Consider the following 57,671-nt stretch of genomic DNA (forward strand, 5'->3'; position numbering starts at 1 on the left):
CGACAACTTGCAGCACCGGCTGAGGAACCTGTTTTACTTTAACCCAACAGCCTCCGCGATTTCCGGTTCGATTCACCTCCATAGTTAAGTGAGACCCGAGTGGACGAGGCCAACGGCCTCGTTAGGTCGCAGGTCAAGTGCCCACTTGCGAGCAGGTCGAATGCGCAAACACCATACGGCTTCAGCATCACGTTGACCTCGTGAATGCTAGGGTTCTGTAGGGCGGCGAGATGCGGCAGCAGGCTGTCTAGCCACGTATGCGTGGGTGCGTGTGGTAGCAGCTCCCTATAGGCGAGGCGCAAATTACAGAGGCGTGGTTCTTGACGAATTGATGCCTCAGTGAGGATGCTGAATGATTGGTACGTTCGTTGCATATGCGCGTTGATCTGGCTGTATTTCTCCTCTATTTCTGCACGAGCCAGAATGGTCGAATGCTTGATTTCGACAAGCACGGTTTCGCCGGTATCAAGCTGCAGTTCGAAATCCGGGAAATATTTAGCGATGCGGTTGTTAGCCACGTAGCTTATTTTTTGAGGCTGTTCGTTGTATGCCATGACCCGTGGCGACATCTCAAACAGGTAGCATGCTTCTAGTTCTAAGAGACCCTCGTGGTGGATCATGCGGCCATTTTTTTTGCTAGGAAATTTGCCTCGGACAATGCCCCCAGAAGGGGTGATCACCGTGCGTGATCGCGGTTTTTTGGATGTGTTGGGCATATTTCTGCTCCAGTTTTTAAGTAAAAGAGTCCCCTGCGCCCAGGCCGACCGTGCAGGAAGGAGGCGCAACGACACCCGCCCTGCGCTTAGGCGCAGAGAAACGAAGTGTTACGTTTCGGGGATTTCGGCTTGACTTAAGCCCTGGGAAGCAGCAATACTGTATTTACCAGATGCAGTAGTGCTTCTTCCGAGAAGCAAAAGCCGAGCGACGAAAGTGGCTCGGTTTTTTATTTCTCCGGTCGGTTCTCCTCCTTTGAGCTACGGCGAGCACCCTCAGGGCGCGGTTGTGGCAGCTCTTTATAGCGATCCGGCCAGAGCCGCTGTATGTCAGCTCCGACCACCTCGGCGATGTAAGAGGCCACGCGCTGCGAGCGGCTTCGGTCATGGATCACATCGTTGACAACAGCGCGACTGACCCCAAGCTTGCGGGCGAGGCTGACCTGCGTATGCCCGGCACGCCGTATGCGATAGATCAGTTCGATAGCGTCCATATGCATGTCGGGATCGAGCAGGTTGTGGAAGTTTTGAGTCTATGCAATATAGGAAAAACGTACAAGTCATAGACTATCAAATAGCAAAAATCGATAGCTAATATGAGTTAAATTAACTCATACACAAAATGTTCTTGCCGAATTTTTATATTAAAAATCAATAACATAGATTTTCACTGCATAGCCAGACTTCATAATGGCGTAAACAGTGTTTGCTCGTCTCCTACTCATATTTTGAAACGATATGTTTCTCAAAGGGTTGGAGTCATCCCCTCCTGAGTTTTTGACATCTGGGAAGACGGCTCGATTGGCTGCTTGTTTGGCAGGGCGAATACCTTGACGCACACCGCCAAAAAGAAACGGGCTCCGCTGTAAGTATCGGAGCCCGCTTGCAAATCTGCACTGCTACAGATTTTTCACTAATTATGGGAATCGATTTTCATTAATTGTGGGAATTTTTCATTAATTATGGGAATCGACACCATCAAACATCAATATTCCCCGCCTGCAGTGCATGTGCCTCGATAAACTCCCTCCGAGGCTCGACCTGGTCGCCCATCAGTGTGGTAAACACCTGATCAGCCGCGATGGCGTCCTCGATCTGCACGCGCAGCAAGCGGCGCACGGTCGGATCCATGGTGGTTTCCCAGAGCTGCTCGGGGTTCATTTCGCCCAGGCCTTTGTAGCGCTGCTTGCTGATGGCGCGTTCGGCCTCGCCGCGCAGCCATTGCATGACTTCGCGGAAGTCACCGACTGACTTCTCTTTGCGCTTGTCGCCTTCACCGCGGGCGATGACGGCGCCCTCGCCCATGAGACCGTGAAAGGTTTGGGCGGCGCGGGCCAGCGCGGCGTAGTCGGCGCCGCGGACGAACGTGCGGTCGAAGATGCTGACGCGCACGTTGCCGTGGTGGATGCGGCTGAGTACCAGGCGCCATGCATTGCCTTCTTCATTGGCCTGCGACGCCACCGAAACGGCGTTGGGCTGGGCTGGGTCGAACAAGGCTTCGTGCAGGCGCTTGGCGCAGGCTTCGGCCGTCTCGGCGCTTTCCAGATTTACTTCGACGCCTTCGGCCATGGCCGACAACGCGGCCAGGTCAAGGTGACGCGACAGGCGGTTGATGACGGAATCGGCCAGCACGTACTGGCGCGCCAAGGCGCCCAGGGCATCGCCGGTGATGGGCTCGGCGCCTTCGCGCGTGACGAGCGAGGCGTCTTTGAGCGCTAGCTCGAGCATGAATTGTGCTTCTTCCGCGTCGTCTTTCAGGTAGCGCTCTTCGCGGCCGACTTTGACCTTGTACAGCGGCGGCTGGGCGATATACACGTGGCCGCGCTGGACCAGTTCGGGCATCTGGCGGTATAGCAGCGTCAACAGCAGGGTGCGGATATGCGCACCGTCGACGTCGGCGTCCGTCATGATGATGATGCGGTGGTAGCGCAGCTTGTCGATATTGAAATCAGGCCCGATGCCGGTGCCCAGTGCGGTAATCAGCGTGGCGATCTGTTCACTGGCGATCAGGCGGTCGAAGCGGGCTTTTTCTACATTGAGCACCTTGCCGCGCAACGGCAGAATGGCCTGGAACTTGCGGTCGCGCCCCTGCTTGGCGGAGCCGCCGGCCGAGTCACCCTCTACGATGTAGATTTCGCACAGCGATGGGTCTTTTTCCTGGCAATCGGCCAGCTTGCCGGGCAGGCCGGCGCCTTCCAGCACACTCTTGCGGCGCGTCATTTCGCGCGCACGGCGGGCCGCATCGCGCGCACGGGCGGCTTCGATGATTTTGTTGCACAATGCCTTGGCATCGTTGGGGTGTTCCAGCAGCCAGGTTTCCAGCGTGCGGGCCACGGCTTCCTCAACCGCGGGGCGCACTTCGCTGGATACCAGCTTGTCTTTGGTCTGGCTGCTGAACTTGGGCTCGGGCACCTTCACCGACAGCACGCAGGCCAGCCCCTCGCGCATGTCGTCGCCTGTGGTGTCCACCTTGGCCTTCTTGGCCAGCTCGTTATCAGTGATGTATTTGTTGATGACGCGCGTCATGGCCGCGCGCAGGCCCGTAAGGTGAGTGCCGCCATCACGCTGCGGGATGTTGTTGGTGAAGCACAGCACAGTTTCGTTGTAGCCGTCGTTCCATTGCATGGCTACTTCAACACCGATCGTGGTATCGCCCACCATGGATTCGGTGGTCACCGAAAACACGTTGGGGTGCAGCACCGTTTTGCTGCGGTTGATGTATTCCACAAAACCTTTTACGCCACCCAGAAAGGCAAAGTTTTCTTCCTTGCCCGTGCGCTCGTCAACCAAACGCACCTTGACGCCGTTGTTCAGGAAGGACAGCTCGCGCAGGCGCTTGGCCAGGATATCGTAGTGGTATTCGATGTTCTCGAATATCTGTGAATCGGCCAGAAACTGTACACGCGTGCCGCTGGCCTCGGTGGTGCCGGTTACTTTCAGCGCCTCGACGCGCTCGCCACGGCGAAACTCCATCTCGTGTACCTGGCCGTTGCGCGAAATGGTGAGCCGCAGCCATTCGGACAGCGCATTCACGCACGAAACGCCCACGCCGTGCAGGCCGCCGGACACCTTGTACGAGTTGTGATCGAATTTGCCGCCGGCGTGCAGCTCGGTCATGACGATTTCAGCGGCGCTGCGGTGGTGCTCGTCATCTTTGTGGATGTCGGTGGGGATGCCCCGGCCGTTATCGCTGACCGAAATGCTGTTGTCAGCATGGATGGTAACCACGATATCGTCGCAGTAGCCCGCAAGCGCTTCGTCGATGGCGTTGTCGACCACCTCGAAAACCATGTGATGCAGGCCCGTGCCATCGGACGTGTCGCCAATGTACATGCCCGGGCGCTTGCGTACCGCTTCAAGGCCCTTGAGCATTTTGATGGAATCGGCGCCATAACCGGTAGCGGCGGCGTTCGTGTTTTGATCTGACATAGTTTTGAGAAAACCTTATATAAGCCTTGCGGGTGCCCGAACTTCGATCACACGGGCGGCGGCGCCGGCGGGCAGCGAGGCCAGCCGGCATGCGGGCTGACGCGCCCGCTAGATGCGCATTGGCATCACGACATACTTGAACTGGTCGTCGTCGGGCGCGGTAATGAGCGCCGATGCGTTGACGTCGGGTTGCACCGACCAGCGCACTTCTTCCGTCTTCACGTTGCCCAGCACATCAAGCAGGTAACTGACGTTGAAGCCGACATCCAGGCCTTCATAGGCGTAGTCGATGTCGATTTCTTCCTGAGCCTCTTCTTGCTCGGCGTTGGAGGAGGATATTTTGAGCTGATTGTCTGACAGCTGCAGGCGCACGCCCTTGAGCTTGTCGGTGGTGAGAATGGCGGCGCGATGCAGCGCACCCTGCAGCACATCGCGGCCAATGGTGAAGTGGCGCGTGTAGTTGCTGGGGATCACACGGGTGAAGTCGGGAAACTTGCCTTCAACCAGCTTGGACACAAGCTCGACATCGCCGAAACGGAAGCGGATCTGGCCAGTGGCCACGTCGATGGAGACAGGGTCTTCGGTGTCGGACAGCAGGCGCTGCATTTCCAGCACGGTCTTGCGGGGCACGATGACATCGTGCTTGGTGTCGATGCCTTCGACAGCGGTGCCGTTGTGCGCCAAGCGGTGACCATCAGTGGCGACGGCACGCACAAAGCCGGGCTCGAATACGAACAGCAGGCCATTCAGGTAGTAGCGGATATCCTGCTGCGCCATGGCAAAGTGCACGGAGTTGAACAGGTGCTTGAGCGTTTTTTGCGGCAGCGTGAACGAGACATCCCATTTTTCGGGCTGAGCCAAAATGGGGAACTCGGGCGCCGGCATGGTCTGCAGCGCGAAGCGGCTCTTGCCAGCCTGTACGGACATCTTCGCGCCCGATAGCGCCAGCTTCACATCGCCCGCATCGGGCAGCGCGCGCAGGATATCGAGCAGCTTGCGCGCCGCCACGGTTGTCGATTCATTGTCACCGCCCACCCCGAACTGCGCATGCGTCGTAATCTGGACTTCAAGATCGGTCGCGATGAATGCAACATGGTCGCCTTCCTTGCGCAACAGGATGTTGGCAAGAATGGGCAGCGTGTTGCGCCGTTCGACAATACCTGCCACCGTCGAGAGCGGCTTGAGCACTTCATCGCGTGTCGCTTGTACGAGTTGCATGATTATCCTTTGAGGGTTTGTTCCAGTACATGAAGAGCGTGATTCAGCTCGGCCTGCTTGGACCGGGCGTCGGCGATTTTACGCACGGCGTGCAGAACCGTGGTGTGATCGCGCCCGCCGAAGAGATCGCCGATTTCCGGCAGGCTTTTTTGGGTGAGTTCTTTGGCCAGGTACATGGCAACCTGCCGCGGCATGGCAATGTTTGCCGGCCGGCGCTTGGAATACATGTCGGCCACCTTGATCTTGTAGAAATCAGCGACTGTCTTCTGGATATTCTCTACCGTGATCTGGCCGTTGGACACCGACAGCAGATCCTTCAGCGCTTCTTTGCAGACGTCGACGGAAAGCACATCGCGGCCATGAAAGCGCGCAAAGGCGGACACCTTGCGCAGTGCGCCTTCGAGTTCGCGCACATTGCTGCGCAGATGCTTGGCAATGAAGAAGGCCACTTCTTCGGGCATGCTGATGCCTTCGGTTTGCGCCTTGTGCAGCAAGATGGCCACGCGCATCTCGAGCTCGGGTGGCTCGATCGCCACTGTAAGCCCCGAATCGAAACGCGAGATCAGACGGCTGTCGATGTTGGCGAGCTCCTTCGGATAGGTATCAGAAGTAATGATGATCTGCTTGCGCTGGGCCACCATGGCCTCGAAGGCGTAGAAGAATTCTTCCTGCGTGCGGTTCTTGCCGGCGAAGAACTGGATGTCGTCGATGAGCAGCAGGTCGAGCGAATGGTAGTACCGCTTGAATTCGTCGAACGCCTTGCGCTGGTATGCCTTGACCACGTCGGATACGTATTGGTCTGCGTGCACATAGCGCACACGCGTGCCGGTGCCATTGGCCACCAGCGCATTGCCGATGGCATGGATGAGGTGGGTTTTACCCAGGCCCACACCGCCGTACAGAAACAACGGGTTGTACGACACGCCCGGGTTTTCGGCCACCTGCAGGGCGGCCGCGCGGGCAAGCTGGTTGGCCTTGCCAGTAACGAAGTTTTTAAAGGTGAGGTCGGTATTCAGGCGCGAGCGGTCGTGCACGGCTTCGGCGGCCGCGGCAGCTGCGGCAACCGCCCCCGGGCTGGCGGCAACTTTGGCGGCTGCGGCTGCGGGTGTTGCCGCAGCCGCCTGAGCAGGCGCAGCCGGCGCCGGGGCGGCGGGCGCACGCACGGCACCCGCTCGCGGGGCCACCGGCGCACCGCCAGTGGCCAGCTCGAACTGCACCTGTACCGGACGCGAGTACCAGTCTGTGGCCAGGCGCTCGATTTCGTGGGAAAAATTCTTGCGCACCCAATCGAGCTTGAACCGATTGGGCGCAGACACACGCAGCACCGCCTCGGCTTCATCGAAAGCCAGCGGTACCAACGGGCGTATCCAGGCGCTTATTTGTTGTGGAGGTAGATCCTGCTCCAACTGGTGAACGCAGGACTGCCAGAATTCATTCATGTCGGTCACTTCAGTAAACCTCGATTCTACCCCGTCGAAGCCCAAGTTATCCACAAGCCGCACCCCACGCCTGACGCTTTTGACACGCCGTTTGGCCTCTAACCATTTGACAAAACTATAAAAAATTGATGAAATGGCGGGCTTGACACCGAATTTTCAACCCCACGGGGCCCGACAGGGGCTGCAGGGGCGCCACCGCATAGGCCGGCACATTGGCCAGGGCGCACTTTCAGGCCTTACCTTACCGTTGCGCTCCGGGCCGTTCTTTTTACCTGGATCAACCCATGAAACGCACATTCCAACCTTCTGTTACCCGCCGCAAGCGTACCCACGGTTTCCGCGTCCGCATGAAAACCCGTGGCGGGCGTGCCGTTATCAATGCGCGCCGTGCCAAGGGTCGCAAGCAGCTTACGGTCTAAGCCTGCCGCCGCCCCTCAGGCCAGCCGGCCGTATGCTGCCGGCTCTGCCGCGTTGATGCGCGCCACATTTCCTCCTGCGGCACGCCTGCATCGCCCCTCCGAGTATGCGTCAGCCCTCAAAGGCCGGCGTGTTGCCAGAGGGGCTTTGTTCGTTGTAACCACGCCACGCGGCACGCCGGCCCAATCCGCCACAGGGGCCGAGCCTCAGGCACGCCTGGGCATGATCATTGCCAAGCGCTTTGCCGTGCGGGCGGTTACTCGCAATGCCATCAAGCGTGTGCTGCGCGAGGCTTTTCGCCACAAGCAGCACCGGCTTGGGGGCATTGACCTGGTATTCAGGCTGCATACGCGCGTGGCGCCGGCGTCACTTGCCGAACTCAAAAAGCAAGTGCGCGCCGAGGCCGACGCACTGCTCGACAAGGCATGCCAATGACACCGCTGCAAACGCTGCTGGTCGCACCGATCCGGTTCTACCGATACTTTCTCAGCCCTTGGGTGGGGCATGGGTGCCGCTTCACGCCTACGTGTTCGGCGTATACGATCGAGGCCATCGAAACCCATGGCGCCGCCCGCGGCGTGTACCTGGGGGCGCGGCGCATCGCCCGCTGTCATCCGTGGTGCCAGGGCGGGCTCGATCCCGTCCCGCCGGCAAAAGGGTTGTTCACGCAAAGCCGGCATGGCCAAGACGCCCCCTGAACGCCGGTTCGCACAACGGCACGGGTCTTTATCCACACCCTGCCCCGCTCAAGCAGGATTCAGCCGGGCTACGTTAAACTGTTGAGCTTTTGCTCGGCTTCAATTCGAAACAGGCGCTATGGAAATCCGACGCACCATCCTCTGGATGATATTCTCCTTCTCGCTCTTGCTGTTATGGAATAACTGGCAAGTGCATAACGGCAAGCCATCGCTGTTCGGCGGCAACCCGCCTGCAACACAGCAGGCCGACAGCCAGCAGGCGGCCACCCCGGCAGATACCAGCGTGCCGGCGCCCGCAGCGGCCGTTGGGCCCACGGCTGCCAATGTGCCCGGCGGCAACGGTACGCAGACGGCGCAGCCCCAGGCAGAAAAAGTCAACATCAAAACCGATGTCTATGACCTGACCTTCGATACCCTGGGCGCGCAACTGGTCAAGGCCGAACTGCTGAACTATACGGCGCCTGGCAGCAAAGACCAGCCCATGGTGCTGTTCGACAACGTTCCGTCCAACACCTATCTGGCCCAGACAGGCGTCATCGGCGCGCCACAGGGTGCCAGCTACCCCACGCACCTGACGCCGTTCACCCTTGTTTCGCAGGGCCGCAGCCTTGAGGGCGACAAGCTCGACGTCGTATTCGAGGCACAGTCCGATGGCCTGCGCGTCGTCAAAACATACACGCTGCGCCGCGGCAGCTACGACATCGACGTGCGCCACGACATCTACAACGTCGGCAGCCAGCCTGTCTCGCCGTCGCTGTATCTGCAACTCACGCGCGACAGCAACGATCCTGGCGACAAATCCGCGTTCTACAGCACGTTCACCGGCCCCGCACTCTATTCGGCCGAAGAAAAATTCCAGAAGATCCCGTTCAAGGACATCGACAAGGGCAATGCCAGCTATGTCAAACAGGCCGACAACGGCTGGATCGGCATGGTGCAGCACTACTTCGCCTCCGCCTGGGTGCCGAAGGAAGGCGTAACCCGCCACAACGAAGCCCTGCGCCTGTCCAACAACCTGTATGCCATCCGCACCATCGAGGCGGTCGGCACGATCCAGCCGGGCCAGCACATCGCCGTGGACAGCAGCCTGTGGGTCGGCCCGCAAGACCAGAAAGCCATGAGCGCCATCGCGCCGGGGCTCGAACTGGTTGTCGACTACGGCTGGCTCACCATCATTGCCAAGCCACTGTTCAAGCTGATGACCTGGATCCACAGCCTTCTGGGCAACTGGGGCTGGACGATCGTCGTACTCACGCTGCTGATCAAGCTGGTGTTCTACCCGCTGTCGGCCGCCAGCTACCGCTCTATGGCCAAAATGAAGCAGGTGGCGCCGCGCATGCAGGCGCTGCGTGAAAAATTCGGCGACGACAAGGCCAAGCTGAACGCCGCCATGATGGAGATGTACCGCACCGAAAAGATTAATCCGCTGGGCGGCTGCCTACCCATGGTGATCCAGATCCCGGTGTTCATTGCACTGTACTGGGTGCTGCTGGGCAGCGTCGAAATGCGCGGCGCGCCGTGGGTGCTTTGGATCCACGACCTCTCGGCCCGCGATCCCTGGTTCATCCTGCCCGCCATCATGATGGCCACGATGTTCCTGCAGATCAAGCTCAACCCCACGCCACCCGATCCCACCCAGGCCAAGATCATGATGATCATGCCGCTGGTGTTCGGCGGGATGATGTTCTTCTTCCCGGCCGGCCTGGTACTGTACTGGTGCGTCAACAACGCCGTGTCCATCGCGCAGCAGCGCTACATCATGCATAAGCTAGACAAAGAAACGGCCGCCGCATCACGCTAAACCACCACTGTGCGCACCCTGGTTTAAAAGGGCGCGCACAGGTATCGTGCAGCACCAAAGCCCCGCGCAATGAACCGCACCCCTCCAGGGGATCAGTTCACAAATGCGCGGGGCTTTGCGCATTATGGGTTATTCCCGATACCGGGCGCTTTAGGCTTCCTGTAACGTCCCCAGACCAGTCTTGAAGCCGCCAGCGGGGGATTGCCCATGGGCATCGCGGCGGGTTTCAAGCGTGTGCCCAGACATCGCAACAACAAGCCGAGCACCGCCGCAGCGGCGCAAAAGGAGACACCATGGCCACATCTTGTGCCTGTAACCACAAGCCGCACACTTCCGCGAGCCTTCACACAAGCCCGGCGGCTACACCCCGCCATCGGCTGCTCGCACCGGGCGCCATGGCGGCGGCGCTGCTATGCGGCGCACTGGGGGTAGCAGCCCCCGCAGCGGCGCAAGACCCCATTAAAATCGGTTTCATTGCCACCATGTCCGGCCCCGGCGGCGCGCTGGGGCAAGATATGTACGACGCGTTCATGCTGGCCATTGAGCAAAAGGGCGGCAAACTAGGTGGCGTCCCGGTTCAGGTGATCCGCGAAGACGACCAGCTCAAACCCGATGTGGGCGTACAAGCCGCAACGCGCCTGCTCAAGAGCGAACACGTGCAGATTATCACCGGCGTTACGTTCTCCAACGTAATGATGGCCATCCACAAGCCCATCACCGATGCGGGCGTGTTCCTGATCGGCTCCAACGCCGGCCCGGCGCCCATCGCCGGCAAGCAGTGCTCACCCAATTTCTTCTCTACCTCGTGGGACAACGACATGCTGCATGAGGCCGGTGGCCAACTGGCCACCGACCTGGGCTACAAGAATATGTACGTCATGGCCGCCAACTACCAGGCTGGCCGCGACGCGGTGTCTGGCTTCAAGCGCGACTACACCGGCACCGTCATCAACGAGGTCTACACGCAAGTCAATCAACCCGACTACTCGGCCGAATTGGCGCAACTGCAGGCGGCCTCACCCGACGCCGTTTACGTGTTCTACCCAGGCGGCATGGGGGTTAACTTCGTCAAGCAATACCGTCAGGCGGGCCTGCTGGGCACGGTGCCCCTGCTATCGGCCGCCAGTATCGACGGCTCCACCCTGCCAGCGCTCAAGTCGATTGCCGTGGGCGCTATCACCAGCGCGCCTTATGCGCCCAATATCGACAACCCGCAGAACAAGCAGTTTGTGGAAGCCTTCGTAAAAGCCTACAAACGTCAGCCCTCAATGTATGCGGCGCAATCGTATGACGCGGCCAGCCTGATCGATTCCGCGCTTGCGAAGGTCAAGGGCGACCTGAGCAACAAGGATGCCTTCCGCGCAGCCCTCAAGCAGGCCGATTTCCAATCGGTGCGCGGCAGCTTCAAGTTCGACTCCAACCACTTTCCCGACGCCCCCTTCTACCGTGTAGACGTGGTAGACGGGCCGGACGGCGCAGTGCTGCAGGCATCCACACCTATCAAAATCGCAAAGCGCGCCAATTTTGCCGCGCAATGTGACATGAAATAACGCCAACCCCGTAGGCGGCCCGTGTGCATTGGGCCGTCCGCGCAACGCGGAGGCCAGGCTTGAGCCCTGCCCTATTCTTTATACAGACGCTCAATGGCCTGCAACTGGGCGTGCTGCTGTTTCTCATGGCGGCGGGGCTGACACTGGTGTTCGGCATCATGAGCTTCGTCAACCTGGCGCATGGCTCGCTATATATGATGGGCGCGTTTTTCGCGGCCTCGCTGTACAACTACACCGGCTCATTTCTGCTGGCGGCTGTTCTGCTGATACCGGCCATGGCGGTCTTGGGGCTTGTCATCAACCAGATTGCGCTGCGCAAGCTATACCAGCGCAGCCACCTGGACCAGGTGTTGGCCACCTTCGGCCTGATCCTATTTTTCAATGAAATCGCCCGCATGATCTGGGGGCCTTCGCCCTACTACATGGAAGTGCCCGAATACCTGATCGGCACGGTAAACGTGTTGGGCGTGCGCTACCCCGCATATCGCCTGGTGGTGATCGCTGCGGGGCTGCTGGTGGCGCTGGGCTGTTACCTGCTCATCCACCGTACGCGCATCGGCATGCTGATACGCGCTGGTGCGACGCACCGCGCCATGGTGGATGCCTTGGGCGTGAACATCAACCTGCTCAATGCGCTCCTGTTTGCCCTGGGCGCCATCCTTGCAGGCTTCGCGGGCTTGCTGGCGGGGCCGATTATGTCGGTGCAGGCCGGCATGGGCGAGCCCATCCTGATTCTGACCATGGTGGTGATTGTGATCGGCGGCATAGGCTCCATACGGGGCGCATTCTATGCGTCGCTCATCGTGGGGGTGGTCGACACCCTTGGGCGCACGGTGCTGCCCGCCGTACTTCGCACTATGCTCGAGCGCAGTGCGGCCGATGTCGCAGGCCCTGCGCTGGCTTCCATGATGATTTATCTACTGATGGCCATCGTGTTGGCATTACGGCCCGAAGGGCTGTTTCCGGTACAACGGCATTGATGCCTCGATTGATGTATTGCGTTATGCGCCAAATGATAGACCGGTTTTGCCAGTTGCCCCTCGCCACCCGAGCGGGGTTGTTTTTGCTGTTGCTGCTCGCCTTGGCCCCCGTGTTTGCACAAGATGAACCCTTCGCCATCACACTGCTCACGCGTATTCTCATCTTTGCCTTGGCGGCGCTGTCCCTCAACCTGATCCTGGGCTACGGCGGCATGGTGAGCTTTGGCCATGCGTTGTTCCTGGGCCTGGGTGTATACAGTGCGGCAATCCTGAGCCACCACGGTATAGCCAGCGGCTGGGCGCACTTGTTGGTAACGCTGGCCGTGTGCGGCGCTGTAGGGCTGATTACCGGTTGCATAGTGCTGCGCACGACAGGCATTTCCTTCATTATGATTACGCTGGCCTTTGCGCAAATGTTCTACTTTCTGTTCGTCAGCTTGAGCCAGTACGGCGGCGACGATGGCATGCGCCTGGCGGCAAGCAGCCGCTTCGGTGGCCTGCAGTTGGGTGATGGCCCGGTACTGTATCTCCTTACCCTGGCGCTCGTGTGCGCCGCCCTGTATGGCTGCCACCGCCTCATCCATTCCCGTTTGGGCATGGTGCTGCGCGCCAGCAACAGCAACGACAAACGCATGCGCGCGCTGGGCTACCCCACCTTTCGCTACCGCTTGGCGGTTTATGTACTGGCCGCAATGATATGCGGCGTGGCCGGCCTGCTGTATGCCAATCTCACGCAATTCGCCTCGCCGTCTTATATGTCGTGGACAACGTCAGGCGAACTGATCGTGATGGTGATGCTGGGTGGCCTGGGCACACTCTTCGGCCCCGTGTTCGGCGCCGTGGCGATGATTCTCGCCGAGGAAGGCCTGAAAGCCGTCACTGACCACTGGATGGTGATTTTCGGGCCACTGATCGTGATTGTGGCCCTCGCCAGCCGACAAGGCTTGGTGGGCCTGCTGGCAGGGTGGGAGCACCGCCGCCGCGCGCGAGCACCACTGGACGGGAGGCGCCGCGCATGAGTCTGCTTTCTGTACGCCAACTGCGCAAGCGCTACGGTGGGCTGCAAGCCACCGACTGTGTCGACCTGGACATTGCCACCGGCGAACTGCACGCCATCATTGGCCCCAACGGCGCCGGCAAAAGCACACTGATCGGGCAACTGGCCGGAGAACTGCGGCCCGACTCGGGCACCATCACACTACAAGGCAAAGACATTACACGAGAGCCGGTCGAACGCCGCGCATTGCTTGGCCTGGCGCGTTCATACCAAATCACCTCTGTCTTTCCGGAATTCACTGCTCAGCAGAATGTGATGTTGGCGGTGCAGGCGCACCAAGGCCATAGTTTTCGTGCCTGGCAGCCTGTGGCGGCTCAGCCGTCGCTCACGGGCCCCGCGCAGGCCATGCTGGAAAGGGTAGGCCTGGCGCACCGGCGCGACACGCCTGCCGCCGATCTCGCCCATGGCGAGCAGCGCCAGCTCGAATTGGCCATGGTACTTGCGGGCGAACCTCGCCTGCTGCTCCTGGACGAGCCCATGGCCGGCATGAGCCAGGCGGAGTCAGCCGACATGACACACCTGCTGCAATCGCTCAAGGGGCGCTACGGCATCGTGTTGGTGGAGCACGACATGGATGCCGTGTTCCGTCTTGCCGACCGCGTATCCGTATTGGTGTATGGCCGCATCATCGCCACTGGCGATGCCGCCTACGTTCGCAAGCACCCCGACGTGCGAGCCGCCTACCTGGGAGATGAGGCATGACGGCGCTGCTTGCGGTGCGCGGCATCGATGTTTTCTACGGCGCGAGCCAAGCCCTGTTCGGCATGGATTTCGAGATCCGCGAAGGCGAGTTCGTGACACTGCTGGGCCGCAATGGCATGGGCAAGTCCACTAGCGTCAAGGCCATCGTCGGTTTTATGGCGCCCGCCGTTGGTGGCATCGACTTTGCGGGCAAGCCCATCAACGGCCTGCCACCTCATAAAATTGCCCGTGCCGGCATTGGCCTGGTACCTGAAGGGCGGCAGATCTTCCCAACACTGACCGTGCATGAGAACCTGGTGGCTACCGCGCACAACAGGCAGCGCCTGGCTCGCCCCTGGACGACGGAACGAATCTATGCCCTCTTTCCCCGCCTGCGGGAGCGCGCGGGCCAATCGGGCAGCACGCTGTCCGGCGGCGAGCAGCAGATGCTGGCCATCGGCAGGGCGCTGATGACCAACCCGCGCCTGCTGATCCTGGACGAAGCCACCGAAGGGCTGGCGCCCCTCATCCGCCAGGAAATCTGGCGCTGTCTGGCCGAGCTCAAGCAACTGGGCATGACAATCCTGTGTATAGACAAAAACCTCGGGCCCTTGCTGCGGCTGGCGGATCGCCACTACATCGTTGAAAAGGGACGCGTGGTATGGCGGGGCGCATCCACAGAGCTTGAGGCGCAAAAGCCTGCACTACAGGCGTATCTGGGGGTGTAAAACCAAACATGCCATGGAGGGCAACAATGCGTATACGTCGTCAAGGCATGCTATGCACACGCACGCCATCGCTTATAAGCCTTACATATCGCAGGCGATGGTGTCGTCCCAGTGTGCTCCGGGGGCCATAAGGTTTGGCGCCGACGACGGGTCGCAGCGCCAGCGCCGCTTGAACCAGCGCCGCTCAAGCCATTACCGCTTTAACTACTGCCGGTTAATAGTCTAGATAAATCAGTTATTTATTTATAATCAATTTTACTTAACAACCGGCATTCTCTAGACTTTCATCCATGTCCATAAAATGGCCCCGCACAGGGGGGTCAGCATGCAACATACCTTAACCGGTCAGGCAGCCTCAGCCGCCATCATTCTCCAGAAGGGATATGCCATGAAGAAACTCACTACCGCCGCCGGCGCGCCCGTCGCCGACAACCAAAACATCATGACTGCCGGCCCGCGCGGCCCCGCCTTGTTACAGGATGTCTGGCTGATCGAGAAGCTGGCCCACTTCGACCGCGAAGTCATCCCCGAGCGCCGCATGCACGCCAAGGGCACGGGCGCCTATGGCACCTTTACCGTCACACACGACATTACCCAATACACCCGCGCCAAGATGTTCTCTGAAGTCGGCAAGAAAACGCCCATGTTTGCGCGCTTTTCCACCGTGGCAGGCGAGCGCGGCGCGGCGGACGCCGAACGCGACATTCGCGGTATTGCGATGAAGTTCTATACCGAACAGGGCAATTGGGACCTGGTTGGCAACAATACGCCGGTGTTCTTCTTCCGTGATCCACTTAAGTTCCCCGACCTGAACCACGCCGTCAAACGCGACCCGCGCACCGGCATGCGCAGCGCACAGAACAACTGGGAATTCTGGACCGGCCTGCCCGAGGCCCTGCACCAAGTCACTATTGTGATGAGCGACCGCGGCATCCCTGCGGGCTATCGCAATATGCATCTGTTCGGCAGCCACACATTCAGCTTCATCAATGCGCAGAACGAGCGCTTCTGGGTCAAATTTCACTTCAAAACCCAGCAAGGCATCAAGAACCTGTCCGATGCCGAAGCATGTGAGGTGGTGGGCCGCGACCGCGAAAGCTCGCACCGCGATCTTTTCGACGCGATCGAAAACGGCGACTTCCCGCGCTGGACGATGTATGTGCAGATCATGCCCGAGAAAGAAGCCGGTTCGTATCACCTGAACCCCTTCGACTTGACCAAAGTGTGGCCGCATGCAGACTACCCGATGATCGAGGTGGGCCAACTGGAACTGAACCGCAACCCCGAAAACGTGTTCGCCGAAGTGGAGCAAGCCGCCTTCAACCCCGCCCATGTCGTACCCGGTATCGGCTTCTCGCCCGACCGCATGCTGCAGGCCAGGCTGTTTTCATACGGCGACACCCAGCGCTACCGCCTGGGCATCAACCACCATCAAATCCCCGTCAATGCGCCCAAGTGCCCCTACCATGCCTTCCACCGGGACGGCGCCATGCGGGTAGACGGTAACTATGGCGGCACCACGGGCAATCAGCCCAACAATAGCGGCGAATGGGAAGAGCAACCCGACTTCCGCGAGCCGCCCCTGTCCATCGAGGGCGCGGCCGACCACTGGAACCACCGCGAAGACACGGACTACTTCTCGCAACCCGGCAACCTGTTCCGCCTGATGAGCGACGAACAAAAGCAGGCTCTGTTCGACAACACCGCCCGCGCCATCGCCGGCGTTACCAAAGACGTGCAACAGCGCCATATCGACCACTGCACCCAGGCGGACCCTGCCTACGGCGCGGGTGTGGCCGCAGCGATCGAAAAAGTGGAAAGCGCGATGAAACAAGGCTGATATCAGCCCCCGGCCCGGCGACGTCGCCCATCAAGCACATTTTGCACGTCGCCGCCGTTCGCGCTCCGTGATTCCGGCCAGCCAGATGGCCAGGCCGCAACAATACAACGCCCCCGCAATGGCTCTTGAGCAGGCCCATTGCGGGGGCTGGTTGTTACAACCCGGCCTGGCAGGGATGCTTATAAATAGCACTCGCCGTCGAGATACGCCTTGCGCCAGCGCGTGATCGTCATGCGCTCGAACAGCCCCGCGATCGCGAACGGATCACGATTCACGAAATCCTCAGCTTCGGCGCGGGTTTCCACATCCACGATATATACGCTGCCCGTGCCCCCTGTGCCGTCATCCTCCAGCTTGGCGCCGCACGCCAGCAACAACGCTTTGTTCTCTTCAAGAAAATCCAAATGCTTGTCGCGCACCGACTGACGCAAAGCCTGGCTGTGGGGTTTGTCGAAGGTTTCGATCAGGTATGGCATGATGGCTCCTTGTTGTGTGATTGTGAATTCCGGATTTTGCCATGTCTCTGCGCGCCCACGAACCCATCGCCGCCATCGCCACCGCCCCCGGCCGCGGCGGCATCGGCGTCGTACGCATTTCAGGACGCAACCTCGCCCCCTTGGTGCAGAAGCTTTTCGGTGCGCCGCTCAAACCGCGCCACGCCCACTACCTGCCCTTCAACGACGAGGCCGGCCAAGCCATCGACGCAGGTATTGCCCTGTATTTCAAGGCACCACACTCCTACACCGGCGAAGACGTTATCGAACTGCAAGGCCATGGCGGCCCTGCCGTATTGCGCCGTCTGCTCCAGCATTGCCTGCGAACGGGTAGCGAATTCGGCCTGCGCTTGGCCGAGCCCGGCGAGTTCACCCAGCGCGCCTTCCTGAACGACCGCATGGATCTCGCTCAGGCCGAAGCCGTGGCCGACCTCATCGACGCCTCGTCCGACGCCGCCGCACGCAGCGCCATGGCATCACTCAGCGGCGCCTTTTCCAACCAGGTCAACGCGCTGAGCGACCGCATCGTCCATTTGCGCATGTTGGTCGAGGCCACCCTCGACTTTCCTGAAGAAGAAATCGACTTCCTTGAAAAATACCAGGCCGCCTCCACGCTCGCCGCTATCCGGCAAGACCTGGCTGCCCTGACCACTCAGGCCCGCCAAGGCATGATCCTGCGCGAAGGGCTGCACGTCGTGCTGGCCGGCCAGCCCAACGTCGGCAAATCCAGCCTGCTCAACGCCCTGGCCGGCGATGACATCGCCATCGTTACCCCTATCGCCGGCACTACCCGCGATAAAGTCATCCAGCAGATCCACATCGACGGCGTGCCCATGCACATCATCGACACCGCCGGCCTGCGCGAAACCGACGACACCGTCGAAAGCATAGGCATCGCCCGCAGCTGGGCCGAAATCGAAAAAGCCAACGTCATCCTGCACCTGCAAGACGCCCGCGACCCAGACAGCCCCCTGGACACCGCCATCACCGCCCGCCTGCCCGCGCGCACGCCCGTGCTGAAGGTATATAACAAGTGGGATCTGCTGGCAGGCGTTGGCAAGGCCGGCCCATGCAGCGCGCCCGACGCCCTTTCAACGCCCCACATTTCAACCAAACCCGCCGCGCTTCCCGCGGCCATCGGCAAAAACACCCCCACCCAGCCCGGCGCAGCAGCCGCGCGCGCCGCCACTGCCACAAGCGCCGCCACAAAAGGCGGCTTGCCAGACGGCGCCGGCAGTGCAGCGGGCATCGCCAACACCCCTACATCGCCCACCGTCCTCTACATTTCCGCCAAAACCGGCGAAGGCCTGGACGCCCTGCGTCGGCAACTGCTCGATATCGCTGGCTGGAACCCCGGCAACGAATCCCCGTGGCTCGCCCGCGAACGCCACCTCACCGCCCTCGAAGCCGCCCGCAACCACCTCACCCTCGCCGCCGAACACGCCAGCCACAGCGACCAGGTACTCGACCTCTTTGCCGAAGAACTCCGCCTTGCCCACGAAGCGCTCTGCCAAATCACCGGCCAGTTCACAAGCGACGATTTGCTGGGGGAGATATTTTCTAGTTTCTGCATCGGGAAGTGAGGTGGGGTCCAGGCGACCGCCAGAGCGTGACAATGCCTCGCCGCTACCTGGAAAAGGACATCCTGCCGCACATCGGCAGCAAGCCGATCCGCGACATCACCGCTGAGGACGTGCGCAGCGTCATCTGGCGCAAGAAGGAACAAGGCTTCGATGCCGCCGCCGGCCAGGTGCGCGGCCTGCTCAAGCGCATGTTCGATTACGCACTGATCTGCGGCCTCATCCAGGCCAACCCGGTCATGGCCCTGCCGATTCGGCACGTCTACCGCGCCGCCGCCCGCGAACGGGCGCTGACGCCGGACGAGGCCCGGCAGTTCCTACGCGCCATGCAAACCTCCAACATCCGCCGCCAGTTCAAGATCGCCTTCCAGTTGATCCTGATGACCCTGGTGCGCAAGTCCGAGCTGATGCTGGCGCAGTGGAAAGACGTGCATCTGGACGAAGGTGAATGGCATATTCCGGTCGAGAACTCCAAGACCGGCAAGCCGCACATCGCCTACCGGCGAAGTCACCACGGGCTTTCATCCGTTCCACCTGGGAGCCTTGCCCAACTTCCAGCCAGGGCAGCGCGAGATCGTCGGCCAGACATTACGTACCAGCGAACAATTCATCTTGAGCCGTGAAAGTGGCCACCCGGAAAGCCGCAGGCTATAACGTTCAGGTCAGCAGAGGCTTCACCGAGCTGAAGCCATGCAACTACACCGCTACGGAGGGGCAGACTGCCCATAACCTGAGGGAAGCCGTTACGGAAACCAGCCGCATCAAACAGATGCTGTTCGGTAGTTTCACCCGCTGCCTGTACCCCCTGCAGAAGTTCGACTCCGACACCTCTGCGATATGAAGTCAAGGACGCTGCAGAGGGAGGCAGTCCAGCCTGATGCTCAAGTCTCGGACGTCATCACGCTAGGCAAATCGTGATGATCGACGTCCGTTTGCGCCAAGTACCCGGCTGCGGCCAGTAACCTACAACACCAAGCACTACAACCTGACTGCCATCATCGCCATAGGCTACAAAGCGAATGCTGAACGTGCGGTGCCATTCCGCAAGTGAGCCACCTGGATCGTCGAGGAATTCGCCATCAAGGAGCCAAGGCAGCACTCCCATCAATCCTGATGGAGATCCTGATGGAGATCTACGAACCTATCGACAAATGCGCCTCAAACCAATCCGCTGCGGCCGTACTCGTCTCTTGGAAATGCTCCCGATATACAGAGTAATGCCCACCCGGAACTTCCAGCAGTTTCTTGGTTGTGGTCAACGCATCGAATGCCTCGCGCTGAAGCTGGTAAGGTGTCGTGGTGTCCTGGTCGGCAATAATCATCAACACCGGCACACTTGTGATTCGGTAAAGGTAGCTTCCCGGCTCGTAATTGCGCGCCAAGGCTACGGACGCCAGCGTTGTGTAATCACGCCATTCAGGACAGCGCCGGCCTTCAGACGCCATATACTCAAACGACGCATTATCGGGATAGGTCACCCGTTCCGCTGGATCATCGCTCACGGTTTTCTGCGTCTTCATGTCAGCACCCGCAAATACCGCCTCACGATCCGCGATGAACGCGTCCCACTGCGCCGTCCAGGCTTCCGTGGTCATCCGTTCTTTAGCAGCCCGCCAACTGCTTATCGTTGGCACCTGGGAAACCACGCATTTAACACGCGGATCCGTCGCCGCCACGCTCAAGGCATGGCCACCGCCATAGCTTGAGCCCCAGACACCGATACGCGCTCCATCGATTTCCGGCTGGCTTCGAACAAAGCTGATGCCTGCGTAAAAATCCTCGATCTGACGATTGGGATCAAGATGCTGACGTGGCTGGCCGTCGCTCTTTCCCAGGTGTCGATAGTCAAACGTCAATGCGGCAATACCGCGTGCAACGATAGCGTGCGCATATTCTTCGAGATCACCCCCTGCGACCATGCCCCAGCCATGGCCAAGCACTACGCACGGCAACGGTTGACCATCCTTGGCGCCCGGCAGATAAAACGTCCCGCGAATAACCTCACCACCAAGTTGATAAGCCACCTTTCTGCTTGTCCACGACATCCTGACATTCCTTTTGTTCTTCAATAGATTCAATATATTCTGTTGCGCCAATGATTTCACTACCGCAGCCTATGCCACTATCGTGTCGTCATTCAGGCTCAAACTATGTATCAACTTACCCATAAACACCTCACATGCCTCCACCTGCGAGATATCAATGTACTCGTTAGGCTGGTGCGCCTGATCGATAGAGCCCGGCCCGCATACGACGACGGAGTATCCGCGCTGCTGGAACAGGCCGCCTTCGGTGACATAAGGGACGACACCACAGCATGCGCAGCCCGAGAGCCGCATGGCGATGCGTTGAGCCTCGTCGTCGCCGTCGCTGGTCAGTGGGGGTGCATACGCGATCAATTCAGTGGTGATCGAGGTATCGGGCGAAACGGCTTTCATTGCCGGGAGCAGGCTATCGCAATAGGCGTGAAAACGATCCAGATACGTGCGCTCGCTGTCGCCGGGCAGCATTCGCACATCCCACGTAAATGAGCATTCACGCGAGATGATATTGAGAGCAGTACCGCCATGCACAACACCGACGTGGATAGTGGTATACGGTGGTACGAAGGGGCTTTGCGGATTGGCCCGCGCCTTGTTCTCGGCCATCATATCTTCCAGAAACGTGATCAGCCGCGCCGACGTCATCACCGCGCTGACGCCGCGCTGTATCTGGCTTGAATGCGCCTCGTGGCCGATAACCGTCGTGCGCATAGCCACCATCCCTTTGTGCGCCATGATGGGCGCCATGCTACTGGGCTCGCCAATGATTACGGCGCTGGGCTGCGGTATATCGCTCACCATGCGTTCAATCATGGCCGGTGCGCCCAGGCAGCCCACTTCTTCGTCGTAGCTCAGCGCAAAATGCACGGGCCGCTTCAACCCCGCTTGGATCATGTCCGGCACCATGGCAAGCCCGATGGCAATAAAGGATTTCATATCGCAAGTGCCGCGTCCGAACAGCCTGCCGTCCTTCTGTGTGATGACGAAGGGGTCGCTATCCCATGGCTGCCCGTCCACCGGCACTACGTCTGTATGCCCCGACAGCACCACACCGCCTTCCACACTTGGTCCGACCGTCGCATACAGGTTTGCTTTGCGCCCATCCTCGCTTTTCACCAGATGGCTCTGCACACCAAAGCCTTCGAGATACTCGCGCACATAATCGATCAATGCGAGATTGGAATTGCGGGACACCGTATCGAACCCGACCAAGCGAGTGATCATGTCCAGGGATTGCTGTTTCATGCCGCATCTCCTATCAGGAAATCTGCCGGGCCGCGCACCGGGGTTTGCTGCCCCTGCCTGGCCTTGAATAGTGGGTGCAACGACAGAGCTTGTTGGCTACAACCGTTTGCCGCAGTGACAACGCATTTTATCCCGCCCCTTCAAGACTGCATCATACGTATAAGCGCACACCCACAACGGCCGCATTTCCATCAGCAGTTCGCTGACAAGACCCCTCAGCGGTGGATAGCAGGATTGTCCGGTTTAGAGGGGCGGGCATTCTTACTTGATGCCAGCAGTCCACTGATATGCGGCCTTGCTTCTGAAGCCTTCTTTGGAATACCCTCGTTTCTTTACGCCCTTCCCCACCCAGCATGACGCAACGCATCACCCATATCGCCGTTTTCTGCGGCTCGAAAGTCGGCAACCAGGCAGCATACCTGGACGCAGCCCGCGAAACCGGGCGCCTACTGGCCCGCCAAGGCATAGGCATCGTTTATGGCGGCGGCCGCGTTGGCTTGATGGGCGCAATGGCCGATGCCGCGCTGGCCGAAGGCGGCGAGGTATATGGCGTCATGCCCAAGTCGCTGGTCGACAGCGAAATCGCACACACGGGGCTCACTCATCTGCACGTCGTACACACAATGCACGAGCGCAAGGCAAAGATGGCTGAGCTGGCCAACGGTTTTGTTGCACTACCTGGCGGCAGCGGCACGCTGGAAGAAATATTCGAACAATGGACATGGGCGCAATTGGGCATACACCAGAAACCCTGCGGCTTCCTGAATATCAACGGCTATTACGATCCCGTACACGAAATGGCCCAAAGAATGGTCGCTGAAGGCTTCATGCTGCAATCGTATGCCGACATGCTGGTATTCACCAACTCGCTGGAGACCATACTATCGCGCTTTCGCCAATATACGCCGCCGCCGCGCAAATGGCAGGCGCCTGCGGCGCCGATTAAACCCTGAATCACCACAAGGCATAAACCGCATCAGGCGCTTGCATCGCCAAGCCTCGGAGAAACACCGCGCCCACGGCCCTACTACATTATCTGTGCAACGCCATTGCCTGCCGCACTATCGCAGCAACATCGGTGCTGGTCACCAGGGGAAGGCTGTCCATGTCATCCACCGGCACCCAGCGCGCATCACCTGCGTCGTCGCCCGCAACCGGCTCACCCCGCAGCCAGTCGCACAGCACCACGACAAGCACGTAATGCCATATCGCGGTGCCCCCCTCATCGCGATGCAATACCTCTACCGCCGTAACAACCTGCCGCGCCTGCGCATAAACACCAGTTTCTTCGCATAATTCGCGCTCCGCCGCCGCCAGCATCGATTCGCCCCATTCGATCTTGCCCCCCGGCAAGCCCCACCGGCCCGCGTTGGGTGGCCGGCCGCGCTGCACCATCAGTACACACCCGTTTCGCACCACTACAGCGACTGCGGCAGGCACGGGGCGTTGCAGTAGCGTATCAGGCAAGCCATTGTCCGATGCCATGTTCATACCTCCGTGACGCGGCGTTGAAATATGCCATTGGCTACAATGCCACTTCCACTGTGTCGCGACCATGTCCGACCCGCTTCATGATTTTTTCTTTACAGCAGCCATGCAGGGCATAAAACGCAAACTCGTCTACGTCACCCTGTACGAACTGATCGCCATTATCGTAACCAGCTTCGGCCTGTCGTCACTGACCAGCCACGGGTTGGGCCACGCCACGGTCGCGGCAGTTACATCGTCGATCATCGCCATCATCTGGAATGTGGTCTTCAACACGCTGTTCGAATACTGGGAAGCACGCCAAACCCGACGCGGCCGCAGCATCCTGCGCCGCGTCGCACACGCCATCGGTTTTGAAGGCGGCCTGGTCTTCATGCTGGTACCGTTGTTCGCCTGGTGGCTCAACATCACACTCTGGCAAGCCTTTGTGCTGGACATTGGCCTGCTCTTGTTCTTTCTGGCTTATACCTTTGCATTCAATCTGATGTTTGACCGCATTTTCGGGTTGCCAGCATCAGCCATGCCGCAGGAAGCCGCCTAGTCGCGATGGCGCCAACAACCGCTTTGCCGTGCGTTCATGCAACAGCTGAGCGATATTATCGTTTTATATCAAGCCCATAAAAGCGTATAATCGACCTGTGCAAAATACCAGCCTCTCAATGAACGCCGAGCCCGCAATCATTGCCGATACCTCCCTGTCGCTGCAATTGCGCATCATCCGCGCGGTAGCCAGTTCCACGGCTATCGAAACGGGCCAGCCCATCAAAGATCTCGAAAGTCTGCTCAAGGCTCAAACCAGCAAGTTCCAGCAGCTTGCGCTAGCTTCTGCCTGATCTTCCCGCTATTAACGCGCCAGCGCTTTATCTACCCACTTCTGCATGGGGGCATAGTCGCAGCCCAGGCCAGCCTGTATAGCGGCAATGTATCCGGCGCGATTGGCTTCCCAACTCGTGTAGTCCAAAGGGCCAAACCCGGCCTGTGCAGCCATAACGTCTGCCAACAAGCGTGAAATCCTGCCATTTCCTTCTCTAAATGGATGGAGGAGAATAAATTCCACGTGGACGACCGCGATCGCTTCGACGAGTTTATCGCGGGCAAAACCGACGCATGGCGTATAACGCGCCAAATACACCTTTTCAAATTCCGTCATTAATCGCGGCACTTGTGCGGCGGGCGCAAAGGGAAACCCGTCTTTGCTCATATTCACAGAGCGCGGCTGGCCAGCCCAGACATAAATATTGCCCAGCCAGCGTTGGTGCCAGGTGCGAATATGCGCCATCGTCAATCTACCCAGCGGCAGATTATCTTCCAGCACTGAGTGATACAGCTTCTGCAGCAGTATCAGTTCCGCCTCGTCCATATCGGCGGATGAAGAAATGCCAAGCTTATTGGCCAATACCTGATCGTCTGAGCCAGGTTCGAACATTGCCTGGGCACCGCTCACATCGTATCGCGTCGTCATCGCATTTCTCCGCTTCGATGTTTTTGCTTGCATTGTAGGCAGGCAGGGCGCGTGCCGCCCATCCCGGCTATGCAATGCTGCACCGCGTCAGCTCAAGCAGCCATCCGGAGGGCAAGGCTCAGGCGTCGCATGCCACATGGCACGCTCCAAGACGCCTTACATGACAATTTTCGGGCTGTACTGGCGGAATGAGGCTATTGCTGGGGACAATCCGCCCCTCTGGCCTTCTGTGCCCTCTATTCTTCGCCTTGTATTTACAAATAGTTTCAAAATAAATTTACGGGCGACGCCGCGTACAGCCTGTGGATAACTAGAGGGAAGCGGAAATGTGCATAGCTTGTTGATGAGTTCTGGATAACGATGCACAACACTTCAAAGCGAAAAATTGTCCGCAATCCATCCACCAAAAAAACAGACCTTATGCCCATCATCCAAAAGCCCGGAAAGCCAACGCCTATGCACTGTTCCCTTAGTTATCCCAGTTATCCACAGACACCCATCATCATTACCAATTTCATATAAAAGAAGTTATTAAAAACCCCTTAGATCCCACCCTGCCAGCCTCGCTTCACAGAACTTTAAGCAGCGCTATACTTCGCCAGGTCAGAAAAGGAGGAAGCAACAGGCAGATGTTGGAAAAGGCCCGCTTACACAGCTTGCAGGCGTTCGACGGCGGTGTTCAGCGTGTCATCGCGCTTGGCAAAACAAAAGCGCACAAGCCCATGGTTGGATTGAGCCGCACTGGGGTTGCGGTAAAACGCCGACAATGGGATCACACCCACACCGTGCTCTGTGGTCAGCCACCGCGCAAACTCCGCTTCGGGCATATCGGAGATTGCGCTGTAGTCGGCCACCAGAAAAAACGTGCCTTGGCTAGGCAAGGGGCGGAAGCGTGTAGTAGCCAGTCCGCGGGCAAGCCTGTCGCGCTTCTGCTGGTAAAACAAAGGCAGCGCGTGATATGGGTCAGGGTTTTTCATGTATTCGGCCAAGCCGGCTTGCATCGGAGAGGTCACAGTAAAAACGGTGAACTGGTGAACTTTGCGGATTTCGCTGGTCAGTGCGGCAAGGGCGCAGCAGTAGCCCACTTTCCAACCTGTCGCGCTGTAGGTTTTGCCAAACGAAAACACGGCGATCGTATTAGGGGCGAGTATCGGGCTGCGGGCCAGGCTTAGATGCTCGTGGCCGTCAAACACCAGGTGCTCGTACACCTCGTCCGATAAGATCAGGATCCCGGTCTCCTCCACAATCCGTTCCAGCGCAGCGATGTCATCGTTTTGTAGGCAAATGCCAGTGGGGTTGTGCGGAAAATTGACGATCAGCATGCGGGTACGCGCCGATATGGCATCACGCACCTGCTGCCAGTCGACACGATAGGTGGCATGGGCGGCGTCAGGCGCAAGCATAGGCACAACCACCGGTTTGCCGCCTGCCAGCTCAATAGCCGGTATGTACAGGTCGTAAAACGGCTCGATAATGACAACCTCGTCTCCCGCGCGCACAAACGCTTGGATACTGGTCATCAAGCCTTCGGTTGCACCTGCGGTAACGGTGATTTCGGTATCCCAGTCATAAGCCCGGCCATGCAGGGTTTCCATTTTGTCGGCGATTTCCTGGCGCAATGCCACAATGCCGGCCATCGGGGGATATTGATTGTGGCCGTTCTGCATGGCTTTGCAGACAAGATCGAGCAGATCAGTATCCGGGTTGAAATCCGGAAAACCTTGTCCAAGGTTGATTGCATTATGGTCTACCGCCAATTGGCTCATGACCGTAAAAATTGTCGTGCCGACATTCGGCAGTTTCGATTCGAAATTCATGGGGATAGTCAGACGAAAGAGTTATGCCTTCAGACAGAGGCTGTGATCAAACTTTATCGCGGCGGGATGGGGAAATATGACGAAAAAATACCACATACGGGTTAACTAGCATTTGATAACGCCAGTTCGCATGGTTATGCTCACGAGTGCCGTCTTAATCAAGCAGCGCGCGTGGCTCGCGGGTGGTAATCATTTATTCATTTCGGCCGGTTAATATTTTCCGGTGCTACCGGGGGATAAATGGCTGGTTCGCGCCGGCGTCCTTGGTTATACGCTTTTTTTTATTTTTTAGGACGCTACAAATCATGGCTCAAAAGGGCAAAGTTAAATGGTTCAATGCCGATAAAGGTTTCGGCTTTATTACTCCTGATGAAGGCGGCAGCGATGTTTTCGCTCACTTCTCCGCTATCGAAGGCCGCGGTTATCGCAGCCTGAACGAAGGCCAGGAAGTTGAGTATGAAGTCAAGGATGGGCCCAAGGGTCCCCAGGCAGCAGGTATCCGCCCGCTGTAAGTATCAAGCCTCACGCTGTGTACCAACACTGGTGCACGGTGCAGCTGAAACGCTCGCCTTTGGCGGGCGTTTTTGTTTTTATTAATTTTTTTATTAATTTAGTTTTGCACCGATGATTTTCAGCCGGCTGCCGATATATGGTTATTATGTTACTCGATGACGTAGCAATATGGCCGCGTGGTGATGGGGTTTATTGGTAGTTTTGTTTATATATAAGTATATCGAGTTGAGCTTTAAGGTCGACTTGAGCTTTAAGGATTGAGAAAAAAACACAAGAAAGTCGGGCAAAGGATTACACCAGGGGGATGTTTGGTTGGTGCTTGAGTATTTGTTTATCCAATTTCGATCGTAGAATCAAAGGTTTAGTGCGCTTGTCCACGCGATATACATACGATTCCCACAGAGTTATCCCCATTTTTTAGTTGTTCAGTTTTCTTCCACTGCTTATTCACAAGGTTGTCCACAGGGGACTGAAGGCTTTTCTCGTGGCATTACTTACTTGCAATCTTGTTTCATTAGTGCGGTTGCCTCCTTTACGCAAGAGCTTGCTGCGGGCAGTTGATACGCGTTCCCTGATTCAGCTTTTGAACCTGCCTTTGGCATCGCATCCAAGGCCGATACTTGCGTTAATTTTTATTTTAAATCTCTCATGGTGTGCGGGCCAGGGATCGCCGGACACTGTTGTACTCGTACGCTCGCGTTATCGGCTATTGCTCAGATAGGTTCATGGTGACCTCAACACCCGTCGCCCTAGCTGTTGGGATTGTTCCACGTGAAACCATACGCCTGCTCCCTATTGCAAGTTGTGGGGGTGCCTAAATAGTGCCGCAGTGCAATCGTATGTTCTCTTTGTGTACGGAATGGGTTTTGTACTCAAATGGGAGATTCGTTCCAGTGGCACTTCAGCTTTCGAGATGTTGTGCGGCCCTTCTTCTACGCAGACAGACAGTGTTTCACGTGAAACATGAGTGTTTGCTGGAGTAGGATTGTTCCACGTGAAACAGTGCACTCCCGGCGCGAACATCGCAGCTTACAACCCGAACGGCGGGAGAAAGCGAAGTGTGATTTTTTCCGTAAGGATACGCATACGTATTGCATACTGAAGCTAGGCCTTGCACAGCTCTATTCATCACTACTGGATTAAGAGATTGTGATCCCTAGTTAGGAGCAACTTATAGTGTTTCACGTGGAACAAATGCTGACCGTGCTCGAGCACAAAGATCTGTCTGAGGGTACGGTGAGAGAGACAAACAGCTACTTTCCGTATTGCTGCAACAATTGCAGAATCAGTTGGCCGGATTGAAACCCCACCGGCTATAATTGCCCATTAAATGCCCACACTCGCTCGAGCGAAAATGATTTATCCGGACGAATTTGACGTCATCGTCGTCGGTGGAGGTCATGCTGGCACGGAAGCCGCCCTGGCTTCAGCACGTGCCGGCGCACGAACCCTCCTTCTTACACACAACATGGAAACCCTAGGGCAGATGTCCTGCAATCCCTCTATCGGTGGAATCGGTAAAGGACATTTGGTCAAAGAGGTTGATGCTCTTGGCGGAGCGATGGCATTGGCCACCGACGAAGCCGGCATCCAGTTCAGGATTCTCAACCGATCCAAAGGTCCAGCTGTGCGCGCTACCCGTGCACAAGCAGATCGCTCACTCTATCGGAAAGCAATCAGGACACGCCTGCAGAACCAGCCTAACCTTACGATCTTTCAACAAGCCGTTGATGATCTGATGCTGGAAGGTGATCGCGTCGTGGGGGCGGTGACACAAATCGGTTTGCGGTTTCGCGCTCGCTCGGTTGTGTTGACTGCCGGCACGTTTCTGAATGGCCTGATTCACGTGGGCCTGGATCATTATTCAGGCGGCCGGGCCGGCGATCCTCCGTCGATATCGTTGGGTAATCGCTTGCGCGAGCTCAAGCTGCCACAAGGCCGCCTGAAGACAGGCACGCCTCCCCGCATCGATTCCCGCACGATTGATTTCAGCAAAACAGAGATGCAGCCGGGGGATACCGACCCTGTGCCGGTGTTTTCATTCATGGGCGCGGCATCGATGCATCCCCGGCAGTTACCCTGCTGGATTACTCATACCAATGCACGCACGCATGAAATCATTCGTTCTGGGCTAGACCGCTCACCCATGTACAGCGATGCGGGGACGATCGAAGGTATCGGCCCCCGCTATTGCCCTTCCATTGAAGACAAAATCCACCGGTTTGCCGACAAGGAAAGCCACCAGGTCTTCCTGGAACCCGAAGGCTTCAGTTCGACGGAAATCTACCCGAATGGTGTTTCGACGAGCTTGCCCTTCGACATCCAGATTGCATTGGTACGCTCGCTGCCCGGTTTGGAAAATGCAGTGATCATGCGGCCGGGCTATGCGATTGAGTACGATTATTTCGACCCTCGGGCTTTGCGTCCCACCTTGGAAACCCGTGCGATTGCTGGCTTGTTTTTCGCGGGGCAGATCAACGGCACCACGGGCTACGAAGAAGCCGCCGCGCAGGGCCTGTTGGCGGGCCTGAATGCAGCACGCATGGCCCTTGGCCGTGAGCAGTGGGCGCCCAAGCGTAACGACGCTTACCTGGGCGTACTGGTGGACGACCTGATCACTCGTGGGGTTAACGAGCCATATCGTATGTTCACTTCGCGTGCTGAGTATCGCTTGAGCTTGCGCGAAGATAACGCCGACATGCGCCTGACTGAAATAGGCCGCCAGCTTGGCTTGGTGGATGATGCCCGTTGGGATGCGTTCAATCGAAAACGCGATGCAGTTGCCGCCGAGATTGAACGGTTCAAGTCCACGTGGATCAACCCGCGCATGCTTGAAGACGAAACCGCGAAGCGGGTATTCGGCAAGCCTCTGGAGCGCGAGTATTCGCTGCACGACCTGCTCAAGCGTCCCGAAGTCGACTACGCGATACTTACCACACTGCAATCTGTTGATGGCAGTGTGCCGGGCGGTCCAGCGTTGGAGGATCCGGTGGCGGCTGAACAGGTTGAGATCCAGATCAAATATGCGGGATACGTTGCCAAGCAACAAGAGGAAATCAAACGGCAGGCGTCTCAAGAGTCTGAACCTATCCCTGCAGACATCGATTACGACGGCATCACTTCTCTTTCCATCGAAGTGCGTCAGCGGCTCAAAGCCAGCCGCCCTGAAACTATCGGCCAAGCCGCGCGCGTCTCGGGGGTTACACCGGCCGCTGTTTCTCTTCTGCTTATACATATCAAGCGTATGCAATTACGGAAACGAGCCGCCTGATGTCCGGCACTGATACTTTCAGCGCCCGTATCCAGACGGCCGGTGCAGCGATGGCGCTGCCTGTCTCTGATGAGCAGGCGGCCACATTGCAGGCTTACATTGGCCAACTGCAACGATGGAATCGCACTTATAATCTGACGGCACTGCGGCAACCTGAGCAGATGCTGGTACAGCATGTGTTCGACAGTCTCTCCATCGTCGGGCCCATAGATAAATTACTGTATAAAAATACAGTAAATAAGCCACTCATTATGGATGTTGGCTCCGGTGCAGGCTTGCCAGGCGTCATCTTGGCTATCATGCGTCCAGGCTGGCGCATACAGTGCGTAGATGCAGTTGAAAAGAAAATGGCATTTGTTCGCCAGATGGCGGGCACCCTGCACCTGCCTAACCTTCAGGCGGTGCATGGGCGCATCGAAAAACTGGCGCCCGCACAGGCCTATATTGTTGTATCCCGCGCTTTCGCGTCGCTGGCCGATTTTGCATCGCTGGCTGGTCGGCATGTGGCGCCAGGAGGGTGGCTGTTGGCCATGAAAGGCGTGCAGCCCGAAGAGGAAATTGCCGAATTGGCCAAGCAAACCGATTGGCGCGTTGTCAATGTTGTACCACTGCAGGTACCGGAGCTCGACGCGCAGCGCTGCCTGGTATGGATGAGCCGTCAAGGAGCCGTATGAACCCAAACAATACCGCCAATATTTTCTGCATCGCAAACCAGAAAGGCGGCGTCGGAAAGACCACCACGGCAATTAACCTGGCCGCCGCGCTGGCGGCCCTGCACAAGCGTGTGCTACTGATCGATCTCGATCCCCAGGGCAACGCAACCATGGGCAGCGGCGTGGACAAGAATGCGGCCACCACCAATCTATATCAGGTGCTCATTGGCAATGCGTCCATCGAACAGGCCACCGTAAAGTCCGAATCGGGTGGGTACGATGTCCTGCCCTCCAATCGCGAACTGTCTGGTGCCGAAATCGATCTCATCCAAATGGACGAGCGTGAACAGCAGCTCAAGAAGGCGATCGAAAAGGTCCAGGACGGCTACGATTTCATTCTCATCGACTGCCCTCCTACTCTGTCGCTGCTCACACTTAACGGCCTGGCGTGCGCGCATGGCGTTATCATCCCCATGCAGTGCGAATACTTTGCCCTTGAGGGCCTGTCCGACTTGGTCAACACCATCAAACGTGTATACCAGAACATTAACCCCAGTCTGCAATTGATCGGGTTGCTGCGCGTCATGTTCGACACGCGCGTTACCCTGCAGCAGCAGGTCGCCGCGCAGATCCAATCGCACTTTGGCGACCGGGTCTTCGAAACCATTATCCCGCGCAATGTGCGGTTGGCCGAAGCACCCAGCCACGGGCAGCCCGGCATCGTCTACGACCGCAGCTCGCGTGGCGCCAAAGCTTACCTCGACTTCGGCGACGAGCTACTGCGTCGAGTCAAGAAAGAAGCCTTGCGCCAACAAGCCCGCCCGCGCATCTGAACTAACGGAAATCATTATGGCAACGAGAAAACCGAAAGGCCTGGGCCGTGGCCTGGACGCCTTGCTGGGCGAAGACGCCAAAGTCATCAATACCCTTGGCAAACAAGAGTCCGCCGGCCTGCCCTCCTCCCTCAGCATCGATTTGCTTCAGGCGGGCAAATACCAGCCGCGTACCAGGATGGACGAAGGTGCGTTGGCTGAGCTCGCCGATTCCATCCGCGCACAGGGCATCATGCAGCCCATCCTGGTGCGGCCGCTTTCAGGCGGTGCCGCCGGCCGGTACGAAATCATTGCCGGCGAACGTCGTTTTCGGGCCGCGCGGCTGGCGGGGCTGAAAGATGTCCCCGTACTGGTGCGCGAAGTGGCAGACGAAAACGCTGCCGTCATGGCCCTGATCGAAAATATCCAGCGCGAAGACCTGAATCCGTTGGAAGAAGCGCACGGCGTGCGCCGCCTGCTCGATGAGTTTGCACTGACGCATGAACAGGCTGCCCAGGCGATTGGCCGTTCACGTTCGGCCACCAGTAACCTGCTGCGCCTGCTCAACCTGGCCGAACCGGTACAAACCATGCTGCTCGCGGGCGACATCGACATGGGTCATGCACGCGCCCTGCTTGCTGTCGATGCCGCCAATCAGATTTTGCTGGCCAACGAAATTATTGCCCGCCGGCTATCGGTGCGTGAAGCTGAAAAACTGGTCAGCCGTGTGCAACGCGACGCTGATGCCGCAGAAAAGCCTGCTCGCAAGCCCGCCGCTCTGTCCGGCGACGCCAAACGCCTGGAAGAAGCACTGTCCGATTATCTTGGTACGCGGGTAAGCCTGAAAATCGGCGCCAAAGACAAGGGCCAGTTGATGATCGACTTTCACGGCTGGGAACACCTGAACGCCTTGCTCGAACGTCAAGGCATGTCCGCCCTGCTCGACCGCTGATCCACCGTTTTTCAGCGCATTATTTGCTTTGTTGACACAAAAAAGGGGGTGCAAGCCCTCTTGCTCATTGTTGCTCTGCCCACGGCGCGTGACGTCATTCTTTAATGTTCAAACCTTGCGGTTTCAAGGGCCTGAGTTGTAACAGAAACACGGGTTTTCCCTTATTAAAGATCAGGCTATCGCATTCTGTGTCGTGATAGCATCCGCCTGCATTCACCGAATCCGGCCCAGGCGCTGCGGTTAGCACGGCGATCACCGCCATGCTCGGCACCTCGTCCCGTGTATTTCCCTCGTTAAGTTTCTGGTCGCGGTTCCGGCCTGCCAGGCTGCGACCCGGTACTACAGCTGGAGCAAGAAGATGTTCAAGGCCTTGACTCGCTCATCCGTCAAGCTGGTTGAGCGGTACCTGCCCGACCCTTATATTTTTGTTGTGCTGCTGACGCTGCTCGCCGGCTTGGCGGCGGTGCTGGTGGAGCAGAAAACCCCCATGGAGGTTGTCACCATGTGGGGCGACGGCTTCTGGGGCCTGCTGGCTTTCACCATGCAGATGGTGCTGGTGCTTGTGGCCGGTTATATGATGGCCAGCACACCGCTGGTCAAACGCATTCTGGCCGCGCTTGCAGGCTTGGCGCGCTCGCCCGGTTCAGCCATCATTCTCGTTACCGTCGTGGCCTTGGCTGCAAACTGGATCAATTGGGGTTTCGGCCTGGTTGTCAGTGCCCTTTTCGCCAAGCAACTGGCCCGCAGTGTGCGTGTGGACTATCGCTTGCTCGTTGCCAGTGCCTATTCCGGCTTTGTAGTCTGGCACGGCGGCTTGGCGGGCTCCATCCCCTTGACCATCGCCACCGAGGGCCACTTCCAAGCCGACAAGATCGGTGTCGTGTCCACAGCCGACACAATCTTCTCCAGCTACAACTTGATTATCGTGCTGGCCATGTTCATCGTGGTGCCGCTGGTCAACCGGTGGATGATGCCGGATGAAAAAGACAGCGTGTATGTCGATCCTGCCGCACTTGCAGACAAAGCGCGGCATGGCAGCACCGACACCCGCCCAGCCGCCCGTCTGGAGAACAGCAAGCTGCTGGCGATGCTGATTGGTTTTGCCGGGCTGGCGTATATGTTCAACTATTACGTCATCCGCAACGGTGGCCTTAACCTCAACATTATCAATTTCACCTTCTTGTTCCTGGCCATCGTCCTGCATGGCAATGCTCGCAACCTGCTCGATAGCCTTGATGACGCCATCAAGGGTGCTGCCGGCATCGTGATCCAGTTTCCGTTCTATGCCGGCATCATGGCCATCATCATGCATTCGGGCTTGGCCGCCAGCCTGTCCGACTGGATGACATCCTTCGCCACGGCCGAAAGCCTGCCCTTCTGGACATTCATGAGCGCCGGCATCGTCAATATTTTCATCCCTTCCGGCGGCGGCCAATGGGCGGTGCAAAGCCCTGTGGTGATCGCCAGTGCGCACGCCCTGGGTGCCGACATACCGCGCGTGGCCATGGCGGTGGCCTGGGGAGATGCCTGGACCAATCTCCTCCAGCCCTTTTGGGCGTTGCCTGTATTGGCGATCGCAGGCTTGAAAGCCAAAGACATCATGGGATATTGCCTGATCCAGCTTTTTGTCACCGGCCTCATCGTATCTATTGGCCTTACCTTCTTCTAGCTCTCTCAAGCCGCTTTAAGTCACGTCAAGCCACTTCAAGCCGCGACACCGGCCAATGCTCCGCTTGGGCGAAAGCGGCGAAAAGACAGCACCTGCCGCGCGTCGCGGCCGGTGCATCGTCCAATGTCGCCTTTTTGTAACGTGGGCGCAGCGTCCGGCCCTGGCCACTGCTTGACATCATTTTTAAAAGGGCTCATAATTCATAGTTCGCTTCTGGTGGGATGCCCGAGTGGTTAAAGGGGGCAGACTGTAAATCTGTTGGCCTTGCGCCTACGTTGGTTCGAATCCAACTCCCACCACCAAGAATTTACAAACTGGCATACGGCGCGCCTGCAAGGCGCGCTGCGTGTGACGGGCAGGAAGAATCCTTCGCGGGTGTAGCTCAATGGTAGAGCAACAGCCTTCCAAGCTGATGATGAGGGTTCGATTCCCTTCACCCGCTCCAGTTTGCGGTATTCCGGTTTCTGCATGTTATGCAGGGGCTGGCAAGATGCCCATGTGGCTCAGTGGTAGAGCACTCCCTTGGTAAGGGAGAGGTCACGCGTTCGATCCGCGTCATGGGCACCAGCAGTTTTTATCATTACATAGCACTAAACCAGCATCTTTCCATCGGAGTCAGCCATGGCAAAAGAGAAGTTTGAACGGACCAAACCTCACGTCAACGTCGGCACGATTGGTCACGTTGACCACGGCAAGACGACGCTGACGGCAGCGATCACGACGGTGCTGGCCAAGGAATTTGGCGGCGCGGCGCGCGGCTACGACCAGATCGACAACGCGCCCGAAGAAAAGGCGCGCGGCATCACGATCAACACCTCGCACGTAGAGTACGAGACCAAGAGCCGTCACTACGCGCACGTTGACTGCCCGGGCCACGCTGACTATGTGAAGAACATGATCACGGGTGCTGCGCAGATGGACGGCGCGATCCTGGTGGTGTCTGCTGCAGACGGCCCGATGCCGCAAACGCGCGAGCACATTTTGCTCTCTCGCCAGGTGGGCGTGCCTTACATCATCGTGTTCCTGAACAAGGCCGACATGGTTGATGACGAAGAGCTGCTCGAGCTGGTTGAGATGGAAGTTCGCGAGCTGCTGTCCAAGTATGATTTTCCGGGCGACGACACGCCCATCGTCAAGGGCTCGGCCAAGCTGGCGCTCGAAGGCGACGAAGGTCCGCTGGGCAAGCAGGCGATCCTGCAACTGGCCGAGGCGCTGGACTCATACATCCCCACGCCCGAGCGCGCGGTGGACGGCACGTTCCTGATGCCTGTGGAAGACGTGTTCTCGATCTCTGGCCGTGGCACGGTGGTCACGGGCCGTATCGAGCGCGGTGTGGTCAAGGTTGGCGAGGAAATCGAGATTGTCGGTATCCGCGATACGGTCAAGACGACCTGCACGGGCGTAGAGATGTTCCGCAAGCTGCTGGACCAGGGCCAGGCTGGGGACAACGTGGGTATATTGCTGCGCGGCACCAAGCGCGAGGAAGTCGAGCGCGGCCAGGTTCTGGCCAAGCCCGGCTCGATCAAGCCGCACACGGACTTCAACGCCGAGGTGTACATTCTGTCCAAAGACGAAGGTGGCCGTCACACGCCGTTCTTCCAGGGCTATCGTCCCCAGTTTTACTTCCGCACCACGGACGTGACGGGCACGATCGAGCTGCCGGCGGACAAGGAAATGGTACTGCCCGGTGACAACGTGTCGATGAAGGTGAGCCTGATCGCCCCGATCGCCATGGAAGAAGGCCTGCGCTTCGCTATCCGCGAAGGTGGTCGTACCGTTGGCGCCGGCGTCGTGGCCAGCATCACCAAGTAAGTAACGCAATACCGGCTGGCGCCTGGTGCGTCAGCCGCGATCGAAATCAGATTTTCGATCATGTTGTGCCGCAAAGCGGCAAAAAAGTAGTAATGATTGTAAAATCAGTAGTTTGAAAAGGGGGCGGTGGGCCGTACGGCTTCATCGCTTTCAGAGTCTAGGGGTATAGCTCAATTGGCAGAGCGTCGGTCTCCAAAACCGAAGGTTGTAGGTTCGATTCCTACTGCCCCTGCCAGACCTTCTGTCATCAAGCCGCCGTCGCGGCGCCACCTGCCGAATTATGTCGAATAGCAATGTAGATACCGTTACCAGTGCCGCAGATCGCGTCAAGCTGGGGTTGGCGGTGCTCGTCATCATCGCAGGCATAGTCGGCTATTCGATACTGGAAGGCCAACCCGCTGTTGTACGCGTGGGTGTATTCGTGGGCAGCCTTGTGGTTGCCGGCCTGATCGCCTGGTTCAGCGAGCCGGGGCGTCGCACACTCAGTTTCGGTCGCGATTCCTACAGCGAAGTAAAGCGCGTTGTCTGGCCGACCCGCAAAGAAACTACCCAGATGACTGGCATCGTGTTTGCCTTCGTGGTCGTCATGGGCTTGTTTTTGTGGGTTATCGACAAGCTTCTTGGTTGGGTGATCTACGGCTTGCTGCTGGGCTGGAATTAAAGGGCACAAATGAGCAAGCGTTGGTATGTCGTACACGTTTATTCCGGCATGGAAAAAAGCGTGCACAAGGCGCTCCTGGAACGCATCGAGCGTGCCGGGTTGCAAACATCCTTCGGCCGCATTCTCGTTCCTTCCGAAGAGGTGGTCGAGGTAAAAGGCGGTCGCAAGTCGATCACTGAGCGCCGTATCTATCCAGGTTATGTGCTGGTCGAGATGGATCTCACAGACGAAACCTGGCACTTGGTGAAAAACACCAATCGGGTAACCGGTTTTCTGGGTGGGTCTGGTAATCGGCCCGCACCGATCTCCGAACGCGAGGTCGAAAAAATCCTCTCGCAAATGGAAGAGGGCGTCGAGAAGCCCAAGCCCAAGATTCTCTTCGAGGTTGGTGAGATGGTCCGCGTCAAGGAAGGTCCTTTCGCAGACTTCAACGGCAACGTCGAAGACGTCAACTACGAGAAAAGCAAGGTGCGCGTCACGGTTACCATTTTTGGCCGTGCCACCCCTGTCGAACTCGATTTTGGTCAGGTCGAGAAAACCTGAATTTTCAACCCCGGGGAGCCGCCTGTCTCGTATAGGCGGCGTTAATACCCGCAAGGAGTAAAGCATGGCGAAGAAAATCGTTGGCTTTATCAAGCTGCAAGTGCCGGCTGGTAAGGCTAATCCATCACCCCCCATCGGTCCGGCGCTCGGTCAGCGCGGCCTGAACATCATGGAATTCTGCAAGGCGTTCAACGCCAAGACGCAGGGCCTGGAGCCCGGTCTGCCGATCCCCGTGGTGATCACCGCTTATGCCGACAAGAGCTTCACCTTCATCATGAAGACGCCGCCGGCCACCATTCTGATCAAGAAGGCCAGTGGCGTGCAGAAGGGTTCGGCGCGTCCTCACCTCGACAAGGTCGGTACGCTTACCCGCGCCCAGGCTGAAGAAATCGCCAAGACCAAGCAGCCCGATCTGACGGCTGCCGATCTCGACGCTGCCGTTCGTACGGTTGCCGGTACCGCCCGCAGCATGGGCATCACTGTCGAAGGGGTGTAAGCATGGCCAAGTTGAGCAAGCGCGCGGCCGCTATCGCCGCCAAGATTGATCGCACCAAGCTGTATCCGGTCGCCGAAGCTTTGGCACTGGTAAAGGAAACCGCAACCGCCAAGTTCGATGAGTCCATCGATGTTGCGGTTCAGTTGGGTGTCGACCCTAAAAAATCCGACCAGATCGTTCGCGGTTCGGTCGTGTTGCCCGCGGGCACCGGCAAGTCGGTGCGTGTGGCGGTGTTCGCCCAAGGCGAGAAGGCTGAGGCCGCCAAGGCCGCAGGTGCGGAAATCGTCGGTATGGATGATCTCGCCGCGACCATCAAGGGTGGCCAGATCGACTTTGACGTCGTCATCGCTTCGCCCGATGCCATGCGTGTCGTGGGCGCCCTGGGCCAGATCCTCGGCCCCCGCGGCCTGATGCCCAACCCCAAGGTTGGCACCGTCACGCCCGATGTCGCCACCGCCGTCAAGAACGCCAAGGCAGGTCAGGTCCAATACCGTACCGACAAGGCCGGCATCATTCACGCAACTATCGGCCGCGCTTCGTTTGGCGTGGAACAGTTGCAAACCAACCTCAATGCCCTGGTCGACGCGCTGAACAAAGCACGTCCTACCGCTGCCAAGGGTATTTATCTGCGCAAGCTGGCCGTTTCGTCCACGATGGGCGGCGGTGCTCGCGTTGAAGTAGCTTCGCTCGCAGCCTGATCGCTGCGCAGCACAGAACTTTGGGCCATGCCGGAAAGCCTCCGGCATAGCTGTCAAAGACCGCTGGAGCCACGCCGGACGGCAGTATTGATGTACGGCGGCGCTTAATTTCAGGCCATACAGGCTTGGGTCCAGCGCAGACGGCGTCCCATGGAAGATTTCTTGTTGTACTAAGAACTCGACCAGGTGCGCCGCATTCGGTTGACGCAAGAGGCTTTCTCAAGCGTCGTTAGAAGGAGTGTTCAAACCGTGAGTCTCAATCGTGAAGAGAAAGCGGTAGTCATCGAAGAAGTCGGCGCACAGGTTGCGCAGGCCCAATCGATCATTATCGCCGAGTACCGTGGTCTGGACGTCGCCTCCGTAACCGTATTGCGCAAAACCGCGCGTGAGTCGGGCGTGTACCTGCGTGTTCTCAAGAACACTCTGGTGCGTCGCGCTGTGGCTGGTACCTCCTTCGAGGAGATCTCCGCCCAGCTGGCCGGTCCGCTGATGTATGGCATCAGCACCGATCCCGTCGCTGCCGCAAAAGTACTTGCTGATTTCGCAAAGACCAACGACAAGCTGGTGATCAAGGGCGGCGCGCTGCCCAATAATCTCTTGTCCGCGGATGGTGTGAAGGCTCTGGCCACCATGCCCTCCCGTGAAGAGTTGCTCTCGAAACTCATGGGTACGATGCAAGCACCCATCACGCAATTTGTGCGTACGCTCAACGAAGTTCCGACCAAGTTCGTTCGCGGCCTCGCGGCTGTGCGCGACCAGAAGGAAGCCGCCTAAGCGGCCTTGCGCTTCGTTTTACCGGGCGATACCCAACCCTGGCATTTATATCTATCTGGAGTTCTTAAAATGGCATCTAAAGCTGAAATCCTTGACGCTATCGCCGGCATGACCGTGCTCGAGCTGTCCGAGCTCATCAAGGAAATGGAAGAGAAGTTTGGCGTGTCGGCTGCTGCCGCCGCTGTTGCTGTGGCCGCTCCCGCCGCCGCTGGTGGCGCTGCTGCCGCTGCTGAAGAGCAGACCGAGTTCACCGTTGTGCTGGCAGAAGTCGGCGCCAACAAGGTCAGCGTCATCAAGGCTGTGCGTGAAATCACTGGCCTGGGCCTGAAGGAAGCCAAAGACCTGGTCGACGGCGCTCCGAAGCCTGTGAAGGAAGGTCTGGCCAAGGCTGACGCCGATGCCGCCAAGAAGAAGCTTGAAGAAGCTGGCGCGAAAGTCGAACTCAAGTAAGACTTTTTTCGCCTTGCCCGGGAAGCGCTCAAGCCTTCCCGGGCTTTTGCGTTTCCAGAAAACCCGTGATTTGGTGCGGAAAGTTATGATGAAGAAGGCGCTGCTGCGCATTCTTACTGGCTGCTGTCGTACCGAATGGGGTTTTCTGGAGTCGTAAACCAGGGCCGTGGTTTACGGCCCATGTAACCCTCGAGTCGGAGTGCTCATGCCTTATTCGTACACCGAAAAAAAGCGCATACGCAAGAGCTTCGCCAAACGGGAAGACGTTCAGGACGTCCCCTACCTTTTGGCGACTCAACTGCAATCATACGTCACATTTTTGCAGGCGGATACTACACCTTCCAAGCGAAAAGATGAAGGCCTTCAGGCTGCCTTCAGCTCAATATTCCCTATCGTCAGCCACAACCAAATGGCACGCCTCGAGTTCGTCAGTTACGTTCTCGGCGAGCCGGTTTTCGACGTCAAAGAATGCCAGATGCGTGGCCTTACTTACGCATCGCCCCTGCGCGCCAAGGTGCGTCTGGTCCTGATGGACCGCGAAGTAAGCAAGCCGACCATCAAGGAGGTCAAGGAACAGGAAGTATACATGGGCGAGATTCCGCTCATGACGGATACGGGTTCTTTTGTCATCAACGGCACTGAACGTGTGATTGTTTCGCAATTGCATCGTTCTCCCGGGGTATTCTTCGAGCACGATCGCGGCAAGACGCACAGTTCGGGCAAGCTGCTGTTCTCGGCGCGCGTCATTCCCTACCGTGGCTCATGGCTCGACTTCGAATTCGATCCGAAGGACGTCCTGTTCTTCCGTGTCGACCGTCGTCGCAAGATGCCGGTCACCATTCTGCTCAAAGCCATCGGCATGTCGCCGGAGGCCATCCTGGCGTTCTTCTCAGATTTCGACCACATCGAAATCATGCGCGAAGGCGGGATGCTCGAGTTCGTGGCCGAGCGCTGGAAGGGCGAGATCGCGCGCTTCGATATCAAAGACAAATCCGGCAATGTGATCGTCGAGAAAGACAAGCGCATCAATGCCAAGCACCTGCGTGACCTCACCAACGCGGGTATCGACTACATCTCCGTTCCCGAAGACTTCCTGATTGGCCGTGTGCTGGCCAAGAACCTGGTCAACGCGGACACGGGCGAAGTCGTTGCCAATGCCAATGACGAGATCACCGAAACCTTGCTGGCGGATATTCGCGCCGCGGGCATTCGTGAAATCGAAACGTTGTACATCAACGAGCTGGATCGCGGCGCCTATATCTCGCAAACGCTGCGTACCGACGAAACGGCCGACCAGACGGCTGCGCGCGTCGCTATCTACCGTATGATGCGCCCCGGCGAGCCGCCTACCGAAGAGGCGGTCGAGGCATTGTTCCAGCGCCTGTTCTACAGCGAAGAAACCTACGATCTGTCGCGCGTGGGTCGCATGAAGGTGAACAGCCGTCTTGGCCGCGACGAGAACGCGGGTGGCGCGATGACGCTCACCAACGAAGACATCCTTGAGACCATCAAGGTGCTGGTGGAGCTGCGCAACGGCCGTGGCCAGATCGACGATATCGATCACCTGGGCAACCGCCGCGTGCGCTGCGTTGGCGAGCTGGCCGAGAACCAGTTCCGCGCCGGTTTGGTGCGCGTCGAGCGCGCCGTCAAGGAGCGCCTGGGCCAGGCCGAAACCGAAAACCTGATGCCGCATGACCTGATCAACTCCAAGCCGATTTCCGCGGCGATCAAAGAGTTCTTCGGTTCGAGCCAACTGTCGCAGTTTATGGACCAGACCAACCCGCTGTCGGAAATCACGCACAAGCGTCGTGTGTCCGCACTGGGCCCTGGCGGCCTTACGCGCGAACGCGCAGGTTTCGAAGTGCGCGACGTGCATCCCACGCACTATGGCCGCGTATGCCCCATCGAAACGCCGGAAGGTCCGAACATTGGCCTGATCAACTCCATGGCGCTGTACGCGCGCCTGAATGAGTATGGCTTCCTCGAAACACCTTACCGCAAGATCATCGACGGCAAGGTGAGCGACCAGATCGATTATCTGTCCGCGATCGAAGAAAGCAAGTACGTTATTGCACAGGCGAACGCGCATCTGGACGAAGAAGGGCGCTTCATCGACGACCTGGTCGCCTGCCGTGAGGCTGGCGAAACCATGCTGACGGCACCGGGCAACGTGCACTATATGGACGTTGCGCCGTCGCAGATTGTGTCAGTGGCCGCGTCGCTGATTCCGTTCCTCGAGCACGATGACGCCAACCGCGCACTGATGGGCGCCAACATGCAGCGCCAGGCGGTGCCTTGCCTGCGTCCTGAGAAGCCGCTGGTCGGCACGGGTGTCGAGCGCACGGTGGCGGTCGACTCGGGCACCACGGTGCAGGCGCGTCGCGGCGGCGTGGTGGATCACGTCGATGCCGAGCGTGTGGTGATTCGCGTCAACGATGAAGAAAACGTTGCCGGCGAAGTGGGCGTGGATATCTACAACCTCATCAAGTACACGCGCTCTAACCAGAACACGAACATCAACCAGCGTCCGATCGTCAAGCGTGGCGACACCGTCGCCCGCGGCGATGTGCTGGCCGATGGCGCCTCGACCGACCTCGGCGAGCTTGCCCTGGGCCAGAACATGCTGATCGCGTTCATGCCCTGGAACGGTTATAACTTCGAAGACTCGATCCTGATCTCCGAAAAGATTGTGGCCGACGACCGCTATACCTCGATTCACATCGAGGAACTGACGGTTGTGGCGCGCGACACCAAGCTGGGCGCCGAAGAAATCACGCGCGACATCAGCAACCTGCCCGAAGTGCAGCTGAATCGCCTTGATGATTCCGGCATCGTACACATCGGCGCTGAAGTCCGCGCTGACGACGTGCTGGTCGGCAAGGTTACGCCCAAGGGCGAAACCCAACTCACGCCGGAAGAGAAACTGCTGCGCGCCATCTTTGGCGAAAAGGCCTCCGACGTCAAAGATACCTCGCTGCGCGTGCCGTCGGGCATGGTCGGTACGGTGATCGACGTGCAGGTGTTCACGCGTGAAGGTATCGAACGCGACAAGCGCGCACAGTCCATCATCGACGACGAGCTGCGCCGCTACCGCCAAGACCTTAACGATCAGCTTCGCATCGTCGAAGGCGATACCTTCGACCGTATCGGTAAGTTCCTGGTCGGCAAGACGGTAAATGGCGGCCCGCGCAAGCTGGCCAAGGGCGCCACGATCACCAAAGAATACCTGGCTGATCTGGATCGCTGGCAGTGGTTCGACATCCGCGTGGCTGATGAAGATCACGCTGTGGTGCTGGAGCAGGCCAAGGAGTCGCTCGAGCAGAAGCGCCATCAGTTCGACCTGGCCTTCGAGGAAAAGCGCAAGAAGCTTACGCAAGGCGATGAGCTGCCTCCGGGCGTGCTCAAGATGATCAAGGTCTACCTGGCCGTCAAGCGTCGCTTGCAGCCTGGCGACAAGATGGCCGGCCGTCACGGTAACAAGGGCGTGGTCTCCCGCATCACCCCCGTCGAAGACATGCCGCACATGGCCGATGGTACGCCTGCCGACATCGTACTCAACCCGCTGGGCGTGCCGTCCCGGATGAACGTGGGCCAGGTGCTCGAAGTTCACTTGGGCTGGGCCGCCAAGGGTCTGGGCCATCGCGTTGCCGAGATGCTCGACGAAGAGCGTGAGGTTCAAGTCAAAGAACTGCGTGCCTATCTCGAGAAGGTGTACAACAACACCGGCGCGGGTGCACAGATCAGCGCGCTAAGCGACGAGGAAGTCGTTGCGATGGCGAAGAACCTGCAGGCCGGTGTGCCGCTGGCTACACCTGTGTTCGACGGTGCCACTGAAGAAGAAATCGGCGAGATGCTGAAGTTGGCCTATCCTGATGATATCGCCAAGAAGCTGATGCTGACGCCTGCCCGCAATCAGGCGTGGCTGTTCGATGGCCGCACCGGCGAGCAGTTCGAGCGCCCGGTCACGATCGGCTACATGCACTACCTGAAACTGCACCACCTTGTTGACGACAAGATGCACGCGCGATCCACTGGCCCATACTCGCTGGTGACGCAGCAGCCGCTGGGCGGTAAGGCCCAGTTCGGCGGCCAGCGCTTCGGTGAAATGGAAGTCTGGGCGCTGGAAGCCTATGGCGCCTCGTACACGCTGCAAGAAATGCTCACGGTCAAATCCGATGACATTTCCGGCCGCACCAAGGTGTACGAGAACATCGTCAAGGGCGACCACGTCATCGATGCCGGTATGCCCGAGTCGTTCAACGTTCTGGTCAAGGAAATTCGGTCCCTGTCTCTGGACATGGACCTGGAGCGTCAATAATGAAAGCGCTACTCGATCTATTCAAGCAAGTCTCGCAAGACGAGCAATTCGATGCCATCAAGATCGGCATCGCGTCGCCGGAAAAAGTGCGTTCGTGGTCGTTCGGCGAGGTGCGCAAGCCCGAAACCATCAACTACCGCACCTTCAAGCCCGAGCGCGATGGCCTGTTCTGCGCCAAGATTTTTGGCCCGATCAAAGACTACGAGTGCCTGTGTGGCAAGTACAAGCGCCTTAAGCACCGCGGCGTCATCTGCGAAAAGTGCGGCGTTGAAGTCACCGTTGCCAAGGTGCGCCGCGAGCGCATGGGCCACATCGAGCTGGCCAGCCCCGTTGCGCATATCTGGTTCCTGAAGAGCCTGCCATCCCGCCTGGGCATGGTGCTCGACATGACGCTGCGCGATATCGAGCGCGTGCTGTATTTCGAAGCATGGTGCGTCATCGAGCCGGGCATGACGCCGCTCAAGCGCGGCCAGATCATGTCTGACGACGACTACCTGTCCAAGACGGAAGAGTACGGCGACGACTTCCATGCCCTGATGGGCGCCGAAGCCGTGCGCGAGCTGCTGCGTACCATCGACATCGACCGCGATGTCGAAACGCTGCGTGCCGAGCTCAAGGCCACGTCTTCCGACGCCAAGATCAAGAAGATCTCCAAGCGCCTGAAGGTCCTGGAAGGCTTCCAGAAGTCCGGCATCAAGCCCGAGTGGATGGTCATGGAAGTGCTGCCCGTGCTTCCGCCCGATCTGCGTCCGCTCGTGCCGCTCGATGGTGGACGCTTCGCCACGTCCGACCTGAACGATCTCTATCGCCGCGTCATCAACCGCAATAACCGTCTGAAGCGCCTGCTCGAATTGAAGGCGCCCGACATCATCTTGCGCAACGAAAAGCGCATGTTGCAGGAAGCCGTTGATTCGCTGCTGGACAACGGCCGCCGCGGCAAGGCCATGACGGGCGCCAACAAGCGCCAGCTCAAGTCGCTGGCCGACATGATCAAGGGCAAGAGCGGCCGCTTCCGCCAGAACCTGCTGGGCAAGCGCGTCGACTACTCGGGCCGTTCGGTCATTACCGTGGGCCCGCAGCTCAAGCTGCACCAGTGCGGCTTGCCCAAGCTGATGGCGCTGGAGCTGTTCAAACCCTTCATTTTCAACCGTCTCGAGATGATGGGCTTGGCCACCACGATCAAGGCTGCCAAGAAGCTGGTAGAAAGCCAGGAACCGGTCGTTTGGGATATCCTCGAAGAGGTCATCCGCGAACATCCGGTGATGCTCAACCGCGCCCCCACGCTGCACCGTCTGGGCATCCAGGCCTTTGAGCCGATGCTGATCGAGGGCAAGGCCATCCAACTGCACCCGTTGGTTTGCGCGGCGTTCAACGCCGACTTCGACGGCGACCAGATGGCTGTCCACGTACCGCTGTCGCTCGAGGCCCAACTCGAAGCCCGCACGCTGATGCTGGCCTCGAACAACGTGCTGTTTCCTGCCAACGGCGAGCCATCCATTGTGCCGTCGCAGGATATCGTGCTTGGCCTTTATTACGCCACGCGCGAGCGCATCAACGGCAAGGGCGAGGGCATGTTCCTGGCCGACGTCGGTGAGGTGCAGCGCGCTTACGACAACGGCGAAGTCGAGCTGCAGACCCGCATCACTGTTCGTCTGAACGAGTTCGAGAAGGACGAGCAGGGCGAATGGCAGCCGGTGCTCAAGCGCTTCGAAACCACCGTGGGCCGCGCGCTGCTGTCCGAGATCCTGCCCAAGGGGCTGCCGTTCTCGGTGCTGAACCGCTCGCTCAAGAAAAAAGAAATCTCGCGCCTGATCAACCAGTCGTTCCGTCGCTGCGGCCTGCGTGCCACGGTGATCTTCGCCGACAAGCTGATGCAGTCGGGCTTCCGCCTGGCAACGCGCGGCGGCATCTCGATCGCTATGAACGACATGCTGATCCCCACGGTCAAGGATGAAATCCTTACCCAGGCCAGCAAAGAGGTCAAGGAAATCGACAAGCAGTACTCCTCTGGTCTGGTAACCGCCCAGGAACGCTACAACAACGTTGTCGATATCTGGGGCAAGGCGGGCGACAAGGTCGGCAAGGCGATGATGGAGCAACTCTCCACTGAGCCTGTCACCAACCGCCATGGTGAAGAGGTACGCCAGGAGTCATTCAACTCCATCTACATGATGGCCGACTCGGGCGCCCGCGGTTCCGCAGCCCAGATTCGCCAGCTCGCAGGTATGCGCGGCCTGATGGCCAAGCCGGACGGTTCGATTATCGAAACGCCCATTACCGCGAACTTCCGCGAAGGCTTGAACGTGCTGCAGTACTTCATCTCGACCCACGGCGCGCGTAAAGGCTTGGCCGATACGGCACTGAAGACGGCAAACTCGGGCTACTTGACTCGCCGTCTGGTTGACGTGACGCAGGACTTGGTAATCACCGAAGACGATTGCGGCACGTCGCGTGGCTATGCCATGAAGGCCTTGGTCGAAGGTGGCGAGGTTATCGAGCCGCTGCGCGACCGTATCCTGGGCCGTGTAGCCGCGGTGGATATCGTCAATCCTGATACGCAGGAAACCGCTGTTGCGGCCGGCACGCTGCTCGACGAAGACCTGGTCGACTACATCGACAGCCTGGGCGTGGACGAAGTCAAGATCCGCACCCCGCTCACTTGCGAAACCCGCTACGGTCTGTGCGCTCATTGCTACGGCCGCGACCTTGGCCGCGGCATGCTAGTGAGCCGCGGCGAAGCGGTGGGTGTGATCGCAGCCCAGTCCATCGGTGAGCCAGGCACGCAGTTGACGATGCGTACCTTCCACATCGGTGGCGCGGCTTCGCGTTCGGCGATGGCCAGCTCGGTCGAAACCAAATCCGCCGGTACCGTGGCGTTCGCCCTGGGCCTGCGTTATGTCACTAACGCCAAGGGTGAGCGTGTGGCAATCTCCCGTTCAGGTGAAATCGTCATCTTCGACGACAACCGCCGCGAACGCGAACGCCACAAGATCCCGTACGGCGCCACGATCACTGTGGGCGACAGCGAGGTCATCAAGGCCGGTACGCGCCTGGCGACGTGGGATCCGCTCACGCGCCCGATCGTGTCCGAGTATGCGGGTACGGTACGCTTCGAGAACATCGAAGAGGGTGTAACGGTAGCCAAGCAGGTCGATGAGGTCACCGGCCTGTCGACGCTGGTGGTTATTACGCCCAAGACCCGTGGCGGCAAGACCATGATGCGTCCGCAGATTCGCCTGCTGAACGATGCTGGCGAAGAGGTTCGGATCGCAGGCACTGAGCATGCGGTCAGCATTTCCTTCCCGGTCGGCGCACTGATCACGGTTCGCGATGGCCAGCAGGTCAACGTGGGTGAGGTGCTGGCGCGTATTCCGCAAGAATCTCAGAAAACGCGCGACATTACCGGTGGTCTGCCGCGTGTGGCCGAACTCTTCGAAGCCCGTTCACCCAAGGATGCCGGCATGCTTGCCGACGTCACAGGTACGGTTTCCTTCGGCAAGGACACCAAGGGCAAGCAGCGACTGGTCATCACCGATATGGACGGCGTGAGCCACGAGTTCCTGATTCCGAAAGAGAAGCAGGTGCTGGTGCACGACGGCCAGGTGGTGAACAAGGGCGAAATGATTGTCGACGGTCCAGCTGATCCGCACGATATCCTGCGCCTGCAGGGCATCGAGAAGCTTGCTTCGTACATCGTCAATGAAGTGCAGGATGTGTACCGTCTGCAAGGTGTGAAGATCAACGACAAGCACATCGAAGTGATCGTTCGCCAGATGCTGCGTCGCGTGAACATCAGTGATGCGGGCGATACCAACTTCATTACCGGTGAACAGGTCGAGCGCTCCGAGCTGTTGAACGAAAACGACCGCATGGAAGCTGAAGGCAAGATCCCCGCTTCGTACGATAACGTGCTGCTGGGTATTACCAAGGCTTCCTTGTCGACCGATTCGTTCATCTCCGCGGCGTCGTTCCAGGAAACCACCCGTGTGCTGACCGAAGCGGCCATCATGGGCAAGCGCGACGATCTGCGTGGCCTTAAAGAAAACGTCATTGTGGGTCGCCTGATCCCCGCTGGTACCGGCATGTCGTATCACATGGCTCGCAAAGACAAGGAGGCCCACGAGGCCGCCGAACGTCAGGCCGCGCGCGCCATGGCCAACCCGTTCGAGGAAACGCCGACCGAGACTGTGGCATCACATGCCCATGGCGACGAAGGTGCCACCTCGCCGGACGTCGAAGGCGACGCGACGCAACAGTAAGCAGACCGCAGCCGGCCGCACCGCAAGGGCGGCTGGCATGCACAAGCAAAAAAGCCAGGCTTTCGAGCCTGGCTTTTTTGCTTGTGCCGGTGCCCGAATTACTCGGAAGCGGGCAGCAGAATTGTGAACTCGGCGCCACCGCCTTCGGTGTTGGCAGCGCTTATCTGGCCGGCATGCCGTTGAATTACGGTATGTACGAACGCCAGGCCAAGGCCGGTGCCGGCAGGGCTTTCTGGCGCATGCGATGTTGCGCGGGCAAAGGGCTGGAATAGTGAAGGTTGCAGTGAGGGCGGGATGCCTGTGCCTTGGTCGGTAAAGCGTATGCGCCAGTAAATACCTTGGCGGTCGATCCGGCAGCGGATAACGGTATTGGGAGGGCTGAATTTGATGGCATTGCTAAACAGATTACCCCATACGCGCCGCAGCAGTGCGGCATCGCCCTGGAGCCAGGCGGCGGCTGGCATAGCCTGCGTATCGATCGAGATATTGCGTTGCCGCGCAGAGGCCCAGAATTCGTCCGCGGTTTCTTCAGTAAGGGTGGCAAGGTCAACGGGGTTGAGAATAAGCGCTACGGCCTCGGCTCTGGCTAGATGAACAAAGCCGTCGACCAGCCGCAGCGTTTCGTTGGCGTAAGTGGCCACGCGCTGGAGGAACTCTTTCTGTTCGAGCGCTGTATCGGCGTGTTGTTGCAATTGTGTGAGTGCCAGTATGGAGTTCTGCGGTGAACGCATATCGTGCGAGAGGAATCGCACTGTATTTTCGCGGTGACGGTAGGCCCGTCGCAGCTGCTCGATGGCATCGTGTAGCTGCGATATATGCGAAGGTAGTGATAAGTGCTGATAGTTGGATGTATGGCCTTCGGGGCCACTGCCGTCCAGCGAGAACCGTTCACGTTCAAGCGCATTGAGCTCACGCCCGATCTGCTGGAGCGATACCTCTTGACTGCGCCAGCTCCATAACGGCAGTGCCACCGCAATGCCCACAAATGTGGCCATGACGGGCACCCAGACATCGAACAGCCACAGCAAGGCGACGCACCCTGTGAACACCAGGATGACGATGGAAAGCGCGGCGACAAAGCCCCTGCGGGGCGATAGAGAGCGGAAGGACAGGCAGGCCAGCAATACGGGCAAGCAAGCCAACAGCATATACAGCCAAGGATCGGGTGTGTGCACCCAATGGTTTTCGAGGATGCTCTGGAGGCCATTGGCGAGGATCTCGACACCGGGCATGAGATCGCCGGCGGGTTGCGCGGGTGTGGGGAAAAGGTCGCCCAGCCCGGTAGCCCAGGCGCCGACAATAACGTACTTGTCGGCGAACACGCTGGCGGGTACCTCACCGTTCAATACGGAATCGTAGGGATAAACAGTGTAGTGCCCTTGAGAAGACCGATAGGGAATGAGCAACTGTTTGCGATGGCCGAAGACCTGTGGGTCGGGCGGTTTCTGGCGGGCGGCCTTGAGCGCGGCAAGCAGGAAGTGGCGATGGGTTTGGCCGTTGGTGGATACCTGATTCAGTGTGATGGCGCGAACAATGCCGTCGCGGTCGGGATAGATGTTGACATAGCCGAGCGCGGCGGCGGCATCGGCAAGGCTGCCATAGGGCCGGGTGAGAGTGTCTCCATCCGACGACAGCATGGTTGGCAGCACGACGCGCCCATGCGCTTTCATTGCTGCAGCGAGCAGTTCGTCGTCGTTGGGGTAGGCGGTATTGCGGTCGGACATCAGAATATCGAGCGCAACCACGCGCGCCTGGTCCAGCTTTCTGAGCAGGTGGGCATGTGTGGCTCTGCGCCAGGGCCAGTAGCCGAGGGCCTCGATGCTGCTGTCGTCGATGGCCACAATAACGATCTCTTTGTTGGGCGGTTCGTTGTGGGTGTAACCAACCAGCCGGTCATAGAAGGTATTGTCGATGCGCGCGATGCCCAAGGGCTGCGCAAACCAGCACAGCGCCAGGGTGAGCGTCAGGATGAAGGGGGTGACAATCAGCCATTCTGCGCGGGCGCGCAACTCCAGGCTGCTCCAGAATTGCGCTTGCGCCTCTTGCCCAGAGACCATGGTTCAGAAAGCCCGTAGGAATATCGCAGTACCGAAAGTGGAGCGGATGATTTCGCCGAAAGCGGTGCGCAGTGCGGCCACGTTGACGAAAGCTTGTGTGCTGTCGTGCCCCATGACGCCGTCCTGGTCGATGGCGCGCACCCTGACATACAGTTTGCCGGGTTGCGTGGTTGTGAAGCGCACCGTCGTCGTGTCTGATGTGGCGCGGTAGATTTCTTGTGTGCCTGCTTCGTCCAGTGTTACCCGGACCAAATAACGGGTAGCACCGGGCACAGGAGTGACTTCCGTTACCCATTCGCCATGGCTGCGCTCAGGGATGGAGAGTTCGGGAGCAGGCAACAGTGCCCGCACGCCCAGGAAGTGGCCAGTGCCGCTGGTTGCCGCGCCTTGGCCTTCATTGAGGCTTGCGCGCTGGTTGTCACGCGTATCCAGTATGGCTTTGCCGTGGATGATCTCGCTTTGCGAGCCGTTGTCGTGCAGGCGCACACGGAGCTGCGTGCCACGCACGCCAGTAATGCTGACCGGCGTACGCACCTCAAACCTGCCCACCCCCGCGCCACCGGGGGACACAGAAGATTCAAGCCCACCGTCACGCACGGTGAAAATGGAATCCAGCAGCCGGGTTTTCTTGAAGACACGCAAGCGTTCGATATGAACGGTGGACGATGGCGGCAGGCTGACGCTGCTGCCATCGCTCATGATCAGGGTGACGAAGGCACGTGCGCCCGTGTGAATGATGTCGCCTTCCTGAACCGTCGCGCCTGTTTGGAGAGGATCCCCGTTGGCGGTGGCTGTGCCCGCCACGTGGCCCACGCGTGCTTGGGACGGTTCTTCGGGAATCATCGAGAACGGAATGCGCAGCGCTTGGGTAACGGGTAGCTTGGAAGGCTCGCCGACATTGTTGATTTGCTGAATTTTGCGCCAATTGTCGCCGTCATGCGTATAGCGGTCGGATAGGCGGATCAGCGTGTCGCCGTGTTCGGCTGCATACAGGAAGTAGTCGCCGTCGGCGCCGGCGGGCTGCCCCGCAGCGATGTGTGGCAGGCCTAGCGATGCCATGAGCGTGAGTATGCCGAACAGGCTGATGATGCGAAATGGATGCCAGCGTGAAATCATGAGAGCAGCGGTTCGGTTGGTTCGGCAAGCAGCTCCAGGCGATAGCCGAGGGCATAGGATGACACCAGACGTACACCGTTCTCGGGCCGTAGCTCGAGTTTGCGTCGGATATTTGAAAGATGTGTGTCGAGCGTGCGCGAGGTTGCGGGAATCTCGCGATTCCAGACGGTGCTGCTGAGCACATCGCGTGAAAACAGCCGCCCCGGGTTGCGAAAGAACAACAGCGCAAGTTCGTACTCTTTGGGTGCGAGCTCGATCGGCCGGCTCGCCAGCGAGATGATGGCCTGGACTGGGTCGATCTGATAAACCGCAAAGGTGAAGGATGCCCCGTCGGGCCGGCCGGTGGAGACCCGCCGCAGCAGAGCGCTGACGCGTGCGATGAATTCACCGGGCCGGATAGGCTTGGCGAGGTAGTCGTCCGCCCCCGCGTGCAGACCGATGATGAGGTCGCCTTCGTCAATGCGGCTGGTGACGAACATCACTGGTAGCGCGTGCCCGAGATTGGCGCGCACCCACCGCAATACATCCAGGCCTGAAATATCAGGAAGCTCCCAGTCCAGGATGAGCATGTCGAATACGGGCTCGCGCGTTAACGCGGCCATCATCGACCTGCCGGTCGAAAACGCGGTGGACTGATGGCCGGCCTCCAGTAGGATGGACTGGATGAGTTGCGCCTGGCTGGCGTCGTCTTCCAGAAAAGCAATATGCATTAAACCGGGAATTAAAAGGAATTAAGGCCGCTTATCGAGCAAACGAACCAGGGAAATACCATGTTACATGGCTGCACACAGAGTGTCGAGATACCTATGGTTACAAAACGACGGGTCTGTGGCATATATGCCGCAGTGCAACAAGGGCCTTGTGTGCGGGGTTTGGGTGTCTTGACCAGGCTTCGTCCCGCATGCTACTATGGCTAGCTTACAGTAAGGTTTCCTTGCCAAAGTTCCTTGCGTGTAAGTATTTTCAGCTTTGCTGCAAGACCGCTCTTTTACGTATTTCGTGGCAGGCGGTTTTGTGCAAACCGTTCGAAGCTGCCATGTTTTTCCTGTACGTGTTATAGGGTACGTGCCAGCCCGGGCGTTAATGTCAACGTCTGCCTGGTGCGCAAGCTCCGGGTACGCAACGTCACAGGATGCGTAAAGGTTATGCCAACCATTAGCCAACTCGTGCGCAAGCCGCGCGAAGTCAGCGCTGTCAGCAGCAAGAGCCCCGCGCTCGAAAACTGCCCCCAGCGCCGCGGGGTCTGCACCCGCGTATACACCACCACCCCCAAGAAGCCTAACTCGGCCCTGCGTAAGGTTGCCAAGGTTCGCCTCACCAACGGTTTCGAAGTCATTTCGTATATCGGCGGCGAAGGTCACAACCTGCAAGAGCACTCCGTGGTCCTGGTCCGTGGCGGCCGTGTAAAGGATCTGCCCGGTGTGCGTTACCACATCGTCCGCGGCTCCCTTGACCTCCAGGGCGTCAAGGATCGCAAGCAGTCCCGTTCCAAATACGGTGCCAAGCGCCCCAAGAAGGCCTAAGCAAGTAATTTCTGTCCGGCTCGTCCGGTCGTATCAGTGCAGCCATGGGCAATGGCCTATGGCATGTAAGTGATCCCCCAACTGGGTGATCGTGGCCGCCGCAGCATGCAGGCGGTACAACTGAACTGTCACAAGGAAGCAAAAATGCCTCGTCGTCGCGAAGTTCCCAAACGTGAGATTCTCCCCGACCCCAAGTTTGGCAGCGTAGAGCTCGCCAAATTCATGAACGTTGTTATGTTGTCTGGCAAAAAAGCCGTTGCTGAACGCATCGTCTACGGCGCGTTTGACCAGATCCAGGCTAAAACTGGCAAGGAGCCTATCGAGGTGTTCAACACCGCGATCAACAACATCAAGCCTATCGTCGAAGTGAAAAGCCGCCGTGTCGGTGGCGCAAACTATCAAGTGCCGGTTGAAGTGCGCCCTGTGCGCCGCCTGGCCCTCGCCATGCGCTGGCTGCGTGAAGCAGCCAAGAAGCGTGGCGAGAAGTCGATGGATCTGCGCCTGGCCGGTGAGCTGATTGACGCCTCCGAAGGCCGTGGTGGGGCAATCAAGAAGCGTGAAGACACGCACAAGATGGCAGAGGCCAACAAGGCATTCAGCCATTTCCGTTGGTAATCTAAGGACACAATCATGGCCCGCAAAACCCCAATCGAGCGCTATCGCAATATTGGTATCTCTGCGCACATCGATGCAGGGAAAACCACGACCACCGAGCGCATCCTGTTCTACACCGGCGTCAACCACAAAATTGGCGAAACCCATGAAGGCTCGGCCACCATGGACTGGATGGAGCAGGAACAAGAACGCGGCATCACCATTACCTCCGCAGCCACCACGGCGTTCTGGCGTGGCATGGCGGGCAATCGTCCCGAGCACCGCATCAACATCATCGACACCCCGGGGCACGTCGACTTCACGATTGAAGTCGAGCGCTCCATGCGCGTCCTCGATGGCGCCTGCATGGTGTATTGCGCCGTGGGCGGCGTGCAGCCTCAGTCCGAAACGGTGTGGCGCCAGGCCAACAAATACGGGGTGCCTCGTCTGGCCTTCGTTAACAAGATGGACCGTACGGGCGCGAACTTCTTCAAGGTCTACGACCAACTGAAGACGCGCCTGAAGGCCAACCCCGTGCCCGTCGTCATCCCCATCGGGGCCGAAGACACCTTCACGGGTGTGGTCGACCTGATCAAGATGAAGGGCATCATCTGGGACGAAGCCTCCCAGGGCACGAAGTTCGATTACGTCGACATTCCCGCCGAACTGGCCGATCAGGCCAGCGAATGGCGTGAAAAGATGGTCGAGTCGGCTGCGGAAGCCAACGAAGAGCTCATGAACAAGTACCTTGAATCGGGCGAGCTCTCCGAGGAAGACATCAACAAGGGCCTGCGCCTGCGTACCATCGCCGGTGAGATCCAGCCCATGCTGTGCGGCACCGCCTTTAAGAACAAGGGCGTGCAGCGTATGCTCGACGCGGTCATCGATTACCTGCCTTCGCCGGTGGATATCCCCCCGGTCCAAGGTCTGGACGACGACGGCAACGAGATCAGCCTGCCTGCTTCCGACGAGGCCAAGTTCTCCGCACTGGCATTCAAGCTGATGAGCGACCCATTCGTCGGTCAGCTTACGTTTGTGCGTGTGTACTCCGGCGTCTTGAATTCGGGCGAAACGGTCTACAACCCCGTCAAGGGCAAGAAAGAACGTATCGGCCGCATCCTGCAAATGCACGCCAACAACCGTGCTGAAATCAAGGAAGTTCTGGCGGGTGACATCGCCGCTGTGGTGGGCCTGAAAGACGTGACCACGGGTGAAACCCTGTGCGACGTCGGCCAGCACATCCTGCTTGAGCGCATGGAGTTCCCCGAGCCCGTGATCTCGCAGGCCGTCGAGCCCAAGACCAAGGCCGACCAGGAAAAGATGGGCGTCGCGCTGTCGCGTCTGGCTCAGGAAGATCCGTCGTTCCGCGTGCGCAGCGACGAAGAATCCGGTCAGACCATCATTTCCGGCATGGGCGAACTGCACCTCGAGGTGCTGGTCGATCGCATGCGCCGTGAGTTCGGTGTCGAAGCCAACGTCGGCAAGCCTCAGGTGGCCTATCGCGAAACCATCCGCAAGACCTGCGAGGAAATCGAAGGCAAGTTCGTCAAGCAGTCGGGCGGCCGCGGCCAGTACGGTCACGTCGTGCTCAAGCTTGAGCCCCTGCCTCCTGGCGGCGGCTACGAGTTCGTCGATGCGATCAAGGGTGGCGTGGTGCCGCGCGAATACATCCCGGCGGTCGACAAGGGCATCCAGGAAACCCTGCCTGCTGGCGTGGTGGCTGGTTACCCGGTGGTCGATGTCAAGGCAACGCTGTTCTTCGGTTCGTACCACGATGTGGACTCGAACGAAAACGCGTTCCGCATGGCTGCTTCCATGGCCTTCAAGGACGGCATGCGCAAGGCGTCGCCTGTGCTGCTCGAGCCCATGATGGCGGTCGAAGTCGAAACGCCGGAAGACTACGCGGGTACGGTCATGGGCGACCTGTCCTCCCGTCGTGGCATGGTGCAGGGCATGGACGACATCCCTGGCGGTGGCAAGATCATCAAGGCCGAGGTTCCGCTGGCTGAAATGTTCGGCTACTCGACCAGCCTGCGTTCGCAAACGCAAGGCCGCGCCACGTACACCATGGAGTTCAAGCACTACGCTGAGGCTCCGAAGAACGTGGCCGACGAGGTCATCGCCGCGCGCGGCAAGTAATCAACCAATTTCCTGTCCCGCCGGTTCAATTCGATACCGGTGAGGGCAGGCAACTTTTTTTGTTTCATTGCAAACATTAATGGGATAAATCATGGCAAAAGAGAAGTTTGAACGGACCAAACCTCACGTCAACGTCGGCACGATTGGTCACGTTGACCACGGCAAGACGACGCTGACGGCAGCGATCACGACGGTGCTGGCCAAGGAATTTGGCGGCGCGGCGCGCGGCTACGACCAGATCGACAACGCGCCCGAAGAAAAGGCGCGCGGCATCACGATCAACACCTCGCACGTAGAGTACGAGACCAAGAGCCGTCACTACGCGCACGTTGACTGCCCGGGCCACGCTGACTATGTGAAGAACATGATCACGGGTGCTGCGCAGATGGACGGCGCGATCCTGGTGGTGTCTGCTGCAGACGGCCCGATGCCGCAAACGCGCGAGCACATTTTGCTCTCTCGCCAGGTGGGCGTGCCTTACATCATCGTGTTCCTGAACAAGGCCGACATGGTTGATGACGAAGAGCTGCTCGAGCTGGTTGAGATGGAAGTTCGCGAGCTGCTGTCCAAGTATGATTTTCCGGGCGACGACACGCCCATCGTCAAGGGCTCGGCCAAGCTGGCGCTCGAAGGCGACGAAGGTCCGCTGGGCAAGCAGGCGATCCTGCAACTGGCCGAGGCGCTGGACTCATACATCCCCACGCCCGAGCGCGCGGTGGACGGCACGTTCCTGATGCCTGTGGAAGACGTGTTCTCGATCTCTGGCCGTGGCACGGTGGTCACGGGCCGTATCGAGCGCGGTGTGGTCAAGGTTGGCGAGGAAATCGAGATTGTCGGTATCCGCGATACGGTCAAGACGACCTGCACGGGCGTAGAGATGTTCCGCAAGCTGCTGGACCAGGGCCAGGCTGGGGACAACGTGGGTATATTGCTGCGCGGCACCAAGCGCGAGGAAGTCGAGCGCGGCCAGGTTCTGGCCAAGCCCGGCTCGATCAAGCCGCACACGGACTTCAACGCCGAGGTGTACATTCTGTCCAAAGACGAAGGTGGCCGTCACACGCCGTTCTTCCAGGGCTATCGTCCCCAGTTTTACTTCCGCACCACGGACGTGACGGGCACGATCGAGCTGCCGGCGGACAAGGAAATGGTACTGCCCGGTGACAACGTGTCGATGAAGGTGAGCCTGATCGCCCCGATCGCCATGGAAGAAGGCCTGCGCTTCGCTATCCGCGAAGGTGGTCGTACCGTTGGCGCCGGCGTCGTGGCCAGCATCACCAAGTAAGGCTCAGCCGCAATCGGTGGGGGCAATCTTGCCCCCGTCAACTTCGTTCTTTAGGAATTCCCATGAAAAACCAGAAAATCCGCATCCGTCTGAAAGCCTTCGATTACAAGCTGATCGATCAATCCGCAGCCGAAATCGTTGAAACGGCCAAGCGTACGGGTGCAGTGGTGCGCGGCCCCGTTCCGCTGCCTACCCGCATCCGTCGCTACGACGTGCTGCGTTCACCGCACGTCAATAAAACGTCGCGCGACCAGTTCGAAATGCGTACGCACCAGCGGCTCATGGACATCGTGGATCCCACCGACAAGACTGTCGACGCGCTGATGCGCCTTGACCTGCCTGCAGGTGTAGACGTCGAAATCGCCCTGCAGTAATTCGCTGTGGTAAAGGGTTCGGGCGC

Annotated in this window: 50 protein-coding genes and 4 tRNA genes; 40 read left to right on the forward strand and 14 right to left on the reverse strand. The window is 58.8% G+C overall.

The genetic code is table 11. The features are described 5' to 3' along the window. Positions 1-38: 38 nt before the first annotated feature. The 5 genes from LOL23_RS03925 to dnaA all read right to left on the reverse strand — a co-directional run bounded on the left by LOL23_RS03925 (position 39) and on the right by dnaA (position 6,799). A complete protein-coding gene (locus tag LOL23_RS03925) occupies positions 39-716 on the reverse strand; it encodes a TnsA endonuclease N-terminal domain-containing protein (protein WP_237173202.1) in 678 nt (225 codons plus the stop codon). 227 nt (positions 717-943) lie between these two features. After that, positions 944-1,207: a helix-turn-helix domain-containing protein gene (locus LOL23_RS03930; protein WP_237173203.1), complete on the reverse strand. Its 264-nt coding sequence runs from the start codon at positions 1,205-1,207 to the stop codon at positions 944-946. Positions 1,208-1,691: 484 nt separating this feature from the next. Continuing rightward, positions 1,692-4,142, reverse strand: coding sequence for a DNA topoisomerase (ATP-hydrolyzing) subunit B (gene gyrB / locus LOL23_RS03935; RefSeq protein WP_160977484.1), 2,451 nt, complete (start codon positions 4,140-4,142; stop codon positions 1,692-1,694). A gap of 108 nt (positions 4,143-4,250) precedes the next feature. Then, the gene (gene dnaN, locus LOL23_RS03940) at positions 4,251-5,360 is read right to left on the reverse strand and encodes a DNA polymerase III subunit beta (protein ID WP_160977486.1); all 1,110 of its coding nucleotides are present in this window, start codon (positions 5,358-5,360) and stop codon (positions 4,251-4,253) included. Positions 5,361-5,362: 2 nt separating this feature from the next. Then, positions 5,363-6,799, reverse strand: a complete 1,437-nt coding sequence (gene dnaA / locus LOL23_RS03945; RefSeq protein ID WP_160977488.1) for a chromosomal replication initiator protein DnaA — start codon at positions 6,797-6,799, stop codon at positions 5,363-5,365. 284 nt (positions 6,800-7,083) lie between these two features. On the opposite strand from dnaA, the gene rpmH reads away from it, so the two are divergent. From rpmH to LOL23_RS03995, 10 genes are all read left to right on the forward strand, one after another. Continuing rightward, complete coding sequence (rpmH, locus tag LOL23_RS03950) at positions 7,084-7,218, forward strand: 50S ribosomal protein L34 (RefSeq protein WP_160977490.1); 135 nt, start codon at positions 7,084-7,086, stop codon at positions 7,216-7,218. A 52-nt stretch (positions 7,219-7,270) separates the two neighbouring features. Continuing rightward, complete coding sequence (gene rnpA, locus LOL23_RS03955) at positions 7,271-7,651, forward strand: ribonuclease P protein component (RefSeq protein WP_160977492.1); 381 nt, start codon at positions 7,271-7,273, stop codon at positions 7,649-7,651. After that, on the forward strand, positions 7,648-7,914 hold the full coding sequence (gene yidD / locus LOL23_RS03960) for a membrane protein insertion efficiency factor YidD (RefSeq protein WP_237173204.1): 267 nt from the start codon (positions 7,648-7,650) through the stop codon (positions 7,912-7,914). The genes rnpA and yidD overlap by 4 nt, the downstream gene beginning before the upstream one ends. Positions 7,915-8,032: 118 nt before the next feature. Further along, positions 8,033-9,715, forward strand: a complete 1,683-nt coding sequence (yidC, locus tag LOL23_RS03965; RefSeq protein WP_160977496.1) for a membrane protein insertase YidC — start codon at positions 8,033-8,035, stop codon at positions 9,713-9,715. A gap of 395 nt (positions 9,716-10,110) precedes the next feature. Then, positions 10,111-11,265: an ABC transporter substrate-binding protein gene (locus tag LOL23_RS03970; protein WP_160977825.1), complete on the forward strand. Its 1,155-nt coding sequence runs from the start codon at positions 10,111-10,113 to the stop codon at positions 11,263-11,265. 59 nt (positions 11,266-11,324) lie between these two features. After that, complete coding sequence (locus tag LOL23_RS03975) at positions 11,325-12,245, forward strand: branched-chain amino acid ABC transporter permease (protein WP_160977498.1); 921 nt, start codon at positions 11,325-11,327, stop codon at positions 12,243-12,245. Positions 12,246-12,277: 32 nt separating this feature from the next. Beyond that, a complete protein-coding gene (locus tag LOL23_RS03980) occupies positions 12,278-13,264 on the forward strand; it encodes a branched-chain amino acid ABC transporter permease (RefSeq protein ID WP_160977500.1) in 987 nt (328 codons plus the stop codon). Then, positions 13,261-14,004, forward strand: coding sequence for an ABC transporter ATP-binding protein (locus tag LOL23_RS03985; RefSeq protein ID WP_160977502.1), 744 nt, complete (start codon positions 13,261-13,263; stop codon positions 14,002-14,004). The genes LOL23_RS03980 and LOL23_RS03985 overlap by 4 nt, the downstream gene beginning before the upstream one ends. Continuing rightward, on the forward strand, positions 14,001-14,711 hold the full coding sequence (locus LOL23_RS03990; protein WP_160977504.1) for an ABC transporter ATP-binding protein: 711 nt from the start codon (positions 14,001-14,003) through the stop codon (positions 14,709-14,711). The genes LOL23_RS03985 and LOL23_RS03990 overlap by 4 nt, the downstream gene beginning before the upstream one ends. Before the next feature lie 388 nt (positions 14,712-15,099). Then, the gene (locus LOL23_RS03995) at positions 15,100-16,551 is read left to right on the forward strand and encodes a catalase (RefSeq protein ID WP_160977827.1); all 1,452 of its coding nucleotides are present in this window, start codon (positions 15,100-15,102) and stop codon (positions 16,549-16,551) included. A 179-nt stretch (positions 16,552-16,730) separates the two neighbouring features. On the opposite strand, the gene LOL23_RS04000 is transcribed toward LOL23_RS03995, so the two are convergent. Further along, positions 16,731-17,027: a YciI family protein gene (locus LOL23_RS04000; RefSeq protein ID WP_160977506.1), complete on the reverse strand. Its 297-nt coding sequence runs from the start codon at positions 17,025-17,027 to the stop codon at positions 16,731-16,733. A 41-nt stretch (positions 17,028-17,068) separates the two neighbouring features. On the opposite strand from LOL23_RS04000, the gene mnmE reads away from it, so the two are divergent. The 3 genes from mnmE to LOL23_RS19120 are packed head-to-tail and all read left to right on the forward strand — an operon-like array spanning position 17,069 to position 19,466. Continuing rightward, a complete protein-coding gene (mnmE, locus tag LOL23_RS04005; protein WP_160977508.1) occupies positions 17,069-18,628 on the forward strand; it encodes a tRNA uridine-5-carboxymethylaminomethyl(34) synthesis GTPase MnmE in 1,560 nt (519 codons plus the stop codon). Positions 18,629-18,660: 32 nt separating this feature from the next. Then, a complete protein-coding gene (locus tag LOL23_RS04010; protein ID WP_439652069.1) occupies positions 18,661-19,248 on the forward strand; it encodes a tyrosine-type recombinase/integrase in 588 nt (195 codons plus the stop codon). 2 nt (positions 19,249-19,250) lie between these two features. Next, a complete protein-coding gene (locus LOL23_RS19120; RefSeq protein WP_439652070.1) occupies positions 19,251-19,466 on the forward strand; it encodes a hypothetical protein in 216 nt (71 codons plus the stop codon). Positions 19,467-19,758: 292 nt separating this feature from the next. Here LOL23_RS19120 and LOL23_RS04015 read toward each other — a convergent pair whose 3' ends face one another. Both LOL23_RS04015 and argE read right to left on the reverse strand, forming a co-directional pair. Beyond that, a complete protein-coding gene (locus LOL23_RS04015; RefSeq protein WP_160977831.1) occupies positions 19,759-20,670 on the reverse strand; it encodes an alpha/beta hydrolase in 912 nt (303 codons plus the stop codon). A 69-nt stretch (positions 20,671-20,739) separates the two neighbouring features. After that, positions 20,740-21,912: an acetylornithine deacetylase gene (gene argE, locus LOL23_RS04020; protein WP_237173205.1), complete on the reverse strand. Its 1,173-nt coding sequence runs from the start codon at positions 21,910-21,912 to the stop codon at positions 20,740-20,742. A 353-nt stretch (positions 21,913-22,265) separates the two neighbouring features. Between argE and LOL23_RS04025 the strand changes: the two genes are divergently transcribed. Further along, entirely contained in the window at positions 22,266-22,865 is a 600-nt protein-coding gene (locus LOL23_RS04025) for an LOG family protein (RefSeq protein ID WP_202411622.1), read from the forward strand. Positions 22,866-22,944: 79 nt separating this feature from the next. Here LOL23_RS04025 and LOL23_RS04030 read toward each other — a convergent pair whose 3' ends face one another. Then, positions 22,945-23,397: an NUDIX hydrolase gene (locus LOL23_RS04030; RefSeq protein WP_160977512.1), complete on the reverse strand. Its 453-nt coding sequence runs from the start codon at positions 23,395-23,397 to the stop codon at positions 22,945-22,947. A gap of 109 nt (positions 23,398-23,506) precedes the next feature. On the opposite strand from LOL23_RS04030, the gene LOL23_RS04035 reads away from it, so the two are divergent. Both LOL23_RS04035 and LOL23_RS04040 read left to right on the forward strand, forming a co-directional pair. Then, entirely contained in the window at positions 23,507-23,941 is a 435-nt protein-coding gene (locus LOL23_RS04035; protein ID WP_160977835.1) for a PACE efflux transporter, read from the forward strand. A 118-nt stretch (positions 23,942-24,059) separates the two neighbouring features. Next, entirely contained in the window at positions 24,060-24,233 is a 174-nt protein-coding gene (locus tag LOL23_RS04040; protein WP_202411623.1) for a hypothetical protein, read from the forward strand. 11 nt (positions 24,234-24,244) lie between these two features. On the opposite strand, the gene LOL23_RS04045 is transcribed toward LOL23_RS04040, so the two are convergent. Then, complete coding sequence (locus LOL23_RS04045) at positions 24,245-24,862, reverse strand: Fic/DOC family protein (RefSeq protein ID WP_160977514.1); 618 nt, start codon at positions 24,860-24,862, stop codon at positions 24,245-24,247. Between the two features lie 647 nt (positions 24,863-25,509). Continuing rightward, positions 25,510-26,679 (reverse strand): methionine aminotransferase, encoded by a 1,170-nt coding sequence (locus LOL23_RS04050; RefSeq protein WP_160977516.1) that lies wholly within the window; start codon positions 26,677-26,679, stop codon positions 25,510-25,512. A 305-nt stretch (positions 26,680-26,984) separates the two neighbouring features. On the opposite strand from LOL23_RS04050, the gene LOL23_RS04055 reads away from it, so the two are divergent. The 19 genes from LOL23_RS04055 to rpoC all read left to right on the forward strand — a co-directional run bounded on the left by LOL23_RS04055 (position 26,985) and on the right by rpoC (position 48,560). Then, entirely contained in the window at positions 26,985-27,191 is a 207-nt protein-coding gene (locus tag LOL23_RS04055) for a cold-shock protein (protein WP_160977518.1), read from the forward strand. Positions 27,192-28,546: 1,355 nt separating this feature from the next. Beyond that, a complete protein-coding gene (mnmG, locus tag LOL23_RS04060) occupies positions 28,547-30,463 on the forward strand; it encodes a tRNA uridine-5-carboxymethylaminomethyl(34) synthesis enzyme MnmG (RefSeq protein ID WP_237173206.1) in 1,917 nt (638 codons plus the stop codon). Next, entirely contained in the window at positions 30,463-31,137 is a 675-nt protein-coding gene (gene rsmG / locus LOL23_RS04065; protein WP_160977522.1) for a 16S rRNA (guanine(527)-N(7))-methyltransferase RsmG, read from the forward strand. The genes mnmG and rsmG overlap by 1 nt, the downstream gene beginning before the upstream one ends. After that, positions 31,134-31,949 carry a ParA family protein gene (locus LOL23_RS04070; RefSeq protein ID WP_160977524.1) on the forward strand — a complete coding sequence of 272 codons (816 nt, stop codon included), beginning with the start codon at positions 31,134-31,136 and terminating at the stop codon, positions 31,947-31,949. The genes rsmG and LOL23_RS04070 overlap by 4 nt, the downstream gene beginning before the upstream one ends. A gap of 16 nt (positions 31,950-31,965) precedes the next feature. Further along, a complete protein-coding gene (locus LOL23_RS04075; protein ID WP_160977526.1) occupies positions 31,966-32,880 on the forward strand; it encodes a ParB/RepB/Spo0J family partition protein in 915 nt (304 codons plus the stop codon). 358 nt (positions 32,881-33,238) lie between these two features. Beyond that, positions 33,239-34,549 (forward strand): short-chain fatty acid transporter, encoded by a 1,311-nt coding sequence (locus LOL23_RS04080; RefSeq protein ID WP_160977528.1) that lies wholly within the window; start codon positions 33,239-33,241, stop codon positions 34,547-34,549. Between the two features lie 215 nt (positions 34,550-34,764). Continuing rightward, a tRNA-Tyr gene (locus tag LOL23_RS04085) sits at positions 34,765-34,851 on the forward strand. A 69-nt stretch (positions 34,852-34,920) separates the two neighbouring features. Further along, positions 34,921-34,994, forward strand: a tRNA-Gly gene (locus LOL23_RS04090). A 47-nt stretch (positions 34,995-35,041) separates the two neighbouring features. Further along, positions 35,042-35,116 (forward strand) — tRNA-Thr (locus LOL23_RS04095). Between the two features lie 54 nt (positions 35,117-35,170). After that, positions 35,171-36,361: an elongation factor Tu gene (tuf, locus tag LOL23_RS04100; RefSeq protein ID WP_160977530.1), complete on the forward strand. Its 1,191-nt coding sequence runs from the start codon at positions 35,171-35,173 to the stop codon at positions 36,359-36,361. A gap of 159 nt (positions 36,362-36,520) precedes the next feature. Then, positions 36,521-36,596 (forward strand) — tRNA-Trp (locus LOL23_RS04105). 45 nt (positions 36,597-36,641) lie between these two features. Then, the gene (gene secE / locus LOL23_RS04110; protein WP_160977532.1) at positions 36,642-37,022 is read left to right on the forward strand and encodes a preprotein translocase subunit SecE; all 381 of its coding nucleotides are present in this window, start codon (positions 36,642-36,644) and stop codon (positions 37,020-37,022) included. A 9-nt stretch (positions 37,023-37,031) separates the two neighbouring features. Then, a complete protein-coding gene (nusG, locus tag LOL23_RS04115; protein ID WP_160977534.1) occupies positions 37,032-37,565 on the forward strand; it encodes a transcription termination/antitermination protein NusG in 534 nt (177 codons plus the stop codon). A gap of 64 nt (positions 37,566-37,629) precedes the next feature. Beyond that, a complete protein-coding gene (gene rplK, locus LOL23_RS04120) occupies positions 37,630-38,061 on the forward strand; it encodes a 50S ribosomal protein L11 (protein WP_160977536.1) in 432 nt (143 codons plus the stop codon). Between the two features lie 2 nt (positions 38,062-38,063). Further along, positions 38,064-38,759 carry a 50S ribosomal protein L1 gene (gene rplA, locus LOL23_RS04125; RefSeq protein ID WP_160977538.1) on the forward strand — a complete coding sequence of 232 codons (696 nt, stop codon included), beginning with the start codon at positions 38,064-38,066 and terminating at the stop codon, positions 38,757-38,759. A gap of 249 nt (positions 38,760-39,008) precedes the next feature. After that, positions 39,009-39,533 carry a 50S ribosomal protein L10 gene (gene rplJ / locus LOL23_RS04130; RefSeq protein ID WP_160977540.1) on the forward strand — a complete coding sequence of 175 codons (525 nt, stop codon included), beginning with the start codon at positions 39,009-39,011 and terminating at the stop codon, positions 39,531-39,533. Between the two features lie 69 nt (positions 39,534-39,602). Beyond that, positions 39,603-39,983: a 50S ribosomal protein L7/L12 gene (rplL, locus tag LOL23_RS04135; protein WP_160977542.1), complete on the forward strand. Its 381-nt coding sequence runs from the start codon at positions 39,603-39,605 to the stop codon at positions 39,981-39,983. A 205-nt stretch (positions 39,984-40,188) separates the two neighbouring features. Beyond that, complete coding sequence (rpoB, locus tag LOL23_RS04140) at positions 40,189-44,301, forward strand: DNA-directed RNA polymerase subunit beta (RefSeq protein ID WP_160977544.1); 4,113 nt, start codon at positions 40,189-40,191, stop codon at positions 44,299-44,301. After that, entirely contained in the window at positions 44,301-48,560 is a 4,260-nt protein-coding gene (gene rpoC / locus LOL23_RS04145; protein ID WP_237173207.1) for a DNA-directed RNA polymerase subunit beta', read from the forward strand. Before rpoB ends, rpoC begins: the two co-directional genes overlap by 1 nt. Positions 48,561-48,658: 98 nt before the next feature. On the opposite strand, the gene LOL23_RS04150 is transcribed toward rpoC, so the two are convergent. The 3 genes from LOL23_RS04150 to LOL23_RS04160 are packed head-to-tail and all read right to left on the reverse strand — an operon-like array spanning position 48,659 to position 52,443. Then, complete coding sequence (locus LOL23_RS04150) at positions 48,659-50,617, reverse strand: CHASE2 domain-containing protein (protein WP_160977546.1); 1,959 nt, start codon at positions 50,615-50,617, stop codon at positions 48,659-48,661. Between the two features lie 3 nt (positions 50,618-50,620). Beyond that, positions 50,621-51,733: a FecR family protein gene (locus tag LOL23_RS04155; protein WP_237173208.1), complete on the reverse strand. Its 1,113-nt coding sequence runs from the start codon at positions 51,731-51,733 to the stop codon at positions 50,621-50,623. Then, positions 51,730-52,443, reverse strand: coding sequence for a response regulator transcription factor (locus LOL23_RS04160; RefSeq protein WP_160977550.1), 714 nt, complete (start codon positions 52,441-52,443; stop codon positions 51,730-51,732). The genes LOL23_RS04155 and LOL23_RS04160 overlap by 4 nt, the downstream gene beginning before the upstream one ends. Positions 52,444-52,878: 435 nt before the next feature. On the opposite strand from LOL23_RS04160, the gene rpsL reads away from it, so the two are divergent. The 5 genes from rpsL (at position 52,879) to rpsJ (ending at position 57,645) form a co-directional block, all read left to right on the forward strand. Then, complete coding sequence (rpsL, locus tag LOL23_RS04165) at positions 52,879-53,256, forward strand: 30S ribosomal protein S12 (protein WP_160977552.1); 378 nt, start codon at positions 52,879-52,881, stop codon at positions 53,254-53,256. A gap of 144 nt (positions 53,257-53,400) precedes the next feature. Continuing rightward, entirely contained in the window at positions 53,401-53,871 is a 471-nt protein-coding gene (rpsG, locus tag LOL23_RS04170) for a 30S ribosomal protein S7 (protein WP_160977837.1), read from the forward strand. Between the two features lie 15 nt (positions 53,872-53,886). Next, positions 53,887-55,989 (forward strand): elongation factor G, encoded by a 2,103-nt coding sequence (fusA, locus tag LOL23_RS04175; protein WP_160977554.1) that lies wholly within the window; start codon positions 53,887-53,889, stop codon positions 55,987-55,989. Between the two features lie 91 nt (positions 55,990-56,080). Further along, positions 56,081-57,271, forward strand: a complete 1,191-nt coding sequence (gene tuf / locus LOL23_RS04180; protein ID WP_160977530.1) for an elongation factor Tu — start codon at positions 56,081-56,083, stop codon at positions 57,269-57,271. A gap of 62 nt (positions 57,272-57,333) precedes the next feature. Continuing rightward, positions 57,334-57,645 carry a 30S ribosomal protein S10 gene (gene rpsJ, locus LOL23_RS04185; protein WP_013743964.1) on the forward strand — a complete coding sequence of 104 codons (312 nt, stop codon included), beginning with the start codon at positions 57,334-57,336 and terminating at the stop codon, positions 57,643-57,645. The last annotated feature ends 26 nt before the right edge of the window (positions 57,646-57,671 follow it).

It is taken from the genome of Paracandidimonas lactea (genome assembly GCF_021653995.1).
Taxonomy (GTDB): Bacteria; Pseudomonadota; Gammaproteobacteria; order Burkholderiales; family Burkholderiaceae_B; genus Allopusillimonas; species Allopusillimonas lactea.

What these genes read in the sequence shown, in the direction of transcription:
- LOL23_RS03925 (WP_237173202.1), bottom strand. Translation starts at nt 716, where the DNA reads ATGCCCAACACATCCAAAAAACCGCGATCACGCACGGTGATCACCCCT.
- LOL23_RS03930 (WP_237173203.1), bottom strand. Translation starts at nt 1,207, where the DNA reads ATGGACGCTATCGAACTGATCTATCGCATACGGCGTGCCGGGCATACG.
- gyrB (WP_160977484.1), bottom strand. Translation starts at nt 4,142, where the DNA reads ATGTCAGATCAAAACACGAACGCCGCCGCTACCGGTTATGGCGCCGAT.
- dnaN (WP_160977486.1), bottom strand. Translation starts at nt 5,360, where the DNA reads ATGCAACTCGTACAAGCGACACGCGATGAAGTGCTCAAGCCGCTCTCG.
- dnaA (WP_160977488.1), bottom strand. Translation starts at nt 6,799, where the DNA reads ATGAATGAATTCTGGCAGTCCTGCGTTCACCAGTTGGAGCAGGATCTA.
- rpmH (WP_160977490.1), top strand. Translation starts at nt 7,084, where the DNA reads ATGAAACGCACATTCCAACCTTCTGTTACCCGCCGCAAGCGTACCCAC.
- yidD (WP_237173204.1), top strand. Translation starts at nt 7,648, where the DNA reads ATGACACCGCTGCAAACGCTGCTGGTCGCACCGATCCGGTTCTACCGA.
- yidC (WP_160977496.1), top strand. Translation starts at nt 8,033, where the DNA reads ATGGAAATCCGACGCACCATCCTCTGGATGATATTCTCCTTCTCGCTC.
- LOL23_RS03970 (WP_160977825.1), top strand. Translation starts at nt 10,111, where the DNA reads ATGGCGGCGGCGCTGCTATGCGGCGCACTGGGGGTAGCAGCCCCCGCA.
- LOL23_RS03980 (WP_160977500.1), top strand. Translation starts at nt 12,278, where the DNA reads ATGATAGACCGGTTTTGCCAGTTGCCCCTCGCCACCCGAGCGGGGTTG.
- LOL23_RS03985 (WP_160977502.1), top strand. Translation starts at nt 13,261, where the DNA reads ATGAGTCTGCTTTCTGTACGCCAACTGCGCAAGCGCTACGGTGGGCTG.
- LOL23_RS03990 (WP_160977504.1), top strand. Translation starts at nt 14,001, where the DNA reads ATGACGGCGCTGCTTGCGGTGCGCGGCATCGATGTTTTCTACGGCGCG.
- LOL23_RS03995 (WP_160977827.1), top strand. Translation starts at nt 15,100, where the DNA reads ATGAAGAAACTCACTACCGCCGCCGGCGCGCCCGTCGCCGACAACCAA.
- LOL23_RS04000 (WP_160977506.1), bottom strand. Translation starts at nt 17,027, where the DNA reads ATGCCATACCTGATCGAAACCTTCGACAAACCCCACAGCCAGGCTTTG.
- mnmE (WP_160977508.1), top strand. Translation starts at nt 17,069, where the DNA reads ATGTCTCTGCGCGCCCACGAACCCATCGCCGCCATCGCCACCGCCCCC.
- LOL23_RS04010 (WP_439652069.1), top strand. Translation starts at nt 18,661, where the DNA reads ATGCCTCGCCGCTACCTGGAAAAGGACATCCTGCCGCACATCGGCAGC.
- LOL23_RS04015 (WP_160977831.1), bottom strand. Translation starts at nt 20,670, where the DNA reads ATGTCGTGGACAAGCAGAAAGGTGGCTTATCAACTTGGTGGTGAGGTT.
- argE (WP_237173205.1), bottom strand. Translation starts at nt 21,912, where the DNA reads ATGAAACAGCAATCCCTGGACATGATCACTCGCTTGGTCGGGTTCGAT.
- LOL23_RS04025 (WP_202411622.1), top strand. Translation starts at nt 22,266, where the DNA reads ATGACGCAACGCATCACCCATATCGCCGTTTTCTGCGGCTCGAAAGTC.
- LOL23_RS04030 (WP_160977512.1), bottom strand. Translation starts at nt 23,397, where the DNA reads ATGGCATCGGACAATGGCTTGCCTGATACGCTACTGCAACGCCCCGTG.
- LOL23_RS04035 (WP_160977835.1), top strand. Translation starts at nt 23,507, where the DNA reads ATGCAGGGCATAAAACGCAAACTCGTCTACGTCACCCTGTACGAACTG.
- LOL23_RS04040 (WP_202411623.1), top strand. Translation starts at nt 24,060, where the DNA reads ATGAACGCCGAGCCCGCAATCATTGCCGATACCTCCCTGTCGCTGCAA.
- LOL23_RS04045 (WP_160977514.1), bottom strand. Translation starts at nt 24,862, where the DNA reads ATGACGACGCGATACGATGTGAGCGGTGCCCAGGCAATGTTCGAACCT.
- LOL23_RS04050 (WP_160977516.1), bottom strand. Translation starts at nt 26,679, where the DNA reads ATGAATTTCGAATCGAAACTGCCGAATGTCGGCACGACAATTTTTACG.
- LOL23_RS04055 (WP_160977518.1), top strand. Translation starts at nt 26,985, where the DNA reads ATGGCTCAAAAGGGCAAAGTTAAATGGTTCAATGCCGATAAAGGTTTC.
- mnmG (WP_237173206.1), top strand. Translation starts at nt 28,547, where the DNA reads ATGATTTATCCGGACGAATTTGACGTCATCGTCGTCGGTGGAGGTCAT.
- rsmG (WP_160977522.1), top strand. Translation starts at nt 30,463, where the DNA reads ATGTCCGGCACTGATACTTTCAGCGCCCGTATCCAGACGGCCGGTGCA.
- LOL23_RS04070 (WP_160977524.1), top strand. Translation starts at nt 31,134, where the DNA reads ATGAACCCAAACAATACCGCCAATATTTTCTGCATCGCAAACCAGAAA.
- LOL23_RS04075 (WP_160977526.1), top strand. Translation starts at nt 31,966, where the DNA reads ATGGCAACGAGAAAACCGAAAGGCCTGGGCCGTGGCCTGGACGCCTTG.
- LOL23_RS04080 (WP_160977528.1), top strand. Translation starts at nt 33,239, where the DNA reads ATGTTCAAGGCCTTGACTCGCTCATCCGTCAAGCTGGTTGAGCGGTAC.
- tuf (WP_160977530.1), top strand. Translation starts at nt 35,171, where the DNA reads ATGGCAAAAGAGAAGTTTGAACGGACCAAACCTCACGTCAACGTCGGC.
- secE (WP_160977532.1), top strand. Translation starts at nt 36,642, where the DNA reads ATGTCGAATAGCAATGTAGATACCGTTACCAGTGCCGCAGATCGCGTC.
- nusG (WP_160977534.1), top strand. Translation starts at nt 37,032, where the DNA reads ATGAGCAAGCGTTGGTATGTCGTACACGTTTATTCCGGCATGGAAAAA.
- rplK (WP_160977536.1), top strand. Translation starts at nt 37,630, where the DNA reads ATGGCGAAGAAAATCGTTGGCTTTATCAAGCTGCAAGTGCCGGCTGGT.
- rplA (WP_160977538.1), top strand. Translation starts at nt 38,064, where the DNA reads ATGGCCAAGTTGAGCAAGCGCGCGGCCGCTATCGCCGCCAAGATTGAT.
- rplL (WP_160977542.1), top strand. Translation starts at nt 39,603, where the DNA reads ATGGCATCTAAAGCTGAAATCCTTGACGCTATCGCCGGCATGACCGTG.
- rpoB (WP_160977544.1), top strand. Translation starts at nt 40,189, where the DNA reads ATGCCTTATTCGTACACCGAAAAAAAGCGCATACGCAAGAGCTTCGCC.
- rpoC (WP_237173207.1), top strand. Translation starts at nt 44,301, where the DNA reads ATGAAAGCGCTACTCGATCTATTCAAGCAAGTCTCGCAAGACGAGCAA.
- LOL23_RS04150 (WP_160977546.1), bottom strand. Translation starts at nt 50,617, where the DNA reads ATGGTCTCTGGGCAAGAGGCGCAAGCGCAATTCTGGAGCAGCCTGGAG.
- LOL23_RS04155 (WP_237173208.1), bottom strand. Translation starts at nt 51,733, where the DNA reads ATGATTTCACGCTGGCATCCATTTCGCATCATCAGCCTGTTCGGCATA.
- LOL23_RS04160 (WP_160977550.1), bottom strand. Translation starts at nt 52,443, where the DNA reads ATGCATATTGCTTTTCTGGAAGACGACGCCAGCCAGGCGCAACTCATC.
- rpsL (WP_160977552.1), top strand. Translation starts at nt 52,879, where the DNA reads ATGCCAACCATTAGCCAACTCGTGCGCAAGCCGCGCGAAGTCAGCGCT.
- rpsG (WP_160977837.1), top strand. Translation starts at nt 53,401, where the DNA reads ATGCCTCGTCGTCGCGAAGTTCCCAAACGTGAGATTCTCCCCGACCCC.
- fusA (WP_160977554.1), top strand. Translation starts at nt 53,887, where the DNA reads ATGGCCCGCAAAACCCCAATCGAGCGCTATCGCAATATTGGTATCTCT.
- tuf (WP_160977530.1), top strand. Translation starts at nt 56,081, where the DNA reads ATGGCAAAAGAGAAGTTTGAACGGACCAAACCTCACGTCAACGTCGGC.
- rpsJ (WP_013743964.1), top strand. Translation starts at nt 57,334, where the DNA reads ATGAAAAACCAGAAAATCCGCATCCGTCTGAAAGCCTTCGATTACAAG.